Genomic DNA, 48736 nt, shown 5'->3' on the forward strand with positions numbered 1-48736 from the left:
AGGCCGAGGTCGGAATCGAACCGGCGTAGGCGGATTTGCAATCCGCTGCATAACCATTTTGCTACTCGGCCCCAAATGTCCAGCACCTGAAAAACAACACTGAACACGCACAAACTGGAACGGCCTGGAGATCTTTTTAATCTCCCAACTCTTTATTTAACCTGTTGATTTATAAAGAGTTTTTCCGTTTCCTCGCTGAGGAATGGTCGCAATTATGGACGTGTTTTCCAGTCCTGGCAACTCTTATTCGATATTTTTTCTAGCGAGGCATTTCTAAGGCTTTTCGGGCTGGAAGCATCCACTCCCCGCGCCATGGCCAGGGGCGGATGATCCCATACATCCCCGGGCATTGCTCGCCCTGCATCGCACCACCCCGTAAGATCCGCTGCTGGCTACCCTGAAGGAATTCCCATGAAGGCTCCCAACGACTATCGCCTGCCCTCCCTGGATGCGTTGCTGGCCTTCGAGAGTGCCGCCCGCTTGAAGAGCTTCGAGCAGGCGGCCGAGGTCCTGGCGTTGACGGGCAGCGCGCTGCGCAAGCGCATCGCCGGGCTCGAGCAATTGCTGGGGCTGAGCCTGTTCGAGCGCCAGGGCGGTAGCTTGCGGCTTACTGCCGACGGCCAGTTGTACCTGGAACAGGTAGCACCGGTGCTGCAACAGTTGCTGGACATTCCCCAGCACCGGCGCACCGTGCAGCGCAAGCAGCGGTTGATCCTGTGCAGCCCGCCGACCTTCGCCCGCCAAGTACTGATCCCGCGTCTTGACGAACATAGCCGGGGCCATCCGCAGATCGACCTGCAGATCCAGCTCTCGGCGCCCTTGTCCAACATCAGCAATGGCCAGTGCGACCTCGAGGTCCGTGGCGACAGTCTCGACGCGCCAGCAGCCAGGCGCTTGCTCGACGAACAGTTGCTGCCGATGGCCGCTCCCGCCCTGCTCGCCCGCTTCCGCCCTCTGCAACTGCCGGCGGATTTCGCCCGGCTGCCGTTGTTGCGCTCGCCCCTAGAACCCTGGCGCCCCTGGTTGCAGGCCGCCGGCCTGGATTTGCCGGAACCCGACCAGGGGCCGACCCTGCTGGACCTGGGCATGCTGCTGGAGGCCGCGGCCAATGCCCAAGGCGTGGTGCTGGCCCGGCCGTCCCTGGCCCGCAGTTGGCTGGCCCAGGGACGCCTGGTGATCCTCGGGAAAATCAGCAGTCCACCGTCCTACCACTACACCCTGGACATCCCCCTGCCCTCGCCCGCCGCCCGGGAACTGGCCCACTGGCTGCAACGCATCTGCCGTGACGCCGTGGCCCAGGGCAACGCCCACGCCCAGGGCTGAAACAGCCCTTACCGGCTCCGGGAAAAAAACGCCCGCACGCCGGGAATTGTTTTCCGCAACGCTCCTGGCCCGGCGCACTAGTCTGCTGCGATCCATCACACAGGAGTGCGCCATGCCCATCATCACCTGCATCGAAGACCTGCGCCGGCTGGCCCGACGCCGGGTGCCACGGATGTTCTACGACTATGTCGACGGCGGCTCCTGGAGCGAGAGCACCTACCACGCCAACCAGGCCGACTTCGCAGGAATCAAGCTGCGTCAACGGGTAGCGCGCAATATCGACAATCGCTCGTTGCAGGTACACAGGCTGGGCGTCGACATGGCCATGCCCCTGGCCATCGCCCCCACCGGCCTGGCGGGAATGGTCCACGCCGATGGCGAAATCCTCGCGGCCCGAGCCGCAGCAGCTGCGGGCATCCGCTACACCCTGTCCACGGTCAGCATCTGCTCCCTGGAGGACGTGGCCGAGGCCACGGCCGCGCCGTTCTGGTTCCAGCTGTATGTGATGCGCGACCGCGACTTCGTCGGTCGCCTGATCGACCGGGCCAAGGCCGCCGGTTGCGACGCCCTGGTGCTGACCCTCGACCTGCAACTGAGCGGGCAACGGCACAAGGACCTGAAGAACGGCCTCAGCACCCCACCCCGGCCGACCTTGGCCAACCTGCTGAACCTGCTGGGCAAGCCACGCTGGGTCGCCGGCATGCTGGGCACCCGGCGTCGGCATTTTGGCAACATCATGGGCCACGTCACCGGCGTGCACGACATGCGCCAACTGGCGGAGTGGACCTACCAGCAGTTCGATCCCTGCCTGAGCTGGGACGACATCCAGTGGATCAAGCAGCGCTGGGGCGGCACGCTGATCCTCAAGGGCATCCTCGACGTGGAGGACGCCCGCCTGGCAGTGGCCAGCGGCGCCGACGCATTGATCGTCAGCAACCACGGCGGGCGCCAGCTCGATGGCGCACCGTCGAGCATCGCCATGCTGCCGGCCATCGTCGACGCCGTTGACGGCCAGGCCGAGGTCTGGATCGACAGCGGCATCCGCAGCGGCCAGGACGTGATCAAGTCCCTGGCCCTGGGCGCCCAGGGCGCGATGATCGGTCGGGCCCACCTGTATGGCCTCGGTGCGCTGGGCCAGGCCGGGGTCAGCCAGGCCTTGCAGATCATCGCCAGGGAAATGGACCTGACCCTGGCGCTTTGCGGCCACACCCGGATCGAGCAGGTCGACCGACAACTGCTGGTGCCCGGCAGCTATCCCTTGCCCTGAACCTGCCAACCAGGGTGCGCTCGCTCAGCGGGCGGCCCAGGCGTTGAAACGCTGCTCCAGGTCCTCGCCATGGTCGACCCAGAAGCCGGCATCCACCGCCCGTGCGCCCTGCAAGTTGGCTTCATAGGTGGGCAACTGCCGCTGCACCGAAGGCGGTAGCAGCCCCAGGGCCTGGCGGTGCACCGGTCCGTAGGGGATGTGCTGCGAGAACACCTTCTGCGCCTCGGGTTGGCTGGCGAAGCGGATGAACTGCTCGGCCAGGGCCTTGTTCGGCGAACCCTTGACCACCGCCCAGTACTCCGGGTCGTACAGGCTCTGGGGCCAGAGGATGCTCAACTGCATGCCCTCCTTCTGGGCCATGGCGATCCGCCCGTTGTACGCGGCGCTCATCGCCACGTCCCCGGCCACCAGCCATTGCGGCGGCTGGGCGCCGGCTTCCCACCACTGGATGTACGGCTTGATCTGGTCGAGCTTGGCAAAAGCCCGGCTCACGCCCTCCGGGGTAGCCAACACCTGGTACAGCTGCGCGGGTGGTACGCCGTCGGCCAGCAGGGCAATCTCCAGGGTGTACTTGGCACTCTTGCGCAAGCCACGCTTGCCCGGAAAATCCTTGAGATTCCAGAAATCGGCCCAGGACTCCGGCGCCATGGCCAGCTTTTGCGGAGCGAAAGCCATCACCATCGACCAGACATAGGTCGCTACGCCACACTCGGTCAGGGTGCCGGGCACGAACTGCCCGGGGTCACCGAACTGGCCCAAGTCCAGGGGCTCGAACAGCCCTTCGTCGCAACCGCGCAACAGCTCAGGACTCTCCACCTCGACCACGTCCCAGCTGGTCTTGCCGACCTCGACCATGGCCTTGATCTTCGACAGTTCGCCATTGTATTCGCCGGCCACCACCCGGGCCGCGCCACTCTGCTCGAACGGCTGGAAGTACGCCTGTTCCTGGGCCTGCTTGGTCGCACCGCCAAAGGAGATGACCGTGAGGTTCCGCGGTTCGGCCGCCACGCCAGTGCACAGCACCAGCAGCGACCACGCAACGCCGCAACGCAAGATATTGGACATGTACCCATCCTCGAATAAGCCGGTCCGCCCGCACGAACCCGCACCGCATGAGCCTGGCAACGACCGTAGCCACGGGCGGTACCGCGCCAGGCAAGAGCAAGCTCGTTCAGTGCCGTACCGAGGGCGACGAGGCCCTGGCGGTGTTGCCGCGGGCGCCATGGCCCGGTTCGTTGGAAGTGTCCCGGGGCCCGGGCGCAGGGGCCGGCCAGGTCATGTTCGAAGGACAATTCATCGCTTGCTCCCTGTTGTTTTTGTAGGAAGAACAAACCGATCGCTAGTGCATCGCCAGCACGCCCCACATCAGGGGACAGGCGCATGCCGGGCTCATTGTTCGCCGAACCCCAGGCCTCGCGAAACGAGGTTTTTATGAGGCACAGGCAAGGGAAAAGCTGCCTTGTGCGCGTCCCCCAGGGCCATGCCCAATGCAGGACAAGCCAGCTAGAATCTCTGCACCTTTGCCTTGCAAGCCGACGAGACCCGCCCATGAGCTACGACTTCGATACCCTGCACCCACGCCACGGCACCGGCAGTACCAAGTGGAGCCGCTACCCCGAGGACGTATTGCCGATGTGGGTGGCGGACATGGACTTCGCCGCGGCGCCAGAGATCATCGACGCCCTGCGCCAGCGCCTGGAGCATCCGCTGCTGGGCTACAGCGTGGCCCGCGACGAACTGCGCGCGGCGGTCGTCGCCGACCTGTGGCACAAGTACGCCTGGCGCGTGCGACCGGATGAGCTGATCTTCCTGCCCGGGGTCGAGCCGGGCTTCAACATGGCCCTGCGCGCCTTCGTCAAGCCGCACCAGCAGGTGGTGGTGCAGACCCCCAACTACCGCCCGCTGCGCCTGGCTCCCGGCAACTGGCAACTGCGCAAGATCGAGGTGCCGTTCCAGGCCACCGCCGACGGCACCTACACCACACCCATGGCCGAACTGCGCCAGGCCCTGCAGGGCGCCGGCGCGCTGCTCCTGAGCAACCCGCACAATCCCCTGGGCAAGGTCTTCCCCCGGGAAGAACTGCAAGCGGTGGCCGAGGCTTGCCTGGAACAGGGCGCGCTGATCGTGTCCGACGAGATCCACGCCGAGCTGTGCTTCGACGGTCGCCGGCACATTCCCACTGCCACCCTCGGCCCGGAGATCGCCCGGCGCACCATCACCTTGATGTCGGCCAGCAAGGCCTACAACGTCGCGGGCATGAAGACCTGCTTCGCCATCGTCCAGGACCCGGCCATCCGCCTGGCCTTCAACAACGCCCGCGCCGGCATGGTGGACAGCGTCAGCCCCCTGGGCCTGGAAGCCACCCACGCCGCGCTGATCCAGGGCGACGCCTGGCGCCAGGAACTGATCGCCTACCTGCAAAGCAACCGCGACTACCTGCTCGAAGCGGTACGCACCCGCCTGCCGGGCATCCATATGCACGCACCGCAAGGCACCTACCTGGCCTGGCTCGATTGCAGCGCCCTGGGCCTTGACGACCCCCACGCCTTTTTCCTCAAGCAAGCCAAGGTCGGCCTCAGTGCCGGGCTGGAATTCGGCGACGATTGCCAGCAGTTCGTGCGCCTGAACTTCGGATGCCCGCGAGCCTTGCTGGAAGAAGGCATCCGGCGCCTGGAGCGGAGCCTGGACCAGCGCTGAACCGAAGATCCCGGCATAGCGCAAGGCGGCGTTGGCATGCCCACGCGTCAGCGCCTCGGTCCACGTGCCCCGGCCGTTGACCAGGCAGCGTTCGAGAAGCCCGGCCCTCGGCCGACAGCATTATGGTTCTGCGCTTTTCATAGGCGCAGCCGTGCCTCGACAGGCCGGCCATGTCGATCAGTGAAGGAAAGGGTCGGAGCGAGGCTTGCCCGCGATGGGCTAGGGAGCGCTGCGCTGATCCAGACAACAGCCCGTCCACTCACGACGGGCCCGGGTGGACGGGCGTTACTCAGGGCGCCGGATCAGAAGGGATACTGGCGCGGCCGGTGTTGCAGGCTGATCCAGTGGTCCCGGGTGAACTCATCGATCGCCCAGTCGCCGTTGAAGCGTCCCAGCCCGGAGTTCTTCTCGCCACCGAAGGGTGCGTTGGCCTCATCGTTCACCGGCACGTCGTTGATGTGGGTCATGCCGGCGTGCACCTGCCGGGCGAAGTTCACTCCGCGCTCCAGGTTGCCGGTGAACACCGCGCTGGCCAGGCCGAATTCGCTGTCGTTGGCCAGCTCCAGGGCATGGGCTTCGTCCCGGGCACGCAGCAACCCCACCAGCGGGCCGAAGATTTCATTGCGCGCCAGGTCCATGTCGGCACGCACCTCGCCGTACACATGGGGCGCCAGCAGGTTGCCGTTCTGTCCGCCCTCGTACAAAGGTTCGGCGCCCTGCTCCCGGGCCAGGGCGATTTTGGCCTGCAGGCCCTGCAACTGGCGGGCGTTGATCACTGGGCCGATCACCGTGTCCAGTGACTGGGGATCACCCACCTTGAGCTGCTTGACCCGGGCCACGAAGCGCTGGGCGAAGGCGTCATAGAGCTGCTCATCGACGATGATGCGGTTGATCGCCATGCAGATCTGCCCCTGGTGCAGGAACTTGCCGAACACTGCGGCGTTCACCGCCTGTTCCAGGTCGGCATCGTCCAGCACCACGAACGGGCTGTTGCCCCCCAACTCCAGAGCCACATGCTTGAGGTGTTCGCCGCCACTGGCGATACGGCCGATGCCGCGCCCCACCGGGGTCGAGCCGGTAAAGGTGATCAACGCCGGCACCGGGTGCTCGACAAAGGCATCGCCGATCTCGCTACCGGCCCCCACCACCACGCTGAACACCCCGGCGGGCAGGCCCGCTTCCTCGAAGATCCTGGCCAGCAGCAGGCCACCGCACACCGGGGTATCGCTGGCCGGCTTGACCACCACTGCATTGCCCAGGGCCAGGGCCGGGGCTAGGGAACGCTGGGTCAGGTGCAGGGGGAAGTTCCACGGGCTGATCACCCCGACCACCCCCAGGGCACTGCGGTAGACCCGGCTTTCCTTGCCCGGCACATCGGATTCGACAATCCGCCCGTGGACCCGCGCCGGGAAGGACGCCGACTCCAGGGTGATGGCCCGCGCCGCGCCCCACTCGGCCAGGGCCTTGATCCGCGTACTGCCGGATTCGCGAATGATCCAGTCGACGATTTCCTCCTGGCGCCGGTCGAAGATCGCCACCGCCCGATGCAGCACCGCGGCGCGCTGCGATGGCCCCAGGGCCGCCCATTGCGGCTGCACCTGGGCGGCCTTGGCGTAGGCGGCGTCCAGGTCGCTGCGGTTGGCCTGGGCCACTTCCAGCAGCAGAGCGCCGTCGAACGGATTGGTCACCGCCAGGGTCTTGCCGGCGGCACCGGCGCGCCACTGTCCGGCGATGGGTTGCAGATGCAGGTCGCGATACGCCGCGTTGGACTCACTCATGAAGAATCTCCTTAAAGAACAGCATTCATACACCGATGGCTCGCACAATACGGACCACTTCCTACGGTGCGACGATGCGCTTTTCGATCAGGCGCAACAGGCCGAGCAGGGTTTCGGTGTGGGGCACGGCCACACCCGCCTCCCGCGCCCGGGCCAGTACCTGGCCGTTGATCGCACCGATTTCCGTAGGCCTTCCGGCCAGCACGTCCTGCAGCATCGACGGCTTGTGCGTGCGGTGGTTGGCGATAGCCAAGGCCACGCTGTCCAGGCAGCGCCGGGCATCCAGCACTATCCCCTGGGACCGGGCCACCGCCACCACCTCCAGCACAATGGCTCGGGCCAGGGCTACGCCTTCCGGCGCCGCGTCCAACTGGCCGACGGTGCAGCCAGTGGCCGCGCACAGGCTGTTCAGCGCTGCATTGAAGGCCACCTTCTCCCAGATCGACGTCCACACCTCGGGGTCCACCGCGCAGTTCAACCCGGCGCCGTCCAGCACTGCCGCGACCTCCTGACTGGCCTGGCGTTCGCGGCTATCGAGGGCCAGCACCCGGACCATGCCCTGGCCATGAGACTGCACCTGGCCAGGCCCGACCATGTCGGCGGGCCAGAGGGTCATGCCGATCAGCACTTGCTGCGGGGCCACATGCCGCGACAGCGCCTCGGCATTGCCCAGGCCGTTCTGCAGGGTCAGCACCCGGGTGTGCCCGGCGATATGCCCGGCAACGCTACGCAAGGCGCTGTCGGTGTGCAGGGTCTTGGTGAAGACCAGCAACAGGTCGGGGTGCCCCGTGGCCTGTTCCGGGCGACAGGCGTTCAAGCCGGTAATGCGCCGTTCGCCGCTGTCGGTGACCAGCAGCAGGCCGTCGTTGCGGATCGCCGCCAGGTGCGCGTCGTCGATGTCCAGCAGGATCACCTGCTGCCCGCTTTCCGCCAGCAGGCCGCCAAACAGCGAACCCATGGCGCCCGCGCCGAGAATGGTGATGTTCATCGAGCCTCCTGATCGAGCGGCCGGTTCAAGAACCGCGCCGCATTCATGGCTGGCCCGGCAGGCGCCGGGGAATGTGCCGGCGCACCAGCAACAGCGCCAGCAGCGCCAGAACCATCACCGAGCCCAGCAGCATGAGGTAGCCCTGGGCCCCGCCCCGGGTGATCACCAGGGCTCCGGCGAAGACACTGAAGACCGCCCCCAGGCGCCCGAAGGCCAGGGCCGATGCGGTGCCGGTGGCGCGTACGCTGGTGGGGTAGATAAAGGCGCACAGGGCAAACAGGGTGGACTGCACGGCGTTGACGAACAGGCCGTGCACCCCGAAGCCGAAGATCAGCAGCCCGGTGTCCTGGTGGATGTCCACCACCTGCAACAGGAAGGCGCTGGCCGCGCCCCCGGCGCAGCAGGTCAGCAGCGGCCAAAAGGAGCCCCAGCGAGTCATGGCCACCGCGCACGCCAACGCGCCGATCACCCCGCCCAGGTTGTAGGCGGTCAGCCCGGAACCGGCCACCGACAGCTCCAGGCCTTCGGACAGCAGCAGGGTCGGTAGCCAGCTGAAGGCGCTGTAGACCGCGGTCAGGCACATGAAGAAGGCCACCCATGTGGCCAGGGTGTCACGCCCGTACCCCAGGGTGAACAAGGCACGGAAACCGCCCTGCTTCTCACTCCTCTGCTCCAGGGCATCGGTGTAGACCACCCCCGTCGCCATCGGCCGGCCCATGCGCCCGAGCAAGGTGCCCAGCTCGTTCCAGCGCTGGGGCCGGCGCGCCAGGAAGCGCGGTGACTCCGGCAGCGCCGCCAGTAAGGTCAGGCCCAGCACCAGCGGCAGGCTGCCACCGACGAAAAACAAGCTGCGCCAGCCATACAGCGGCAGTACAAGGGAGGCGAACAGCCCCGCCAGCATCCCGCCCAAGGGCACGCAGACAATGGTCGCGGTCACCGCCAGGGTGCGCCGGCGCATCGGGGTGAATTCGGCCGTCATCGTGGTCGCGCTGGGCAGTGCACCGCCGATGCCCAGCCCGGCGATGAAGCGCAGGACCGCCACCACTAGCGCATTCGGCGCCAGGCCGATGGCGCAGGTGGCCGTGCCAAACACGAACACACTGGCGATGATCGCCATGCGCCGACCGAAACGGTCGGCGAACAGCCCGGCACAGGCACTGCCAATACCCATGCCGATCAACCCGGCCGCGACCGCCGGAGCGAAGGCCTCGCGGGTGATGCCCCACTCCTTGATCATCAGTGGAATGGCGAAACCGATCAGTTGGCCGTCGAAGCCGTCCATGACGATGGACAGCGCCGCCAGTAGCACCACCAGCCTCTGCATCCCCGTGAAGGGACCCTGGTCGAGCAAGGTGCCGATATCGACGCGAGTGGAACGGGGAGGCGCCGACTGGGGCGCATCGCCCATCGCTGCAGCGACCGGAGTCATGTTCATAACCACCTCTTTTTTATTCTTCTGGTGAGTCTGCAGGTTGCGCTGGACAAGGCCAGGCACAGAGCCCGGCGACAAGGCGGTCCTCAGGGTTCGATGGTCAGGGTCGGCACTTCGATCAACATGGGGCGCTTGCCTGCCAGAGCCGTGACCAGGGCCTCGGCGAACTCCTCACGGGTGTTGGCCTGCACCGAATGCACGCCATAGCCGCGGCCGATGGCGCAGAAATCCAGGCCGGGCACATCCAGCCCCGGGGCGTCGCTGACCTGCAGCACGTCGGCGAACCAGCGCAAGGCGCCGTAGGTGCCGTTCTTGAGAATGATGAACACCACCGGGACCTGGTACTGGGCGGCGGTCCACAGCGCGGTGATGCCGTAGTTGGCCGAGCCGTCGCCGATGACCGCGATCACCCGCCGCTCCGGCCGGGCCAGTTGCACCCCCACCGCCGCTGGCAGGCCGAAGCCCAGGCCGCCGGCAGCCGGGAAGTAGTAGCTGCCGGGCTCGCGCATCTCCACACGCTGCCAGAAGGCGCCGACGGTGGAAGTGGATTCCTTGACGTAGATCGCATCCTTGGGCGCCCGCTCATCGATCACGTCGAACACGGTTTCCGGGCGCAGCACGCCGCCCAGTTCCTCGATCGGAGCGGCCGGCGGCAAGGCCTGGGGCTGTGGCCGATCGCAGTCCGGCAGCGCCCGGACCAGGGCCTGCAAGGTCTGGGCAATGTCCCCCACCAGCGCATCGCCCATGGGCGCCCGTGCCGCTTCGCCGGGATCGCAAGTGATGTGCAGCAGCTCGGCGCCCTCGGGCAGGTAGTCCCCCGGCGCATACTGGTGGTAACGGAACACCGGGGCCCCCACCACCAGGATCAGGTCATGCTCCGCCAGGCAGTGGCTGATACCGGCAATGGCAGCCGGCAGCACTCCACGAAAGCTCGGGTGACGGGTGGGAAACGGGCAGCGCGAAGCCGACGGCGCGACCCAGGCCGGCATGCGCAGTTTTTCCGCCAATTGCACGGCCAGCTGGTTGCTCTGGCTGGCGTCCACATCCGGCCCCAGCACCAGCACCGGGTTACGCGCCGCCGCCAGGCGCTGCGCCAGGGCACGCAACTGCGCCGCCGAGGGCAGCCCGGCAGAGGCCACCTGGCGTCGGGCCAGATGCTCGATCCCGGCCGGTGCGGGGCGAGCCCAGTCGTCATAGGGAATGGACAGGTAAACCGGACCCTTGGGCGCCTGGCTGGCCATGTGGATCGCCTGGCTCAGGGCCCGGGGCACGTCGTCGGCGCAGGCCGGTTCATGGCTCCACTTGACCAGGGGCTTGGGCAGATGCGGAGCGTCGACGTTGGCCAACATCGCCTCGCCCCCGATCATCGAGCGCACCTGCTGGCCGGCGGTAATCACCAACGGGCTGTGGGAGTACCAGGCGTTGGTCAGGGCGCCCATGCCATTGCCGGTGCCGGCCGCCGCGTGCAGGTTGACGAAAGTCGGCTGGCCGCTGGCCAGGGCGAAGCCATCGGCCATACCCACCACCGCGCCCTCATGCAGGCCGAGGATGTAGCGGAAGTCTTCGGGGAAGCCCTTGAGAAAGGGCAGCTCATTGGAGCCCGGGTTGCCGAACATGGTGGTCAGGCCTTGTTGCCGCAGGATGTCGTAGGAGGCGCTATGGATGGTTTTCATAGGGGCCTTTGCCGCTGTTCTTTAGAATCTGATTTACTCTTGCAGCCACCAGTAAATGGATCAAATCGATACTATTTCTACTAGAAATAGGAGCCATCTATATCAATGAGGCAACATGAGCCACATCGATCTGAACCTGATCCGTACCTTCGTCACCCTCTATGAAGCCCGCAGCGTGACCCTGGCCGCCGAGCGCCTGTTCGTTACCCAGCCCTCGGTCAGCTACGCCCTGGCGCGCCTGCGGGAACTGTTCGACGACAGCCTGTTCAGCCGCACCCGGGACGGTATCCAGCCCAGCCAACTGGCCAACGAGCTGTACCCGGTCTTTCGCGAATCCCTGACGCAGATCGAAAACACCGTGCACAGCACCCGGCACTTCGACCCGGCGACCACCGAGCGGCGCTTTCGCATCGCCCTCTCCGACCTTGGCGAAATGGGCTTCCTGCCGCTGATCCTGGCGCACCTGAACCAGGAGGCGCCCGCAGCCGAAGTCGAGGTCCTGCCGTTGCAAGTGGACCAGGCCGGCGAATGGCTCAGCAGCGCCAAGGTCGATGCACTGATCTGCCGTAAGCCCTTGCCCGGCACCCGCAGCCAGGTGCTGATCCGCGAGCGCTATGTGTGCCTGCTCAGCGACCGCCACCCACGCATCGGCACCCAGCTGAGCCTGGAGCAGTTCCTCGCCGAGCGACATATCACCGTGACCCGCACCACCGGCCACGGCAGCATCGAGGACGTACTCAAGCAGATGGGCGCCAAGCGGCGCATCAGCCTGCACGTGCCGCACTTCTCGGTGCTGCCCAAGGTGCTGCCCGGCACCGACCTGCTGACGGTGCTGCCGGCGCAGATCGCCCGCCTGTTCACCCTCGAAGGCGGTTTGCGGCAATTGGAACTGCCATTCCCGGTGGCGGAGTTCGAAGTCTCCCTGCACTGGCATCCCAACAGCGACAGCTGCGCCGCCCTTCGCTGGTTTCGCCAGGCCGTGGCCACAGCCATCATCGACGGCCAGCTCTAGACCAGAGCCGGCCGCCAGGGCGAGACAATCGCACCGATGCGCCTTTGGCATGCTCAAGTCGGGTCATCGTTATGACCCGAAAGTGGCTCTTGCCTGGTAATGGGTAAGGGGGGGTCTACAGGGATCGGACCCGTAGGGGATCCGATCGATAGGCTGGAGCTGGGCTGCGGTAACGCATCACAGGCTCAGGCAGATTTTCCCCAGGTGGGCGCCGGAGGCTTCATGGGCGAAAGCCTTGGCGATCTCGACCAAGGGGAAAGTGCTGTCGATCACCGGCTTGACGCCGGTGGCTTCCAGGCCACGGACCATCTCGATCTGCTGCTGGCGGCTACCGACGATCAAGCCTTGCAGGCGCTGCTGCTTGGCCATCAGGGCCGCCGTGGGTACCGGCCCGGCCCAGCCGGTGAGTACGCCGATCAGGGCGATGTGCCCGCCGATCCGGCACGCAGTGATGGACTGGGCCAGGGTGCCCGGGCCGCCCACTTCCACCACATGATCGACGCCCCGCCCGCCGGTGAGCTTGAGCACCTCGGCGCCCCACTCCGGCTGGGTGCGGTAGTTGATGGTGTGGTCGGCCCCCAGCTCGCGCACCCGCGCCAGCTTGGCGTCCGAGGACGAAGTGGCGATCACCGTCGCGCCCATGGCCTTGGCCAGCTGCAAGGCGAAGATCGACACCCCGCCCGTGCCCAGCACCAGGACGGTTTCACCGGCCTTGAGGCCGCCGTCCACCACCAGTGCACGCCAGGCGGTGAGCCCGGCGGTGGTCAGGGTCGCCGCCTCGGCATGGCTGTAGCCCTTGGGTGCGTGGGTGAACCAGTGACTGGGCTGGACCACCACCTGCCGGGCGTAACCATCGACGCCGTCGCCAGGGGTGGTGCTGAAGTCGGCGATGGCCGGGCCTCCGTCATGCCAATGGGGAAAGAAGCAGGACACCACCGCGTCGCCGACCTCGAACTCGCTGACGCCCTCGCCCACGGCCTCCACCACACCGGCGCCATCGGCCATGGGAATTCGTCCATCGGCCGTGGGCAGACCACCGGTCACTACCGCATAGTCGTGATAGTTCAGGGAACAGGCATGGATCCGCACGCGGATCTGCCCGGCGCCGGGCTGGCCCGGGTCGGGCAGTTCCACGGCCTTCAGGTTGTCCAGGGATGCCGGCAGGCTGAGCTTGATGGCTTGCATGGGATGCTTCTCCGCAGATCGATAGTCTTCAGGGAGCTAACCCTACCACCGAACGCCTGGCTGTAGCGCTGCCCCGGACTGCGAACACCGCGTCGCCAGGATGCAGGTGTTCAGGGCCGCTATGGGTTCGACACAGGATCGCCAGGCAAGGCCCTGCGGGCTTTACGCCGCTTCACAGGCTCAGCAGCGGCTACCAGGCTCCACTCCTGGCCGCACAAAACATTGCTCGATCACAGCCGCGCCCCATTGCTCGCCCACCTGTTCCTGCACCAGCACAAAACCCTGTTCCTCATACAGGGCGCGTGCCGCATCCAGCCCCTTGAAGGTCCACAGGCGGGTGGCAGCAAAGCCCCATCGGTCGCAGAACGCCAGGGCCTCGACCAGCAGGCGCCGGCCCAGCCCCTGGCCGCGGGCAACCTCATCGAGAATGAAGCAACGCAGGATTGCTTCCCCCCCCTCGCCCTCCCCGTCAATGGCGATGGAACCGACAATCCGTTCCCCCAGCAGCGCCACCCAGACTTCATTGCGCGGGTTGTGCAAGCGCCCCATCAGCTCGGCCATGTCCGCCGCCACCAGGCTTTCGAAGGGCTGGCCGAAGCCGACCAGGGCGGCGTAGTAGCAGGCGTGCATCTCGGCGATACGGCCAATCACTCCCGGTCGATAGCCCCGGGCGATGGACCAGGCCTCGCTCACTGCGGGAACCTCCCCCCGGCGCACCGCACCCAAAGCCTGGGCATAGTCGGCAATACCCGCCGCGGCGCGCTCCTGCCCGGCCGGACTCAAGTGCGCCAGGGCAGCGACGACCTGGGTGCAGGCGAAACGGTCGATGGCGCCTAGAGTCCTGCGACCCTGGCGGGTGAGGCGCAACGTCTTCGAGCGGGCATCCCCTTCGTGGGACTCCTCGACGACCTCTCCGGCGTCCACCAGCTTGCGCACCAGGCGGCTGATGCTGGACTTTTCCAGCCCCAGTACCCGTACCAGGTCACTGGCGGTCAAGGCGTTGCCCTGCCCGATCTCCAGCAACGCATGCACCGCCGAGGGCGGGTAATCGGTGGCAGCCAGTGTGGCCTGCATGAAGCCCAGCTCACGGACCATGTGCCGAGAGGCCTGGCGAAGGGACTGGACAAGGGCGGCGGACGGATTCGGCATGGGAGGCGCCTCTGGACTGGTCAGATAGTTGTACCTTGCAACTTTTTACCTAACAAGTCCCGCGTCCCTTGGCCGATTTCACGGGTACGCAAATTCTCTCCATACCCTGTGAATCACCACCCGCTTGAACTTCCAGTGCGCACTGTGCCCGACGGATGATTACCCGGGCTATGGCAGAAACCAGTACAGCCCGGCCGGCGACTTCTGTTAAAACGCCTCTTGAATTATTCACCGGTAGCCCCTTTATGTCCCCCTCCCTGCCCCAGCGCCTGCGTCGCCGCTGGCTCCCCCTGCTGTGCATGGCCCTGCTGGTCATTGGCCTGCCAACCAGTTGCGCGGTGCTGCAGCACAAGGAACGCCAGCTGGTGTTTCGCATCGAGCCCGGTACCGCCGGCTGGTTCCACGGCCTGCCGCAGGCGGTGCGGGAGCTGGAGCTCAAGTCCAGCCGCTTCAAGACCGGACAGAACATCCATGCCTGGTGGTGGCCGGCGCAACGCGCCGATGCGCCCGCGATCCTCTACCTGCACGGGGTGCGCTGGAACCTCACCGGCCAGCTGTTTCGCATCGAGCAGTTGCATGCCCTGGGCTACTCGGTGCTGGCCATCGACTACCGGGGGTTTGGCCAGAGCCACGGCGAGCTGCCCTCCGAGGCCAGCGTCTATGAAGATGCCCGCGTGGCCTGGGAACGCCTCGAGGTATTGCAGCCCGAGGCGGGCAAGCGCCTGATCTACGGCCACTCCCTGGGCGGCGCGGTGGCCATCGACCTGGCCGCCGAGTTGGGTCGCCAGGCCGCCAGCGAGCAGCGCCCGGTGGCCGCGCGTGGCCTGATCGTCGAATCCACCTTCACTACCCTGGGCGATGCGGCAGCGGCAGTGACCAAGACCCGCCTGCCGGTACGCTGGGTGATGTCGCAGAAGTTCGACTCCATCGACAAGATCGCCGACATCGGCATGCCGTTGCTGGTGGTCCACGGCCTCAAGGACGACTACGTCCCCGCCCGCTTGAGCCAACAACTGTTCGCCGCAGCACTGCCACCGAAAAGACTGCTGCTGGTGCCCGGCGGCACCCATAACAACAGCATGAACCTGGCCGGCAAGGACTACGCCGTGGCGATCGGTGCATTGTTGAACCACCAGCCCGCCACCGGTCTGGCCAGCCAACCTCCTGCCCGCCGGCACGAAACCCTGTAGCCGCTGTCGAGCCCGCGAGGCTGCGACACGGCCCGCAGGGCCTTCAGCGAACGCTCGACCAACACCGCTCTGGTGGCCGCTACGTGCCCGGCGAGCCTGCGGCAGCGATTACACCCAGGGCTTCATTGCGCGGTGGCGCGGGCCAGGCGCCAGCTCGACCAGCCATAGAGCATCAGCGCCAGGGCCGCCAGGGCGCCGCCGGCCACGCCGACATAGGCGAACCCCAGTTGCCCGCCGACCCAGCTGCCGAGCAAGGCGCCACCGCCGATGCCGATGTTGTAAATCCCGGAGAACATCGCCATCGCCACGTCGGTGGCGTCCGGCGCCAGGGTCAGGACCTTGGACTGCAGCGAGAGGCCGAACCCCATGATCGCCATGCCCCAGACCACGCTCAGCGCCACCAGCGACCCGACATGACCGTTGAGCGGCAGCAACAGGCCCAGGCACAGCATCAACAGGGTCACCGCCACCAGCAGGAAACCCTGGGGGCTGTGGCGGTGCAGGCGGCTGAACAGCAGCGAGCCGATGATCCCCGAGCCGCCGAACACCAGCAGCACCAGGGTCACCACGTCGCCGCCCAGGCCCGAGGCCACCTTGATGAAGGGCTCGACGTAGCTGTAGGCGGTGAACTGCGCCGTCACCACCATGGCCGTCAACACGTAGGCCGCCACCAGCGCCGGGCGCTTGAACAGCAGCGGCAGGCTGCGCAGCGAACCGGAGTTCTGGCTGGGCAACAGCGGCAAGGTACGGATCAGCCACAGCACCAGCAGTGCCGCCAGGCCGGCGATCACGCTGAAGGTGGTGCGCCAGCCCAGGGCCTCGCCCAGCAGGCGCCCCAGGGGAATGCCCAGGACCATGGCCAGCGAGGTGCCGGTGGCCAGCAGGCCGAGGGCCTGTACCTGTTTGCCCGCCGGGGCCAGGCGCACCGCCAGGGAGGCGGTGATCGACCAGAACAATGCGTGGGCCAGGGCGATGCCGATGCGACTGAGCATCAACAGGCCGAAGCTGGTGGCCAGGCTGGACAGCACGTGGCTGAGGATGAACAAGCCGAACAGCAGCGTGAGCAAGCGCCGGCGCTCGACGTTGCGGGTCAGCAGCATCACCGGCAGCGAGGTCAGGGACACCACCCAGGCGTAGATGGTCAGCATCAGCCCGACCTGTTCGCTGGCCAGGTCGAAGCTCGCGCCGATGGCGCTCAGGAGCCCGACCGGGACGAATTCGGTGGTGTTGAAGACAAAGGCGGCCAGGGCCAACGCGATGACCGACTGCCAGTTACCTTGGGGTGTCGCCTGGGGATTGCTCATGTCGGGGACGTACTACTCGTTCGAAGGTGGAGCGGATCCTGGATCCGAGAAAAAACCAGGCCCGTCTGGTAGCGCTGTCTGGCGCCCACGACGAGCGCAGCCAGGGTAATGAGTCGCAGGTTAGCCAGGGCTTACATCAAGCGCGGTATCGAGGACGCCCATGGCCAGCGCCACCACCTTGCGCAGTTGCTCGGCGCTGGCGCCATCCCGGGCTTGCACCGACAGGCCATGCAGCACCGTAGAGTAATAATCGCCCAGGGAAGTTGCATCGCCATGACCTGCCAGTTCCCCCGACTGCACCGCCACCTGCAGCCGCTGGACGATGCTGGCGGTGCGCGCCCGCCGGTGCTCGGCCAGCCACTGGCGCACGCCGTCGTTGTCGCTGGAGCAGTTCACCGCCGAGGACACCACCATGCAGCCCAGGGGCTGGCCTGGCCGGGTATAGAGTTGCACGGCCTCATTGAGCAGGCGGGCGATGGCGGCTCGGGCACTGGGCTCTTCGGCCAGGGCCCGATCGGCGAAACCACCCTCTTGGCTCTCGTACAGCTCGATGGCTTCGCGAAACAGCGCCTCCTTGGAACCGAAGGCAGCGTAGATCCGTGCCGAGGCGATGCCCAGCGCAGCCACCAGGTCGGCCATGGAGGTGGTTTCGAAACCACGGGCCCAGAACAGTTCGAGCGCCTGGCGCAACGCCTGGTTGCGGTCGAATTCGCGGGGTCTTCCAGCCATGGGAGTCAGGTATCTCGTCAGGATGAGCGGCGATCGGTGTGGCCCGATCGCCGGCCGGCACGGGGCGCCGGGACGAAATGATATTAGATTTGCGCGCTCCCCGGGCCATTTTCCCTGCCCGGGGACGACGGTCGAGGCTCAGCCCGCCTGCTCTTCCAGGAACGGCAGCAAGTGGCCAAGGAAAGCCTCTGGCGCCTCCTCCATGATGAAGTGCCCGCAGTCCGGCACGATGGCGCCACGCAGATCGCTGGCCCGGCCCTGCAGGGTCAGCAGCGGAGCATCGTTGGTAGCGTGCTCGGCGCCGATGGCCAGCACCGGCATTGCCAGCAACCGTTCGGCGCGCTGCTGGTTCTGGCGCACAGTCTCGGGAATCGCCCGGTAGTAGGCGAAGCCCGCACGCAGGCCACCCGGCACAGCATAGGCCTGGATGTACTCCTCGGTGGCCACTGCATCGCGGCGGTGGGACCACTTGTCGAAGATGTAGTTGAGGTAGACCCGCTCGCGGCCGGCGATCAGCGCTTCCGGCAAATCGCGCAACTGGTTGAACATGAAGTGCCAAAGAAAGATGTTCTGCCCCGGCTCGACGAAGATCGGCGGCGCCTCGGCCAGCCCCGGGATCACCGCCTCGGTCAGCGCCAGGCGCTCCACCGCCTCGGGCCGGTCGCTGGCCAGGGCGTAGGCGACCCACATGCCTACGTCATGGCCGACCACGCTGTAGCGTTCGAACCCCAGCTGCTCCATCACTCGGTGCAGCACATCGGCCACGGCGCCGGTGTCGTAGCCGTGCTCCGGGCGATCGGATTGCCCGGTGCCCGGCGGGTCCACGGCGATGGCCTGGAAGCCCCGGGCGGCCAGGGCCTGGATCACCTCGCGCCAGGCGTACCAGGTCTGCGGCCAGCCGGGAATCAGCAGCACCGGCCGGCCACTGCCGGCACTGACGCAATGGATCCGCTGGCCGTCGATGCGCACGTAGCGATGGGCCAGGCCGTTGGCATCGACCTGGGTGTTGTCGGTAAAGGCATTCATCAATAGTGATCTCCGTGGGCAAGGTTCAGGCGATGCCGAGCATGGCGTCGATCTGTTGGCGGTCGATGCGGGCACCGGCGAAGTCGTCGAAGATCCGTTCGGTGACGCGGATCATGTGGCGGTTGATGAACTCCACGCCTTCCCGGGCGCCGTCCTCCTGGTCCTTGAGGCAGCACTCCCACTCCAGGGTCGCCCAGCCGCCATAGTCGTATTGCGCCAGCTTGGAAAAGATCCCCTTGAAATCCACCTGGCCGTCGCCGAGCGAACGGAACCGCCCGGCCCGCTCGACCCAGGCGCTGTAGCCGCCGTAGATGCCCTGGCGACCGCTGGGATTGAACTCGGCATCCTTGACGTGAAACATGCGGATGCGCTCGTGGTAGATGTCCAGGTACGCCAGGTAGTCCAGTTGCTGCAGCACGAAGTGGCTGGGATCGAAAAGGATGTGGCAACGCGGATGCCGGTCCACCAGGTCGAAGAAGCGCTCGAAGCTGGTGCCGTCGTGCAGGTCCTCGCTGGGGTGGATCTCGTAGCACAGGTTGACCCCTTGCTCGTCGCAGGTGTCGAGGATCGGCCGCCAGCGCCGCGCCAGTTCGGCGAACGCGGTCTCGATCAGGCCGTCGGGGCGCTGGGGAAAGGGAAACAGATAGGGCCAGGCCAGCGAGCCGGAGAAAGTGCCCATGTCAGCAAGCCCCAGGCGCCGGGAAGCCCGCGCCGCCAGTTGCATGCGTTCCATGGCCCAGTCGGTGCGCGCCTTGGGATTGCCGCGCAGGGCCTGGGGGGCGAAGTTGTCGCACATCGCGTCGTAGGCCGGGTGTACCGCCACCAGCTGGCCGAAGATGTGGGTGGTCAGCTCGCTGATCACCAGGCCGTGCTCGGCCAGTTGGCCCTTGACCTCATCGCAGTAGTCCTGGCTGTGCGCCGCCGTGGCGACATCGAACAGCCGCTCGTCCCAGGCCGGGATCTGCAACGCCTTGAAGCCCAGGTCGGCGGCCCAGCGGGCGATGCCCGGCAGATCGTTGAATGGCGCCGTGTCGGCGCTGAACTGCGCCAGGTGCAGGCTGGGGCCCTTGAGGGTTTTCATCGAACGCTCCTATTATTTGTCGATTGACAAAGAATAGGAACAAGCCGCTGCCAACGTCAACCGTTCAAGCGCCGGACAGGCCATGGCGCAGGCCTTCGCCGCCACCGGGAAAAACGCCAGGGCCCAGGTCGATCAATGTCTCCAGCATCATCGACGGAGCCTGATCGCCGGCTGAAAAAAAGCCCGCGAACAGGGTCGCGGGCCGCTTTGGTGCAATGGCCTGAGGTCATTCGCCCGGACGGCGGTAGACCTCGCGACCGGCGAAATAGGTGCTCAGCACCTGGGTGCCGGCCAACTGCTCATCGGGAACCTGGAACACATCGCGATCGAGCACAATCAGGTCGGCCTGCTTGCCCGGGACCAGGCTGCCGATCTGCTGCTCCAGACCGATGGCGCGGGCAGCATTGCGGGTGTAGGCATAGAACATGGCCTGGCGGTCGATACCCTCGTTCTTGTTCAACACCCCCTTGGGACCCTTGCGACTGACCGCCTGGGCGATGGCCTTCCATGGCTCGGGCGTGCTCACCGGCCAATCGCTGGCACCGGCGAGGGTGGCGCCGTTCTTCAACAACGAGCGCGCCGGGTACATGAACTGAAACTGCATGGCCGTGATGTAGGGCTTGAGCAGGTCGATGCTCAGCTCATCGGCGGAAGCCCAATACAGCTGCATCGAGGCGATCACGTCCAGCGGCTTGAAGCGCGCGAATTCCTTGGGATTGACCATTTGCAAGTGGGTGATCGAGTGCACCACGCCGCTATGGCGCTGGCGCCGGGCTTGCTCGATGCCGTTGAGCGCCTCACGCACCGCGCGATCGCCGATGGCGTGCACATGCACCAGCCAGCCACGGGCGTCGGCGGCGCTGACCAGCTCGCCGAAATGCGCCGGGTCGATCAGCAGCTCGCCGCCCTTCTGCGAGTTCTTGTAGGGCGTCAGCAACGACGCGGTCTGGGCCGGAAACTCGGCGACGCCATCGGCGAAGATCTTGATCCCCGGCAAGCTCAGGTTGGGCACATCGAGAAATTGCCGGCGTACCTGGTCCAGTACCGCAAGGTCCGCTGGCCGGCTCTTGGGATTGGCCACCATCAACGCGGCGACCCGCAGCTCCAGTTCGCCTTTCTCGGCCAGCGCCTTGTACACCGGCAAGACGCCCACGGTCTGGGCCGTGGGCTGCATCGCGAACAGCGCGTCACTGGGTACCGCGTTGGCCGCCGGGTCCATCAGCGCGGTGATGCCCAGGCTGTGGTTCAGGTCCCTGGCGGCGCGCCCAGCGTCGAGCATCTGCTCGAAACTCGGCGCCGGTACCTGGGAGGTCAGGGCCGAGAGCCCGGCATCGGCAACGAAGCCATTGGGCGTGCCATCGGGATGATGACCGATGGTCGCCACCGCCTCGCCCGTCAGCGCCTTGACCCGCTGGGCGTCGATGCCGGCACGCTTGAGCATGGCGCGGTTGGCCCAGCCCGTGTGGTAGTCCCAGCCGACGAACAGGATCGGTGTATCCGCCCACTCGCCCTGGTTGAAGCGTTGCTCCAGCGCATCCACCTGGCTCCAGTAGGTGGATGGAAAACCGCTGACGCTCAGGGTATCGCCATGGCGCGCCTTGCCGTCGTCGCGCCAGCCGCGCAGGCGCCGCTCCAGTTCATCCAGCGGCAACTGCTGGCTTTCCAGGTCCGCGGCCTTGAGCTTGAGACCGCCGAAGATCGCGTGGCTGTGGCTGTCGATGAAGCCGGGCATCAGCACCTTGCCCTGCAAGTCGACCACCTGGGTGCCGGCCGCCTTGAGTGCCAGCACCTGGGCGTCGCTGCCGACCTTGACGATCCGCCCCTGCTCCACCGCTATCGCCTGCTGCAGGGGCTGGCCCTGCTCGGCGGTGAACACCTTGCCGTTATGCAGCAGCAGGTCCACCGCCGCCAGGCTCGGCAGCGATGTGCAAGCCAGCGCCGAGGCCAGCGTGATCTTCAGAGCGTTTTTCATTGTCGTTGGCACCCCTTGGTCAGAATGACCACGAGACTAGCCAAGCCCGGGGGGATTTAAGAATACTGCGCCGAGCAACTCATTCTTTCCAAAGAGGCAAGACCCATGGACCAACTGGGCGCCATCAGCATGTTCGTCGCCACCGCCGACCAGGGCAGCTTCACCCGCGCCGCCGCCTGCCTGGGCAAGACCACCTCGGCCCTGACCAAGGCGGTGACGCACCTGGAGACCCAACTGGGCACGCGGCTGTTCGAACGCTCCACGCGCCGCATCGCCCTGACCGAGGCCGGGCATCTCTACCTGGCCAGTGCTCGCCAGGTGCTGTTCCAACTGCAACAGGCCCAGGAACACATCGACCAGCTGCAACAGGAAATGTGCGGCACCTTGCGCCTGGTGGCACCGCCCTCCTTCGCCCCGGCCTTTCTCAACGCGGTGTGCTACCGCTTTCTCGAGCTCTACCCGCAGATGCGCCTGGAAGTGGAGCTGACCGACGAGTTCGTCGACCTGCTCGCTGGCGGCTACGACCTGGCGGTGCGCGACGGCCCGGTGGACCTGCCGGACCTGATCGCCCGGCCGCTGACCGCCAACCGCATCCTGCTCTGTGCCAGCCCGCGCTACCTGCAACGCAAGCCGCTGGCGGTGACAGCGCAGACCTTCCACGAACACGACTGGCTGATCTTCCGCCACCCGGCGCTGAACCCGCACTTCTGGCGCTTCAGCCTCGGGGGCCAGCAGCATCGAGTGGCCCAGCCCGTGCCACGGCTGGCCAGCGACAACTACGATTTCCTGTTCGGCGCGCTGCTGGCCGGCCTGGGCCTGCAACTGTGCCCGCAGTGGAGCGCGGCGCCCTACCTGCAACGCGGCGAACTGGTGCAACTGCTACCGGAAGCGGTGCTCGATCCGGAGCAGTTCGGCCCGCGGATCCACGCGATCTACCCGGTGCACCGGCGGCAAACGCGCAAGCACCAAGCGTTCATCGAATGTCTGAAAGAGCACCTGGACCAGCAGCACTTGCACTGATCCGCACTGCCGTCAGCCGCCTTGCTGCAGCACCGGGATCAACCGCGCCGGCTTGACCGACTTGAACGAGAAACTGGAGTAGATCTCCTTGACCGCCGGCAGGGTCTGCAGCACCTCGCGGGCGAACTCGCCGAAGGACTCCAGGTCCCTGGCCAGCACCTCGAGGAGAAAGTCATAACGCCCGGAAACGTTGTGGCAGGCGATGATCTCGGGGATGTCCAGCAGCCGTTGCTCGAAGGCCCGGGCGGTCTCGCGGGAGTGGGATTCCATCATCACGCTGACGAACGCGGTGACGCCATAACCCAGGGCCTTGGGCGAAAGGATCGCCTGGTAGCCGGTGATCACCCCGCTCTCTTCCAGGAGCTTGACCCGGCGCCAGCAGGGAGAGGTGGTGAGCGCGACACTGTCGGCCAGTTCGGCGGTGGTCAGCCGCGCGTTGTCTTGCAGCGCGACCAGCAGGGCTTTGTCGGTACGATCCAGGCCAGCGGGCATATCTTGCCTCTTAATCTTGTTTTTATGGTTTTTTATTCCAATCGAGCGCTTTTACAGGGGTCAGATTAGAAAATATTGCGCCGGATTTGAGCATAGCATTAGAGCAAATCCGGAGCGTCCACCATGAACAATAAAAACAGCGACCTTGGTTTTTCCACCCGCGCCATCCATCACGGCTACGACCCCCAGCAACACCAGGGTGCGTTGATCCCGCCGATCTACCTGACGTCCACTTTCACCTTCGCCACCGCCGAATACGGCGCCGGCTGCTTTGCCGGCGAAGAGCCCGGCTATTTCTACACCCGTATCGGCAACCCGACCCTGGCCCTGCTGGAAGCCCGCATGGCCGACCTGGAACACGGCGAGGCCGCGGTGGCCTTCGGCTCCGGCATGGGGGCCATCGCCGCCACCCTCTGGACCTTGCTGCGTCCGGGGGACGAGATCCTGGTCAACCGTACTCTCTACGGCTGCACCTTCGCCCTGCTGCACCACGGCCTCGGTGAATTCGGGGTCAAGGTGCGCCATGTGGACATGACCGAGCCAGGCCAGTTGCAGGCCGCCATCAGCCCCGACACGCGGGTGATCTACTTCGAATCGCCAGCCAACCCCAATATGCAATTGGTCGACATCGCCGCCGTGGCCGCGATCGCCCACCAGTACCGCGACCTCACCCTGGTGGTGGACAACACCTACTGCACGCCCTACCTGCAGCGCCCCCTGGAACTGGGCGCCGACCTGGTGCTGCATTCGGCCACCAAGTACCTGAGCGGCCACGGCGACATCACCGCCGGCATCGTCGTCACCCGCCAGGAGCTGGCACAGAAGATCCGCCTGCAAGGCCTGAAGGACCTGACCGGCGCCGTGCTGTCGCCCCAGGATGCCTTCCTGCTGATGCGTGGGCTCAAGACCCTGGCCCTGCGCATGGACCGCCACTGCGCCAACGCCCTGGCCGTGGCCCGCTACCTGGAGGCGCACCCGCTGGTGCAGTGGGTGGCCTACCCCGGCCTGCCGTCCTTCGCCCAGTACGCCCTGGCCCGGCAACAGATGAAATTGCCCGGCGGCATGATCGCCTTCGAACTCAAGGGTGGCCTGGCCACCGGCACCCGTTTCATGAATGCCCTGCAACTGTTCAGCCGGGCGGTGAGCCTGGGAGATGCCGAGTCCCTGGCCCAGCACCCGGCGAGCATGACCCATTCCACCTACAGCCCCGAGGAGCGCGCCGAGCACGGCATCGCCGAAGGCCTGGTACGCCTGTCGGTGGGCCTGGAGGACATCGACGACCTGCTGGCCGACCTCGACCAGGCCCTGGAGGCCTGCGCCGCCACCGCACCGCTGCTGGCCTTCGGCAAGGCGCTGCCCTGAACCGGGCCAGCGGCAATCCACCATCCGGATGGCCGCCGAGCCGGCCATCCCTGCAACACCGGCAACACCCTTAGAACCGTTACCCACAGGAGTGGAACCCACAATGAGTCGTATCAATAACAAAGCCACCCAACTGCTCAGCGCCATGATCCTCGCCGGTCTCGCCTGCCATTCCCTGGCCGCCGACACCATCCGGATCGGCATCGCCGGGGCCAAGACCGGCCCGGTGGCGCAATACGGCGACATGCAGTTCAGCGGCGCGCGCATGGCCATCGAGCAGATCAACGCCAAGGGCGGCGTCGACGGCAAGCAGCTCGAAGCCGTTGAATACGACGACGCCTGCGATCCCAAGCAAGCGGTGGCCGTGGCCAACAAGGTGGTCAACGACGGCGTCAAGTACGTGGTCGGCCACCTGTGCTCCAGTTCCACCCAACCGGCCTCGGACATCTACGAGGACGAAGGCATCGTGATGATCACCCCGGCCGCCACCAGCCCCGAGCTGACCTCCCGTGGCTACAAGATGGTGTTCCGCACCATCGGCCTGGACAACGCCCAGGGCCCGGCGGCGGCACGCTACATCGCCAAGCTCAAGCCCGCCAACGTCGCCGTGCTCCACGACAAGCAGCAGTACGGTGAAGGCATCGCCAGCTCGGTCAAGGACATCCTTGGCAAGGAAGGCATCAAGGTGGCGATGTTCGAGGGCATCAACGTCGGCGAGCGCGACTACTCCTCGCTGCTGACCAAGCTCAAGCAGGCCAATGTCGACTTCGTGTACTTCGGCGGCTACCACCCGGAAATGGGCCTGCTGCTGCGCCAGGCCAAGGAAAAGGGCCTGACCGCGCGCTTCATGGGGCCCGAGGGCGTGGGTAACGACTCCATCTCGCAGATCGCCAAGGATGCCTCCGAAGGCATGCTGGTGACCCTGCCCAAATCCTTCGACCAGGACCCGGCCAACAAGGCGCTGGTAGAAGCCTTCGAAGCCAAGAAGGAGAACCCCAGCGGCCCGTTCGTGCTGCCGTCCTACTCGGCAGTGCAGGTGATTGCCGGCGCCATCGCCGCAGCCAAGAGCGAAGATCCGGAGAAGGTCGCCGAGGCGATCCACGCCGGCACCTTCAAGACCCCGACCGGGGACCTGAGCTTCGATGAAAAAGGCGACCTCAAGGACTTCAAGTTCGTGGTCTACGAATGGCACTACGGCAAGCCCAAGACCATTGCCGGGGAGAACGCCGGCCTCTGACCGGCACTGCGAGGTGCCCCGTGCACCTCGCTGCAACCAATGGTGCCGGCCGCACAGGCCGTCACCGTCCATGCTAGGCCCCGGGCAACTGCCCCGCCGCCAGTTCCTGCGCGGTGCGCTCCAGCGCCCGACGGGTCTTGTCCACCAGCTCATCGATGTCCGCCCGGGTCGCCACCAGGGCCGGCGCCATGATCATCCGGCCCAGGGTCGAGCGAATGATCACCCCCTCCTCGAAACCCAGGGTGCGACAGCGCCAGGCGATGTCGTTCTCGTTGGCGAAACGCTGGCGGCTGGCCTTGTCCCTGGCGAACTGCAAGGCGGCCACCAGGCCGGTGCCCTGGATTTCGCCAATCAGCGGATGATTGCCGAACACTTCCCGCAGGCACTGCTGCAAGTACGGGCCGGTATCGTCGCGGACCCGGTCCACCACGCCCTCGTCGCGCAGGGCCTTGAGGTTGGCGATGGCCACGGCGGCCGCCACCGGGTGCCCGGAATAGGTCAGGCCGTGGGCGAACACGCCACCCTGCTCCACCAGCACCTGGGCGATGCGCTTGCCCAGCACCAACCCACCCATGGGCACGTAGCCGCTGGTCAGGCCCTTGGCGATGGACAGGGTATCGGGCTCGAAACCGAAGTGCTGGTGGGCGAACCACTGGCCGGTACGCCCGAACCCGCCGATCACCTCGTCGGCGCACAGCAGTACGTCGTACTGGCGGCAGATGCGCTGGATCTCTGGCCAGTAGCTTTGCGGCGGGAAGATCATGCCCCCTGCGCCCTGGAAGGGTTCGGCGATGAACCCGGCGACGTTCTCGGCCCCCAGTTCGAGAATCTTCTGCTCCAACTGCCGGGCGCAACGCAGGCCGAACTCGGCCGGGCTCAAGTTGCCCTCATGGGCGAACCAGTAGGGTTCGTCGATATGCGCGACATCCGGAATCAGCCCGCCCATTTCATGCATGAACTTCATGCCGCCCAGGGCCGTGGCTGCGAGTGTCGAGCCGTGATAGCCGTTCCAGCGGCCGATCATCACCTTCTTCTGCGGCTGGCCGAGGATCTGCCAGTAGCGGCGCACAGTGCGGATCAGCACCTCATTGGCCTCGGAACCGGAATTGGTGTAGATGGCGTGGCTGTAGTGCCCCGGCAACAGGCTGAACAGCAGCTCGGACAACTCCACCACCGCCGGGTGGGTGGTGTGGAAGAACATGTTGTAGTACGGCAACTGTTCGAGCTGGGCCGTGGCCGCGGCCGCCAGGTCCTTGCGGCCATAACCGAGGTTGGTGCACCACAGGCCGGACATACCGTCCAGGTAGCGCCTGCCGTCGTTATCCCAGAGCTGCAAGCCTTCACCCCGGACGATCACTCGCGGACCTTCGGCATTCAGGGCCTTTTGGTCGAGGAACGCATGGATATGGTGCGCTGCGTCCAGATCCTGGTAGTCCCGGGTGCTGCGTTGCGGCTGGGGAGTATAAGCACTCATGGTCGTTCTCCTGCACTGTAGGTGGATTGCTCGGAAGGGCTTGTCGGGGCGGCCGGCGCCAAGGGCTCCGGGGTGAACAGCGGCTTGTGCATCACCCGCTTGACCCAGAGCACGGCGATCAACGAGATGATCCCCAGCACCACCCCGGCGCTGCCGAAGATCCGCGCAGTCATCTCCGGCGCCGGCGAAGCGTGGTAGATCGCGAACAGCATGCCGCCGATGCCCACCACCTGGGGCCAGGGATAGAACGGCGAGCGGAACGGCCGGGGCGCGTCCGGATAGCGCCGGCGCAGGGCGATCACGTCGATGTGCACGATGATGTAGGCCAACAGCCAGGCCAGGGCCGCGGCCAGCAACAGCAGGCTGACCGAATCCGGGTCCTGGCCCAGCAACAGGATCGGCAGGCCGGTGATGGCGGCGATGAACAGCACCGCCACCCAGGGCGCGCGGGTACGCCGGCTCAAGCGCTTGAACTGAGGGAAGGCCTGGCCGTTGTGGGCCATGCCGTAGAGCATGCGGGGCAGCGCCGCCAGGGACGAGTTGACCGTGCTGCAGGTGGCGGTGAGCACCGCACCCACCAGGAACGCCTTGCCGGCCTCGCCGAACACCGTGGTGGCGAACAGGAAATGCGGCAGCGGATCGCTCGCCAGCCGGTCCCGGGGGATGCACAGCAAGGCGCCCAGGCAATACAGGGTGATCACCAGGAAGATCAGGCTCAGGCCGATGATCATCGAGCGCGGGATATTGCGCTCCGCCCGCTTGGTCTCCTCCACCAGCGGGCAGACGAACTCGGCGCCGACGAAGCCCCAGATGGCCATCGCCGCCAGGGCCAGCGCCCCGACGCCCATGGGGTTCCAGCCCTGGTCCAGGGGCAGTTGCAGGTCGGCCTGGGGACTGCCGATGGCCCCCAGGCCCAGGGTCAGCAAGATCACCACCATCACCACCGCCAACACCGTCTGCAGCTTGGCGAACACGTCGATGCCCAGCAGGTTGAGCACGGTGAAGGTGCCCAGCACGCCATAGGCCACCAGCATGGGCGGCAGCGCGCCGGGGTAGACCTTGCCGATGATCAGGTCCAGGAGCAGCAGCTCGGCGGACAGGGCGAACATCGCCACCACCATGTAGCCGGAGAAGGTCGCGAGGATCGCCGGGAAGTGCCCGATGGCCACCTCGGTGTAGCTGCTCAGGCTACCGGCCCGGGGCACCAGCAGCGCCAGTTCGGAAAACGACAAGGCATAGGTCAGGGCCAGCAGGTAGCCCAGCAGCAGCGGGATGAAGAACCCCATGCCGGCCATGCCTGCGCCTTGCAGCATCATCACCATCACGCCCTGGGACACCACCAGGCCCACGGCCACCGAGATCAGCGAGCCCAGGCCCAGGACCCGGCGCAAACCACCCTTGGCGGCGGAACCCGTGGCCCCGTCCAAGACATTCGTCGTCATGCCACATACTCCGTTCTTATTGTTGTGAACCTGCCACCGAAGGCAGGCGATAGGGTGCCGCTCGGCACCGCAAGGCACCCGCGCCGCTCAGCGCAACTGGATCCAGGTGGTCTTGAGCTGGGTGTATTTATCGAAGGCATGCAGCGACAGGTCGCGGCCGAAACCCGACTGCCGGGCACCGCCAAAGGGCACGGTGACGTCCAAGGCATCCACGGTGTTCACCGACACGGTGCCGACCCGCAGCTGCCGGGCCACCCGATGGGCCCGGTTGAGGTCGTCGGTCCACAGCGAGGCCGCCAGACCATAGACGCTGTCGTTGGCCAGGGCGATGGCCTGTTCCTCGCTGTCGAATGCGCTCACCGCCAGCACCGGGCCGAACACCTCTTCGCGGGCGATGCTCATCTGCGGCTGGACACCGGTGAAGATGGTCGGCTCGATGTAGTTGTCGCTGCCATCGATAGACAAGCGCCGACCGCCACAGGCCAACTGCGCGCCCTGCTCCCGCGCCCGCTCGATATGGGCCATGACACTGGCCGCCTGGCGTGCATCGACCATGGCCCCGGCGCGGCTGGCCGGGTCCAGGGGATTGCCGGGGCGCCAGTCCCGGGCCTTGGCCAGCAGGCGCTCGACGAATTCATCGTGGATGCTGCGCTGCACCAGCAACCGCGAGTTGGCCGAGCACACCTCGCCCTGGTTGTAGAAGATGCCGAACGCGGCCTTCTCGGCGGCCAGGTCCAGGTCCTGGCAATCGGCGAACACCAGGTTCGGGCTCTTGCCGCCACACTCCAGCCAGACCTGCTTGAGGTTGGACTGCGCCGAATACTGCATGAAGTACTTGCCCACCTCGGTGGACCCGGTAAATACCAGGCAGTCCACATCCGGGTGCAAGCCCAGGGCGCGCCCGGCCTCGGGCCCCAGGCCCGGTACCACGTTGAGCACGCCTTCGGGCAGACCGGCCTCCAGGGCCAGCTCGGCCAGGCGCAGGGCCGAGAACGGCGATTGCTCGGCGGGCTTGAGCACCACCGAGTTGCCCGCGGCCAGGGCCGGTGCCAGCTTCCAGGCGGCCATGTCCAGGGGATAGTTCCAAGGCACCACCGCAGCGACCACCCCCAGTGGCTCGCGGCGGATGCTGACATGGCTGTCGGCCGCGCCGGGGGCTACCTGGTCGTAGAGTTTGTCGATGCTCTCGGCGTACCAGGCAAAGACATTGGCGGCGCCCGGCACGTCGATGTTCCAGGCGTCCATCACCGGCTTGCCCATGTTCAGCGAATCCAGCAAGGCCAGCTCTTCACGATGGGCGAGTATCGACTCGGCCAGGCGCAGCAGGACCTGCTTGCGTTGCCCCGGCGCCATGCGTGCCCAGGGGCCATGCTCGAACGCCCGGCGCGCCGCGGCCACCGCCAGGTCTACCTCGCCGGCACCGCAGGCGCTGACCCGGGCCAGTAACTGGCCGGTGGCAGGGTTGATCGCATCGAAGGTGGCACCGGATGCCGCCGGCAAGCGCCGACCGCCGATCAGCGCCTGGTCTATGAATGTCTGTTGGGCAGCCCGTTGCTGCCAGTAACGAAGATCGAACACGCTGCATGCCCTCGTCGGCCGTTGCGACGGCCTGGTTGTTATAGGAGTTCAAGGCGATGGTGCGTCACTGGGGAGCGGAGGAAAAATACTAAAAATATGCTCCAGTCCCATGAAAAAACTCTGTAGCAAGATAAGCCTCGACACCCCGTCGCAGAGCGCTCGCGGACGACTGCCAGGGCTTGAGGCAGCAGGCTGCGCGGGGCTGTGCTGGGGTCGGTAACCGAGGTCGATTCAGGCCGGTTGCGCCAGCCAGTCCGCCAGGCGCAGCAATAGCGCATCACAGGCCGCGAGCTGCTCCAGGCTGATGAACTCATCCGGCTTGTGCCCCTGGTCCATGCTGCCCGGCCCGCAGACCACCGTGGGGATGCCGGCCTCATGGAACAAGCCGCCCTCGGTGCCGAAAGCCACGGTGCTGAACTCCCGGGAACCACTGAGCAGCGCCAGCAGTTCGGCAGCCTCGCTGTCGGGCGCGGTGGCCAGCCCCGGATAGGCACTCAAGGGCTGCAGGTCGATGGCGGTATCGGCGTGCACGGCGCGCATACCGGGCAGCAACTGCTGCTCGGCATAGTCCTGCAGCTCATCCACCACCTGCCGGGGATCGAAGCCCGGCAGGGTGCGCACCTCGAAATCGAACTGGCAATCCTGCGGCACGATGTTCAGTGCCCGACCGCCACGGATGATGCCGGTCTGCAGTGTGGTGAAGGGCGGATCGAACCGTCGGTCATGGTGTTGCGGCTGCGCCAGGCGGGTGCCGATCTCCCCGAGCTTGCCGATCAACTGCGCCGCGTACTCGATGGCGTTGACCCCCTGGGGCGCATAGGCCGAATGACAAGCGGCGCCCCGGACCTGGCAGCGCATGGCCAGCTTGCCCTTGTGCCCCAGCACCGGCCGCAGCTCGGTGGGCTCGCCGATCAGGCACAGCAACGGCCGGTGCGCTCGGGCCTGCAAGCGGGCGAGCATCGGCCTTACGCCGAGGCAACCCACCTCCTCGTCATAGGAAAACGCCAGGTGCACGGGTAGCCGCAGCGGCCGCCGGAGCAAGGCCGGCACCGCCGCCAGCACGGCGGCGATGAACCCCTTCATGTCCGCCGTGCCACGCCCGTACAGGCGCCCTTCATGCTCGCTCAGCACGAAAGGCTCCACCGTCCAGGCCTGGCCATCCACCGGGACCACGTCGGTGTGGCCGGAGAGCACGATGCCGCCACGGTCGTCGGGACCGATGCTGGCGAACAGGTTGGCCTTGGTGCGCTCGGGGTTGTAGATCAGCTCGCTGTCGACCCCGAGGCCCGCCAGGTAATCGCGGATGAAGGCGATCAGCTCCAGGTTGGAGTCACGACTGACCGTGGCGAAGCCCACCAGCCGTGCCAGCAGTTCGCGGCTCGACGGCTCATTCATTGCCCGGCACTCCATAGCTGGGGGCCGCCGTGGGGTCCAGGGCCCGGGTCAGGTAGTCCTGCATCTGCGGGCGATAGGCTTGCCACAGGTCATTGAGCTGGCCGATGGGGTCTTCCTCGGCCCAGTCCACCCGCAGGTCGACCACGGGCCAGGTCAGGTCGTCCACCACCATCAGCGCCGCCGAATGCACCGGCCCGGCCTCGCCGCCGGCGCGCATCGCGGCGTGCATCGCCGCCAGCAAGCGTTCGGCGAGCATCCCCGGGGTGCCCTCGAAGGCTTGGACCATGGCCTCGATAACCTCGGTCCCGGCCAGCAGATTGCCGGCCGCCACGCACTGCTCGCCCGCCAGGGCGTTGTGGGTGCCCAGGGCCTGCTGGCCGCTGAACAGCGCGGTGCGCCCCTGGTCGTCGATTACCGTGACCTGGCGGTACTGGCTCCAGCCATTGCGCCCCAGGGCCTGTTGCAGCGCCTGCTGCGGTTCCAGCTTGTGGTTTTCCAGCAGGTCGAGGATCTGCGGCCCCAGGGCCGGCAGGGTGACATTCTGGGTGGCTACCGCCCCGACCCCGGCCCGCACCCAGGGACAGCGCGCGCCCACGGCGATGCTCGAGGAACTGATGGCAATCCCTAGCTGGCCGGTTTCGGCGCAGCGCCCAACGATGGAAAAAGTCATGGCAACGATAGCTCCTGGGGCGGGCCGAGCGGCTCCGCCGAACTGCACAGCGCGGCACTCACTCGGGAATCACCGCGATCACGTCGATCTCCATCAGCCACTGGGGCTGGCCCAGGGCCGCGACCACCAGGCCGGTGGAGATCGGGAACACGCCCTTGAGCCACTTGCCCACCTCCTGGTAGACCGGCTCGCGATAGCGCGGATCGGTGAGATAGGTGGTGGTCTTGACGATATGGGCCAGCTCGCTGCCGGCCTCCTCCAGCAACTGCTTGACGTTTTTCATCGCCTGTTCGGCCTGGGCCCGTGGGTCGCCGAGCCCCACCAGGTTGCCGGCGAAATCGGTGCCCACCTGGCCCCGGACATACACGGTGTTGCCGGCGCGCACCGCCTGGCAGAGGTCGTTGTCCAGGGTCTGGTTGGGATAGGTGTCCTTGGTGTTGAACATGCGGATACGGGTATGGACTGGCATCAACGGGCTCCCACGGAACTGAAGGTATGGACGCTGGAACAGGCCGGCTCGCTGCCATAGGCCTGGTACTTGCGCTGGGTGGCGATGTGATCGGCGATGTGCTTGGCGTCGTGCCAGACACCCCAGATGAACGACGAACCGCGCCGCGACAGCCACGGCAGGCCGAGGAAGTAGATCCCCGGCTCGCGGGACACGCCGCGCTGGTGCAAGGGCTTGCCCTGCTCGCTGAAGGTGTCGACCTGCAACCAGGAAAAATCCACGGCATAACCGGTGGCCCAGATGATCGAGGTGATGCCGGCGGCCCGCAGGTCCAGCTCGAGGATCGGCCGCGTCACGCACTCTGGGTCCGGCAGGCGTCGCCGGGCTTCGGGTTCGGCCGGCAGGTCGAGGCCGTTGCGGGCGATGTAGGCGTCGGCGGCATCCAGCAGGGCCAGGTAGTTCTCGTCGCCCCGGGCCAGGTTGTCCACCAGGTCGGCCTGGAAGCTCACCCGGTCGCCGTCGAAGGCCTTGGTCAGCCCCACCAGGGTGATGCCTTGGTGGGCCAGGGCACGGAAGTCGATGGTCTGGCCGCCACGGGCGCCACTGACGGCGATAGTCACGTGCTCGCGACCGGGCTTGGCGATCTCGGCATCCCACTCCCCCAGGACCCCGAGCCACCAGCAGAAATCACGCCCACGGTAGGCGCGCGGCGGCCGGTCGTGGGCGCCCACCGACAGGTACACCGGGCGGCCGGCACGTTGCAGCTCATCGGCGATCTGCACCCCGGACGATCCGGCGCCCACCACCAGCACCGCGCCTGCCGGCAGTTGTTGCGGGTTACGGTAGTCGGCGGAGTGGATCTGCAGGAGCCGGGTATCGACAGGAGCGATGGGCGGGATCACCGGGCGCTGGAACGGCCCGGTGGCTGCTACCACCCGATTGGCCTGGATCGGCCCCATGGACGTCTCGACCGTGAAGCCGGGACGACCGACGTTGCGTTGTACCTGGCGTACTTCGACACCGGTACGGATCGGCGCGTCGACCTGGCGGGCATAGGCTTCGAAGTAGTCCGCCACCTGGTCCTTGGTGGCGAAGGCGTCGGGGCCCAGGTCGAATTCCAGCCCCGGGAAACGGTCGTGCCAGGCCGGGCCGTTGGCCACCAGCGAATCCCAGCGGCCACTGCGCCAGGCCTCGGCGATGCGCTTGCGCTCCAGCACCAGGTGCGGCACGCCCAGCTTGCCCAGGTGCTCGCTCATGGCCACGCCGGCCTGGCCCGCACCCACCACCAGGGTATCCACGTGTATTTGTTCAACGCTCATGTCTGTGTCCTTCTGCGAGACGGTGGACGCCAGCGCAAGGCTGGACGCTCTGTTCAGAACCCGGGTGTAAGTCGGATGCGACAGATGGTGCGGCAGACATCAGCGAAGGAAAATTACTAAATATGTGCTCGCTGGAGAGCAAAAAACGAGGCAGCTTGCGCGGGATCGCCCGCGGCCGCTGCGCGCCCGTGCGCAGCCTGCGCCAGCGGCTACACGAGGCGATCCGCAATCCATCCGCGGTCCTGTAGCCGCTGCTGAGCCTGCGAAGCTGCGCCAAGGCCCGCAGGGCCTTCGGCCACCGCCCTGCCCCATGCAATCGGGGCCGTCCGGCGAAAATCCATTTCCGTGCTTTCGATCTGTGGACACTGAAGGCACAATGCGTACCTTTTTGGCTGGCCCTGCCGGAGATCGCCCAATGATCAAGACGCCTTATTACCTCATCGACAAACAGAAGCTGCTGGTCAACATGCAGAAGATCGCCTATGTGCGCGAGCAATCCGGCGCCAAGGCCCTGCTGGCCCTCAAGTGCTTCGCCACCTGGTCGGTGTTCGACCTGATGCAGCAATACATGGACGGCACCACCTCCTCGTCGCTGTACGAGCTCAAGCTGGGCCGGCAGAAGTTCGCGGGCGAGACCCATGCCTACAGCGTGGCCTGGGCCGACGATGAGATCGAGGAAATGCTCGATAACTGCGACAAGATCATCTTCAACTCCATCGGCCAGCTGCAACGCTTCGCCGAGCAGTCCGAAGGCAAGGTCCGCGGCCTGCGGGTCAACCCCCAAGTGAGCAGCTCCGACTACCTGCTGGCCGACCCGGCTCGTCCGTTCAGCCGCCTGGGCGAATGGGACCCGGCGAAGATCGAGCAGGTGATCGAGCAGATCAGCGGCTTCATGTTCCACAACAACTGCGAGAACGGCGACTTCGGCCTGTTCGACCAGATGCTGAACCACATCGAGGAGCGCTTCGGCCACCTGCTGCACAAGGTCGAATGGGTCAGCCTGGGCGGCGGCATCCATTTCACCGGCGAAGACTATGCCCTGGATGCGTTCTGCGCCCGGCTCAAGGCCTTCTCCGAAAAATACGGCGTGCAGGTGTACCTGGAGCCCGGCGAAGCGGCGATCACCCAGAGCGCCTCGCTGGAGACCACCGTGCTCGACACCCTGTACAACGGCAAGCACCTGGCGGTGGTGGACAGTTCCATCGAAGCGCACATGCTCGACCTGCTGATCTACCGCCTCAATGCCAAGATGGCCCCCAACGACGGCGAGTACACCTACATGGTCTGCGGCAAGTCGTGCCTGGCCGGCGACATCTTCGGCGAGTACCCATTCGAGCGTCCGCTGGCCATCGGCGATCGACTGTCGTTCGTTGACGCGGCGGGTTACACCATGGTCAAGAAAAACTGGTTCAACGGTCTGAAAATGCCGTCCATCGTCGTGAAACAACTCGACGGTAGCGTCGAGGTGGTTCGCGAGTTTGGTTTCGAAGACTACCTGTCCAGCCTTTCCTGAACGGGCAGGTGATTAAGGAGAAGTACGTAAATTGAAGAAGAATGTTCTTATCATTGGTGCAGGAGGTGTCGCCAAGGTGGTGGCCCACAAGTGCGCGCAGCACAACGACGAACTCGGTCGTATTGCTATCGCGTCGCGCAACATCTCCAAATGCCAGGCCATCATCGACAGCGTAAAGGCCAAGGGCAGCCTCAAGGTGCCCGCCGATATCCAGGCCTTCTCGCTTGACGCTCTGGATATCGAAGCGACCAAGGCGCTGATCCGCGAGACCGGATCGCAAATCGTCATCAACGTCGGTTCCGCCTTCCTCAACATGTCGGTGCTGCGTGCCTGCATCGATACCGGCGTGGCCTACCTGGACACCGCGATCCACGAAGAGCCAGGCAAGATCTGCGAGACCCCGCCGTGGTACGGCAACTACGAGTGGAAACACCTCGAGGAATGCCAGCAGAAGAACGTCACCGCCATCCTCGGCGTGGGCTTCGATCCGGGCGTGGTCAACGCCTATGCCGCGCTGGCCAAGCAACAGCATTTCGACCGCATCGACTCGATCGACATTCTCGACGTCAATGCCGGTTCCCATGGCAAGTATTTCGCCACCAATTTCGACCCGGAAATCAATTTCCGCGAATTCACCGGACAGGTGTGGAGCTGGCAGGACAGCCAGTGGACCAGCAACACCATGTTCGAAGTCAAGCGTACCGACGACCTGCCAGTGGTGGGCTCGCAAAACCTGTACCTGACCGGCCACGATGAAGTGCACTCGCTGTCCAAGAACCTGCAAGTGCCCAACGTGCGCTTCTGGATGAGCTTCGGCGAGCACTACATCAACGTGTTCACCGTGCTGAAGAACCTGGGCCTGCTCTCCGAGCAGCCGGTCAAGACCGCCGAAGGCCTGGAAGTGGTGCCGCTCAAAGTGGTCAAGGCGGTACTGCCCGACCCGGCCTCCCTGGCCCCGGGCTACACCGGCAAGACCTGCATCGGCGACCTGGTCAAGGGCACCAAGGACGGCCAGCCGCGCGAGGTGTTCATCTACAACGTGGCCGACCACGAGGAAGCCTACGCCGAGACCGACAGCCAGGGCATTTCCTACACCGCGGGCGTGCCACCAGTCGCCGCCGCGCTGCTGGTGGCCCGTGGCGAGTGGGACGTGCAGCGCATGGTCAACGTCGAGGAACTGGCCGCTGAGCCATTCCTCAAGGCGCTGGACGTGATGGGCCTGCCGACCCGCATCAAGGACGAGCATGGCGACCGTCCGTGGGACGCCGCCCTCTAAGGTAGTCCCGAACGCAGGGGGCGCCCACCGCGGCGCCCCCTGCCCCGCCGGCGACCCATTTTTCGTTTGTGCGCCGCTTTTGCATTTCTGTGCGACAGTTCCCCTTTCCGGGGCTCCCGAAGCCCTCCTGCGCAGTGTTAGCTTGGCAAGGTTTCTGTCTGGCCTATCAGACATTCCCTACCCACCTCCTGCAAAGGAATGCCCTGCGTAATGGACTTTTCCCTCAAGCACCTGGCCACGGCCACCCTGATGCTCGCCAGCCTGTCGGCGTTCGCCAACGTCGCCCAGGCCAACATCACGCCGCAACAGAGCGCGGCCATCCTCAAGAACTTCAACGACGCCTCGGTCAAGGACTTCCGCCAGTTCATCGGCGAGGTCGCCAAGAGCCAGCCGGGCAAGAGCGCCCACCTGGCCCCGGCCATCGATGGCTTCCTGGCCGGCAAGACGCTCTCGGCCGAGCAGCAGAACGAGATCCACCGCCTGCTCGGGCTCTATGCCCGGGTCAAGTACGGCAAGGCCGCCACTGAAACCCTGCGCGAACTGGTGGCCATCCCCACCTTCCGCGTGGACGGCGTGCCCCAGCACGAGAACCCGGAATTCCTCAAGATCGCCGACAAGATCAAGGGCCTGGCCCAGGACTTCGGCCTGGCGTTTCGCAACGTCGACAACCGCGTCTACGAGATCTCCCTGCCCGGCAGCGGCGACGAAGTGGTGGGCATCCACGCCCACGCCGACGTGGTGCCGGTCACCCCGGAGAACTGGGTACTGCAGGACGGTACCCGGCTCGACCCGTTCAAGGTCACGCTGATCGGCGACCGGATGTACGGGCGCGGCACCGAGGATGACAAGAACGGCATCGTGGTGGCGCTGTACGCCATGAAGATCGTCAAGGAAGAAAAACTGCCCCTGGCACGCAACTTCAAGCTGCTGGTGGATACCACCGAGGAAACCAGCGGCGATGCCATCCCCTACTACTTCGAACACAACCCGGTGCCCAACTACAACCTGGCGCTCGATGGCGGCTACCCGGTGGTGATCGCCGAGAAAGGCTCCAGCACCGTGATGGCGACCTTCCCCCAGCGTGCCGCCGAGGGCAAGGGCGCGCAGATCACCCACTTGACCGGCGGCCTGGCCCCCAACCAGATCCCCTCCACCTCGGTGGCGACCCTGGTGACCGAGCAGCCGGCCGAACTGGTGGCCAGCCTGCAGAAGGCCGGGGCCGAGTACGTCAAGCGCCACGGCGGCAACTTCAAGATCGATGCCCGGGTAGAAGGCAAGGACGTACTGCTGACCGTCACCGGCGTGTCCGCCCACTCCTCCGAACCCGAGTCCGGGGTCAACCCGGTGGCGCGGATGCTGGACTTCGTCCACGGCCTGGAGGGCAAGGTGGCACTCAAGCACAACCAGTTCACTGACGCCGCGCATTACCTCGCCGACAACTGGGGCCTGGACTATGAAGGCAAGAAGCTGGGCGTGGGTTTCGCGGATGCCTTCATGGGCCCGCTGACCACCTCGCCGACCCTGGTCAGCGTGGATGACAAGGCACTGAAGGTCGCGGTGAACCTGCGCGTGCCCAAGGGCAAGGCGCCAGAGGCGCTGAAGGCGCAGATCAGCGACAAGCTGGAGGCCTGGAGCAAGCAGAACCAGGTGGCGGTGCAGTTCAACACCTCGGTCGCCGCGCCGATGTACCGCAACCCCGAGGGCGAATGGGTCAAGGCGCTGCTGGACGTGGCCAGCGAGAACCTGGGCATGGCCCACGAGTTCGGCACCTCCGCCGGGGCGACCTCGGTCCATGAACTGCCCAATGGCGTGCAATTCGGCCTGGCGCGTCCGCAGGTGAAATACACCGGCCACACCGACAACGAGTTCAAGACCGTGGAGCAGTTCCTGCTGGACCTGCAGATCGTCACCGAGATGGTCGGCCGGGTCGGACAGCTGCCCAAGCTCTAACCGTCCCCTTGGCACTGGCCCCTGCGGCCAGTGCACCTGTCTCAGTCGCCCGCAGCGTCCTGCGCCGGGCGGCTGACATCCCGCAGCACCGCGATATAGCCCCGGTAAAGGTTCTCCACCGGCAGCAGCCCTCGGGCCGCCAGCTGGCGATGGGCGCTGCGCAGGTGATAGAAGGGTATGCGCACGTAGAGATGGTGTTCGATGTGGTAGTGGATCCCGTGGGGGCCGAAGACGAAGGTCTGCCAGTTGGGCGCCACGATGCTACGGGCGTTCTGGCTCTGGTCGGCGTTGGCGGGCAAGCCCGCATGCTCGAGGATCGCCCGCACGCGCCCCATCAGCGGCAACAAGGTAATGGCCGGCAGCAACCACAACCCCAGGTAGAGCCATGGGTGCCCGGACCAGGCCAGCAGTCCCAGCAGCACGCCATTGCCCAGCAGCATCGACAGGACTTCCCCGAGCACTTGGCGCGCCGACTTGTCGACCCTGGGCAGGCAGTGGCGGTAGTCGCCGCGAACCAACTTGAAGGCGCTGATGAAGTACCCCACCCCACACAGGTCCGCCGCCAGGCGCAAGGCCAGGCGCCGCCGAGGCAACGGATAGTCCCCGATGCCGAACACCGCCGCCACCGGATCGTCGTGCAGCATGGGCTGGCGATGGTGCTTGAGGTGCCCGGCCCGATAAGTACGCAGGGAAAGGAACAACGGACCGGCGGCCAGCCATTGGCCGACCCAGTCATTGGCCGACTGACGACGCAACAGCACGCCATGGGCGCTCTCGTGCATGATCACCGCCAGCGCCAGTTGGCTGCGGGCGATGACCAGCGCCGCCAGCAGGTACGTCAGGGGGTGCGGCCAATAGGCGGCGCAGGCGAATGCCACGCCGATCAGGCCCCAGTCGGCCAGCAACGCCAGCAGGCCGATCCACGGCTTGAGGACGAACCACTCGGCGGCGGGGGTAAAGGCGCGCAATGCCAGGTTGGCCCCGGCACGCGATTCAAGCTGGGACACGGCGAATGCTCCCTTGTCGGTGAGTGGCCAAGGCGCAGGCCAGGGCCAGCAGCAGGCCGCCAGCGACGTCGACCAGGGTGTGCTGCTTGAGGGTCAGGGTCGACAGGCAGATCAACAGGCCGCTGCCGACGACCAGCCATTTGCCACGCCGGCCCCACAGTGCCCGGCAGGCCAGGCACGTCACGGTTACATGCAGGCTGGGAAAACCGTTGCAGGCCAGGTCCAGTTGCCACATCCGGCTCAGTCGCTGCTGCAGGAAGCCGCTGCCGAGCACGCCGAGATCCGGACGGGGCACCTGCTCGGGAAACAGCCAGAAGCACAACAAGCCCACGACGAAGGCCATGCCGGTAGCGTTGCGCAAGGCCCTGAAGCCCTCTTGGCTGGCGTAGGCCGCCGCCAACAGGACAAAGGGAAAGAACAGCACGTAGAGGAACCAGGACGGGGCCACGAAAGGAATCAGCTCATCCAGCGGCGTGACCCAGTGATAGCGCGGCGTGACCAGGCGCTGCAGGCCGATGAACACGCCCAGCCCCAGCAGCAAGCCGAACGCCGCCGCCAGGGCCTGCCGAGGATTGGCGCACCCGGGACGCGGCCAGGAGCCGGTCATGGCTGTCGGCTCGCTGCGGGCATGGGGACATGGCGATTCAAGGCGGCGCCCTCACAAGCCAAGCAGGTGATTGGCCCAGGCATCGATCCGTGCCTGGGCCCGCTGGTTGCCCGACACCACGTCAGGCGCTGGGGCGAGCGCGCTCAATTGCCGCGCCGCCGCGCTCACCTGGCGCCGAAAGTCGGCAATGTCGCCGCGCCAGGTCACTACCCGGTGCAGCAGTTGCAACTGGCTGGCCCGGGCGGCATTGCTGGCCTGCTCCGGCTGGTCGCTCACCACCAGGATGATCGGCCGCTGGTAGACCCGGGCGATGGACAGCGCCGCCATGCCCGGTGCCGATACCAGCAGTTGCGCCCGGGCCGCGCGGCTGGCCCAGCGCGGGTCGACCCCGAGCCAGCCGTTGCGCCCGGCATAGCCCTCGCCCACCAGGTGCCGATCCAGGCCGGCATCGTCCAGGCCGGCCTCCAGGGCATCGGCCAGCCCGGGTTCGCGAAAGTGCGGGTTGAGGTACACCGCCGCGCCCACCGCGAGCTGTTCCGGCAACGCCTCGACCAGGGCCACCGGGGTCGGCAGGCGATACAGCACTGGGGCCACGGTATCGTCGACCTCGTAGGCAAAATCGTGCTCGATGCGCGCCCGCGCGGCGTTGATCTGGCGCTCGACGATCCAGGCGAACAACCGCCCGAACTGCCGTGGCCACATGCCATCGAAGTTGTTCAGCAACGCCACCTTCAGGCTCGCGCCGTACACATGCACCACCTTGCGCCGCCAGCCCGGCAGCATGCCCATGTACAACAACGCCGGATGAAAGGAGTCGTTGATCACCAGCTCCACGTTGCGCAACCGGCGCTGCAGCTGGAGGATGTCGCGCAGCATCCGCCCGGGGCGGAACAGGTACTGGGCGACATTGCGATTGGTGGCCCGGCGCAGCATGTTCTGCTGGCTGTCGAACTGCACCGCATAGTGCCGCGAAAGGACCTCGGCCTGGACCCCGAAACTGCGCAGGAAGCGCTGGCCCTGGTCCGACGTGGTCAGCACCTCGACCTGGGCGCCGGCCGCGCGCAGGGCCTGCACCAGCAACTGCGCGCGCATCAGGTGGCCACGGGCATCGGCGGTGGCGAGATAGAGCATGCGGGGAGTCATCGAATGGCGCCGCGTCCACCGCCCAGCACCCAGCCGGCCAGGCACATCGCCAGGGCGCCGGTCACGCCAAAGCTCGCATCGACCCGGCGGATGTCCTTGAGCAGCCGCGCCAGGTGCACGGTTTCATGGGGGGCGACAATGCGTTGCAAGGTGCCCTGGCACAAGCGCACATGGGCCTTTTCATCGGCCAGGACCTGCGACAGCAACGGATACAGCCCATGCTCGGCGCCGATGACCGCGCAGTGGCGGCTCAGCACCCGTTGCGCCATCTGTTCGGCACACAGGCCGGTGGCATAGGCCGGCACCAGCAGGCCCTGCTCGAAATGCCCCGCATAGCGGCGGGCCAGGCGCTGCCAGCGCTGGATCTTGCGCCGGCTGAGCCAATCCGGCTCCAGGCGTGCCGTACCGTCGCCGCCACGTTCGGCCAGGGCCGCGGCGAACAGCGTCACGTGCCGTTGCTCATCGGCCAGGTGCCGCTCGACCTGGCGCTCGAGCCAGGGTGGCGACTGCGGCAGCAACTCATCCAGCAGCGCACGTTCGGTGGCGTCCTCCCCAGCCAGGTAGATGCGCAGCAGCAGGCGCTCCCCACGCACGCTGCGATGCAGGCGCTGCAGGGCGACGCGCTTGATGCGATCCACCAGGCGCGCCTGTACGGCTCCCAACCCACGGGGCCGGGGCATGTCCAGGCAACTGAAGTCCGCTTGGCTTGCAAGCGCTTCGCCGGCACTCATGGCACGGACTGCGCGGTGTCCACGCCCTGGGTCGCAGTGGTGGCCGCCTGGGCGCTGCGATGCCAGGCCAGGATCAGGCCGATGAAGCTGTCACGCATGAAGGCCGTACCACTGGCAGTGGCCCCGGGGAAACTCTGCTCCTGGCCGTTGTAACGCAGGTAGCCCTGGCCATTGACCGCGCCCAGCTCCAGGCGGTCGTGCTTGTGCAAGCCACGCTGGCGCACGTCCTCGAGCAAGGGGCTGTCCTCCAGGCCGAAGACGAACAACTGGCGCTGGACCACCCACCGCGGAATCTGGCCGCTCAAGGCTTGCAGGTCGAGGTTCCAGGTGCCCTGCTCCAGCACCTGGTCCAGCGGCAGGCTGCCCGGTTGCCTCGAGCTGAAGCGGGCACGCATCAGCGACTTCGAGACCCGCCCTACCCCCAGGCCGATGGTGATGTCATCGGCCGTCGGATTGTTCTCGTCGCTGGGACGCACCACCACCAAATAGCTGGCGACCCGGGCGGCGATCGATGGCTGCGCCAAGACCTTGCGCGCCAGCTCGGGATTGAGCAGCACGTGCTCGTCACGCCCCTGGTGGACGCTTATCTGGTAAGGGTCCAGGGCGATATCCCGGAAGCTGCCACGCACCGGCGCATGTACATAGGTGTCGGCCTTCCAGGTCTTGCCCGAACGCCGCACCAGTACCTGCAAGCTCAAGGGCACGCGCTGGCCGTCGCTGGCAATGCCGCTGCCATGCAGCAGCACGTCGCCGATCACGCCCTTGCCGGCAGGCCGGGCCTCGACGCTGAACACTATGGTGCGCGCCTGCGGGTCAACGCTGGCCCGTGCGTCCGCCACGTCCAGGGCCAGGCGGTTGCAGTTTTGCGCGGCGCCGCCCTGGACCGTCGCACAGCCACTGCCGGAGACGAAGTGCAGCACGCTGCGGCCGTTGATTTCGCTGGGGGCGGCGCTGGCTGGGGCGGCGCACGCCAACCATGCCAGGCACGCCAGGGAGGCGCCGAATGCGGCCAGGGGTTTCATGCTCATGGGAACTTCCTGTAGGGGCGCCTAGGGGGCGGCGCGGATCAATCCAGCTGGCGGTGATAGGAAAGGGCTTGCCCCTGGCGCGCGCTGGCACGGCCGATATTCAACCCCAGCCCGCGGATCAGCGCGCCGGCGCTATCGAGGGACGAGATACCGAGTATCGCCAGGATCGCACCCAGGCGCCGCCGCCCATGCACGGCCGGCAGGTCCTGGTGGTTGAGTGCGCGCAGGCTGTAGCCCAGGCGCCCGAGCATCACGCACAAGGGGCCGATGGGTCCGCTGCGTCCGAGCCATTGCAACCAGCCCGGCATATAGGCACGCACCAGGTAGGGGGTCAGGTCGACACTGTCGCCACCGCGCAACCAGCGCAGCTTGAACACTTCGCCACGGCTGTCGGGCAACCGGTGCTCGGTATGGGCCGCCGGAACGTAGCGTACCGCCACCCCCGCCGCCTGCAGGCGCAGGCCCATGACCTGGCAGTGGGCACGGTAGACGCCGTCCAGCGGCTGGTAGCGATACTGCTCGAAGGTGGCACAACGAAAGGCCACGTTGTTCGCGTAGAAATTGCGGGTCGCCCGGGCTCCGAGCGGGCTGGGGAAGTACATGAAGTCGATGGTGGTCAACGCGCTGCCGACCACGCTCGGGGCATAGCTGGTGCGCCCGGCGACGGCCAGGGGCGCATCCGCCTCGGTGAAGGGCAAGAGCAACTGCTCCAACCAGTGGCTGGCGGGAAGGCAGTCGGCATCGGCGAACACCACGTACTGGCAGCGCGCCTGGTCGACCGCCTCGAAACCGATATTCTTGGCCTCGTAGTAACCGGTGCGGGGGTCGATCTCGACGAACTCCAGCACTCGCCCGGCCAGTGCGCACAGCGCCTCCCGGGCCGCTTGCCCGAGGCCATCGTGGGTGATGATCCATTGGCCGAGCGATTGCGGGCAGAGGCTCTGGCGAGCCAGGCGGGCTACCAGGTGCTTGAGGCTGTCCAGGGCCTGCGCCGGGTCCTTGCCGCCGCGCAGGTTGTTGGTTTCCAGCACCAGCGCGGTCCTGCCGGCGATCGCTGCCAGGGGCCGGGCATCACAGGCGGGCTGTTGCGACATCCGGGTCGTCGGTTGTTGACTATCCATGGCGCGGTATCTCAGGAAAAGGCAGGGCTGCCGGGCTTCAGGGGCGCAATCACAGCATTATTCCGGGGATTATTCAAACGGCGGATTCGCCGGCCCGCCCGTGTTGGCGAAGGACCGCGCCAGGTGCTCCATCACCAGGCGCATGCGCGTGGTATGCCGCAGGTCCTGGTGGGTGACCATCCACACCTCATATGGCTTGCCGGCCGTGCGCCCGGGCCAGATCCGCTCCAGGCCGTCACGCCGGCCCATCTCGATGGGGATCTCGCTGATGCCCAGGCCCTGGGCGATGGAGCGCCGCAGCAACATGTTGGAATTCACCGCCATCACCACCCGGGCCTGGTCGATGGGCTCGTCGAGCAAGGTCGGCTGCGCACGATCCCGCCAGTACGGCTCGTACATCACCAGGTCATGGCCCTTGAAGCCGGTGCCAGGCTCGGGCTGGCCATGGCGCTCCAGGTATTCGCGCGCCGCGAACAGGCCCATCGGCCACTCGGCCAGCTTGCGCAGGATCAGGTCGGGATTGTCCGGACGCAGGTTCCTGATGGCGATGTCGGTTTCGCGTCGTGACAGGTTGACCACCTCGGAGGTGCTGTTGAGCACGATACGGATATCCGGGTGCGCAAGGTGCAGCGCCTTGAGCGCGGGCATCACGAAATCACAGGCCAGGGAGTCGGTGGTGGAAATCCGTACTTCGCCGGCCAGTTCGTTATCCATCCCCCCGGTACGCCGGATCAGCTCCAGGGCCATCTGCTCCATCTTCCCGGCCATCGCGAAGGCCATTTCGCCAACGCTGGTCAGCTGGTAGCCGGCCGGAGTGCGCAGGAACAGGGTCGATCCCAGGTCCGCCTCCATGGCCGCGATACGCCGCCCCACCGTGGCCTGGTCCACATGCAGGACCCGCGCCGCACGGCGCAAGGTCAACTCGCGCCCGAGGGCCAGCAGGATCCGTGCATCATCCCAGTTCATTGAAGATTTCCCCCTGAAGAATCATTGCAACACAGCCTCGCAAAATCGCCGCGCGCCGGCACCGGCCCGCTTGCGTAACCTTTGCCCACCCCAGCCCGAACGGCCGGAATCCACCTTACCAGGACCCATTCATGAGCCATTCCCATAGTGCGCCAGAGGCGCAGATGACCGTTATCGAGATCACCCGGCCGGGTGATCCCCAGGTATTGAAACCTGCCCGCCGGGCGGTGCCTACCCCTGGCCCGCGGGAGATCCTGATCCGGGTCAGCGCCGCTGGCGTCAACGGCCCCGACCTGCTGCAGCGCAAGGGCCTCTACGATCCGCCAGCCGGCGCCTCGGACATCCCGGGCCTGGAGATCGCCGGGGAAGTCGCCGCCCTGGGCAGCGAAGTGACGCGCTTCAGCGTGGGCGACCCGGTGATCGCCCTGGTCACGGGCGGCGGCTACGCCCAGTACACGGTCGCCGACGAACGCACCACCATGCACCTGCCCGGCGGCCTGTCGATGATCGAAGCCGCGGCGCTGCCCGAGACCTTCATGACCGTGTGGGTCAACCTGTTCCAGCGCGGCCAGTTCAAGGCCGGCGAATCGCTGCTGGTGCATGGTGGCGCCTCCGGCATCGGCACCACGGCGACCCTGCTGGCCAAGGCCCTGGGCGCGTCGAAGATCTTCACCACGGTCGCCAATGCACAACAACAGGCGGCCAGCCTGGCCCTGGGTGCCGACGTGGCCATCGACTACAACCGCGAGGACTTCGTCGAGCAAGTGCTGCTCGGGACCGAGCAGCTTGGGGTCGACGTCATCGTCGACATCATTGCCGGGGACTATGTGGCGCGTAACTTCCAGGCCGCGGCGATGAACGCGCGCATCGTGCAGATCGGCGTGGTCAAGGGCCCGGCGACCCAGGTCGACCTGTTCCCGATGCTGGTCAAGCGCCTGACCCACCTGGGCTCGACCCTGCGCTCGCGCAGTCCCGAGGACAAGGCCGGGATCATCGCCGAGCTGGAATCCAAGGTCTGGCCCCACGTCCAGAGCGGCGCGGTCAAGCCATTGATCTTCAAGACCTTCGCCTTGACGGATGCCGACCAGGCCCACGCCCTGATGGAGTCCGGCCAGCACATCGGCAAGGTGGTGCTGACCGTCGCCCACTAACCCCGGAGCCCAGGCCGAGGTTGTCCATGACGACCCGGCTACGGCGCCTGGCGGTCGGGCACGGCGTCCAACTCGCCGTTGCGCACCGCCACCTTGATGGCTTGCGCGGTGGTGCTGGCACCCAGGCGCCGACGCGCCGCCCGCAGGTGGTTTTCCACGGTGCGCCCGGACAACCCCAGCGTCACGGCGATATCGGCCTGGCGCTTGCCGGCGGCGGTCCAGGCCAGGACTTCACGCTCCCGGTCCGACAACTGCCTGGACGGGTCGCCGACGGCCACCTCCAGCAACCGCCGTGCGGCACAGAACGCCGCACTGGCGACGTTGCCCAACATCAACCGGACCCTCGGGCTGCTGTCGATCCGCTCGCCCCCCAGACTCATGGCGCCCTCCAGGCCAAGGGGGCCGAACACCGGCACCTGCAGGCCATGCAGGCCGGCGCCCTGGGGACGGCGAACCACCTGATAGCGGTCACCACGCTTGCTCCAGAAGAACGGCTCGCGTGCCTCCAGGATATGCCGGGTGACCGGGCAGCGGCGCACGTAGGTCGTGGCGTCGACCACCTGGCCGTCGCCGAACCAGTCCCCCTCGACCCAATAGATGCGCTCGAGCACTTCGTCCCTGGCCGATGAGGCGGAAAACAGCACGAAACGGTCATAACCGAAAGGGCCCGCCAGGCCCCGCACCAACGCCTGGATCGCAGGCAGCGCCGTGGCGCGCTCCAGTTCCAGGACGCTGTGCAGAGCCGCTTCAGCGCTGGTCGCAGTCACCCGGCCGCCACTGCTTGCAGCAACGCGGTGGCCGCCAGCTTGCCCAGGGCGTTGCCCGCCAGCGGGCTGTCGCCGGTGAGCAGCTTGCGGTCCTGGTGCACGGCCCCGGAGATGTCCTGGTTGAGGATCTCGATCCCCAGGGCGGACAGCTGCTCGCCGAACTTCCAGGTCAGGTGGCCGGGCATGTAGCCGATGGCCGGGGTCTGGGCGTCCAGGGCGTCGGGGAAGGCGCAGATGCGGTAACCGTTGAACAGGCACGTGTCCCTGGTCTCGCCGAGCCCGGCAGCCAGCAATGCCGCCGGGCCATGGCACAAGGAAATGACGAACTTGTCGTTGGCCATGGCCCATTGCAGGAGTTTTTTCACCTCGGCACTTTCGGGCAGGCCGATCAGCGCGCCATGGCCGCCAGGGATGAACACCCCGATGTAGTCGGAATCGGCGCCCAGGGCGTTGTCCAGGACCTCGGCCAGCTTCAAGGGTTGCTTGAACTGGCTGCGGTACTTGGCATACAGGCCTTTGACCTCGATATCTTCGGACGGCATGGCCCAGAACTCGAACTTGACCGGGTTGCCCGACAAGGTGGCGATATCAAAACCGAATCCGGCCTTGTCCAGGTGGTACATGGGCAGCAGGGTTTCCACCGGATGATTGCCGGTGGAGAACATCGTGCCGTTGTCCGTCAGCAGGTAGCGCTCGTCCGCACCGATCACCAGCACCTTCCAGCGCCCACCGGTATAGGGCCGCTGGTAGTCGGCACCACTGAGGTCGGAATGGGCGGAGGTGAACTGGCTTAGCGAATACGGCGAGGGGAAAAACGCGTTGTCCTCGGCCAGATCCGGAGTCGGGCGTTTGTCGTCGGTGGGGGTATGACTCATGGCTTGCTCCGTTGTGCAGGGCGATTTCCATCATCATTGTAGGAAAGCACACCGGCAGCAATGAGGGTTTTCCCTCAAGCCGAGCGTGGCTTGCATTCATATAGGGCGTTGATGGCCCCATCGGCAAAGCAAGGCGATTAAATGCTCCCCCCCTTCTCATGCACGGAGGAGCTTCGTAACCATGACGGGACAGTGGTTTGGCGACAGTAGTGACGGCTGCACTCAGCCGGCCCGGTTGAGTGGCCCGGGAATAAACATGCCACTGTTGCGCAGGCATTTATTTAGGACAAAAAAAAGCCACTCGATTGAGTGGCTTTTTTGAATCTGGAGCGGGAAACGAGACTCGAACTCGCGACCC

The 48736-nt window shown here is 66.3% G+C and carries 42 protein-coding genes and 1 tRNA gene; 13 read left to right on the forward strand and 30 right to left on the reverse strand.

The genetic code is table 11. The features are described from left to right. Positions 1 to 71: transfer RNA gene (locus tag H7A76_RS29805), tRNA-Cys, on the reverse strand. 340 nt (positions 72 to 411) lie between these two features. On the opposite strand from H7A76_RS29805, the gene H7A76_RS29810 reads away from it, so the two are divergent. Both H7A76_RS29810 and H7A76_RS29815 read left to right on the forward strand, forming a co-directional pair. Further along, positions 412 to 1323, forward strand: coding sequence for a LysR substrate-binding domain-containing protein (locus tag H7A76_RS29810; RefSeq protein ID WP_185701823.1), 912 nt, complete (start codon positions 412 to 414; stop codon positions 1321 to 1323). 112 nt (positions 1324 to 1435) lie between these two features. Next, complete coding sequence (locus H7A76_RS29815; protein ID WP_185701824.1) at positions 1436 to 2590, forward strand: alpha-hydroxy acid oxidase; 1155 nt, start codon at positions 1436 to 1438, stop codon at positions 2588 to 2590. A 24-nt stretch (positions 2591 to 2614) separates the two neighbouring features. Here the strand turns inward: H7A76_RS29815 and H7A76_RS29820 are convergent, their stop codons facing one another. Next, the gene (locus H7A76_RS29820) at positions 2615 to 3655 is read right to left on the reverse strand and encodes an ABC transporter substrate-binding protein (protein ID WP_185701825.1); all 1041 of its coding nucleotides are present in this window, start codon (positions 3653 to 3655) and stop codon (positions 2615 to 2617) included. Between the two features lie 47 nt (positions 3656 to 3702). On the opposite strand from H7A76_RS29820, the gene H7A76_RS29825 reads away from it, so the two are divergent. Together H7A76_RS29825 and H7A76_RS29830 are read left to right on the forward strand one after the other, a co-directional pair. Then, positions 3703 to 3912, forward strand: a complete 210-nt coding sequence (locus tag H7A76_RS29825; RefSeq protein ID WP_185701826.1) for a hypothetical protein — start codon at positions 3703 to 3705, stop codon at positions 3910 to 3912. Between the two features lie 226 nt (positions 3913 to 4138). Next, positions 4139 to 5287: a MalY/PatB family protein gene (locus tag H7A76_RS29830; protein WP_185701827.1), complete on the forward strand. Its 1149-nt coding sequence runs from the start codon at positions 4139 to 4141 to the stop codon at positions 5285 to 5287. A gap of 302 nt (positions 5288 to 5589) precedes the next feature. Here H7A76_RS29830 and H7A76_RS29835 read toward each other — a convergent pair whose 3' ends face one another. The 4 genes from H7A76_RS29835 to mdlC form a co-directional block, all read right to left on the reverse strand. Then, entirely contained in the window at positions 5590 to 7065 is a 1476-nt protein-coding gene (locus H7A76_RS29835) for an aldehyde dehydrogenase family protein (RefSeq protein ID WP_185701828.1), read from the reverse strand. Positions 7066 to 7126: 61 nt separating this feature from the next. Next, positions 7127 to 8053 carry a ketopantoate reductase family protein gene (locus H7A76_RS29840; RefSeq protein WP_185701829.1) on the reverse strand — a complete coding sequence of 309 codons (927 nt, stop codon included), beginning with the start codon at positions 8051 to 8053 and terminating at the stop codon, positions 7127 to 7129. A gap of 43 nt (positions 8054 to 8096) precedes the next feature. Next, positions 8097 to 9488 carry an MFS transporter gene (locus tag H7A76_RS29845; RefSeq protein ID WP_185701830.1) on the reverse strand — a complete coding sequence of 464 codons (1392 nt, stop codon included), beginning with the start codon at positions 9486 to 9488 and terminating at the stop codon, positions 8097 to 8099. Positions 9489 to 9571: 83 nt separating this feature from the next. Beyond that, a complete protein-coding gene (gene mdlC, locus H7A76_RS29850) occupies positions 9572 to 11158 on the reverse strand; it encodes a benzoylformate decarboxylase (protein ID WP_185701831.1) in 1587 nt (528 codons plus the stop codon). 115 nt (positions 11159 to 11273) lie between these two features. Between mdlC and H7A76_RS29855 the strand changes: the two genes are divergently transcribed. Continuing rightward, positions 11274 to 12170 carry a LysR family transcriptional regulator gene (locus H7A76_RS29855; RefSeq protein ID WP_185701832.1) on the forward strand — a complete coding sequence of 299 codons (897 nt, stop codon included), beginning with the start codon at positions 11274 to 11276 and terminating at the stop codon, positions 12168 to 12170. Positions 12171 to 12347: 177 nt separating this feature from the next. On the opposite strand, the gene H7A76_RS29860 is transcribed toward H7A76_RS29855, so the two are convergent. Beyond that, positions 12348 to 13355: an NAD(P)-dependent alcohol dehydrogenase gene (locus tag H7A76_RS29860; RefSeq protein WP_185701833.1), complete on the reverse strand. Its 1008-nt coding sequence runs from the start codon at positions 13353 to 13355 to the stop codon at positions 12348 to 12350. Positions 13356 to 13535: 180 nt separating this feature from the next. Next, positions 13536 to 14504 (reverse strand): bifunctional helix-turn-helix transcriptional regulator/GNAT family N-acetyltransferase, encoded by a 969-nt coding sequence (locus H7A76_RS29865; protein WP_185701834.1) that lies wholly within the window; start codon positions 14502 to 14504, stop codon positions 13536 to 13538. Positions 14505 to 14749: 245 nt separating this feature from the next. Between H7A76_RS29865 and H7A76_RS29870 the strand changes: the two genes are divergently transcribed. Then, entirely contained in the window at positions 14750 to 15694 is a 945-nt protein-coding gene (locus H7A76_RS29870; protein ID WP_185701835.1) for an alpha/beta hydrolase, read from the forward strand. Positions 15695 to 15816: 122 nt separating this feature from the next. On the opposite strand, the gene H7A76_RS29875 is transcribed toward H7A76_RS29870, so the two are convergent. The 5 genes from H7A76_RS29875 to H7A76_RS29895 all read right to left on the reverse strand — a co-directional run bounded on the left by H7A76_RS29875 (position 15817) and on the right by H7A76_RS29895 (position 21806). After that, complete coding sequence (locus tag H7A76_RS29875; protein ID WP_185701836.1) at positions 15817 to 16998, reverse strand: sugar transporter; 1182 nt, start codon at positions 16996 to 16998, stop codon at positions 15817 to 15819. 120 nt (positions 16999 to 17118) lie between these two features. Then, complete coding sequence (locus tag H7A76_RS29880; RefSeq protein WP_185701837.1) at positions 17119 to 17727, reverse strand: TetR/AcrR family transcriptional regulator; 609 nt, start codon at positions 17725 to 17727, stop codon at positions 17119 to 17121. Between the two features lie 138 nt (positions 17728 to 17865). Continuing rightward, on the reverse strand, positions 17866 to 18753 hold the full coding sequence (locus H7A76_RS29885; protein ID WP_185701838.1) for an alpha/beta fold hydrolase: 888 nt from the start codon (positions 18751 to 18753) through the stop codon (positions 17866 to 17868). Between the two features lie 25 nt (positions 18754 to 18778). After that, positions 18779 to 19834 (reverse strand): sugar phosphate isomerase/epimerase family protein, encoded by a 1056-nt coding sequence (locus H7A76_RS29890; protein WP_185701839.1) that lies wholly within the window; start codon positions 19832 to 19834, stop codon positions 18779 to 18781. A gap of 226 nt (positions 19835 to 20060) precedes the next feature. Then, positions 20061 to 21806 (reverse strand): amidohydrolase, encoded by a 1746-nt coding sequence (locus tag H7A76_RS29895; protein ID WP_185701840.1) that lies wholly within the window; start codon positions 21804 to 21806, stop codon positions 20061 to 20063. 105 nt (positions 21807 to 21911) lie between these two features. Between H7A76_RS29895 and H7A76_RS29900 the strand changes: the two genes are divergently transcribed. After that, positions 21912 to 22826, forward strand: coding sequence for a LysR family transcriptional regulator (locus H7A76_RS29900; protein WP_185701841.1), 915 nt, complete (start codon positions 21912 to 21914; stop codon positions 22824 to 22826). Between the two features lie 12 nt (positions 22827 to 22838). Here H7A76_RS29900 and H7A76_RS29905 read toward each other — a convergent pair whose 3' ends face one another. After that, on the reverse strand, positions 22839 to 23318 hold the full coding sequence (locus H7A76_RS29905; RefSeq protein WP_085598000.1) for an Lrp/AsnC family transcriptional regulator: 480 nt from the start codon (positions 23316 to 23318) through the stop codon (positions 22839 to 22841). A gap of 123 nt (positions 23319 to 23441) precedes the next feature. Between H7A76_RS29905 and H7A76_RS29910 the strand changes: the two genes are divergently transcribed. After that, positions 23442 to 24680, forward strand: coding sequence for a methionine gamma-lyase (locus H7A76_RS29910; RefSeq protein ID WP_185701842.1), 1239 nt, complete (start codon positions 23442 to 23444; stop codon positions 24678 to 24680). 103 nt (positions 24681 to 24783) lie between these two features. After that, complete coding sequence (locus H7A76_RS29915; RefSeq protein WP_185701843.1) at positions 24784 to 25917, forward strand: branched-chain amino acid ABC transporter substrate-binding protein; 1134 nt, start codon at positions 24784 to 24786, stop codon at positions 25915 to 25917. A gap of 73 nt (positions 25918 to 25990) precedes the next feature. Here the strand turns inward: H7A76_RS29915 and H7A76_RS29920 are convergent, their stop codons facing one another. The 7 genes from H7A76_RS29920 to H7A76_RS29950 all read right to left on the reverse strand — a co-directional run bounded on the left by H7A76_RS29920 (position 25991) and on the right by H7A76_RS29950 (position 34243). Continuing rightward, entirely contained in the window at positions 25991 to 27391 is a 1401-nt protein-coding gene (locus H7A76_RS29920) for an aspartate aminotransferase family protein (RefSeq protein ID WP_185701844.1), read from the reverse strand. Then, positions 27388 to 28833: an APC family permease gene (locus tag H7A76_RS29925; protein ID WP_185701845.1), complete on the reverse strand. Its 1446-nt coding sequence runs from the start codon at positions 28831 to 28833 to the stop codon at positions 27388 to 27390. Before H7A76_RS29925 ends, H7A76_RS29920 begins: the two co-directional genes overlap by 4 nt. 87 nt (positions 28834 to 28920) lie before the next feature. Then, positions 28921 to 30411, reverse strand: a complete 1491-nt coding sequence (locus H7A76_RS29930) for an aldehyde dehydrogenase (protein ID WP_185701846.1) — start codon at positions 30409 to 30411, stop codon at positions 28921 to 28923. A 231-nt stretch (positions 30412 to 30642) separates the two neighbouring features. Further along, entirely contained in the window at positions 30643 to 31806 is a 1164-nt protein-coding gene (gene argE, locus H7A76_RS29935; protein ID WP_185701847.1) for an acetylornithine deacetylase, read from the reverse strand. Further along, a complete protein-coding gene (locus tag H7A76_RS29940) occupies positions 31799 to 32476 on the reverse strand; it encodes a DUF1028 domain-containing protein (RefSeq protein ID WP_185701848.1) in 678 nt (225 codons plus the stop codon). The genes argE and H7A76_RS29940 overlap by 8 nt, the downstream gene beginning before the upstream one ends. 58 nt (positions 32477 to 32534) lie before the next feature. After that, complete coding sequence (locus H7A76_RS29945) at positions 32535 to 32945, reverse strand: RidA family protein (protein ID WP_022639313.1); 411 nt, start codon at positions 32943 to 32945, stop codon at positions 32535 to 32537. Continuing rightward, positions 32945 to 34243 (reverse strand): NAD(P)/FAD-dependent oxidoreductase, encoded by a 1299-nt coding sequence (locus H7A76_RS29950; RefSeq protein WP_185701849.1) that lies wholly within the window; start codon positions 34241 to 34243, stop codon positions 32945 to 32947. Before H7A76_RS29950 ends, H7A76_RS29945 begins: the two co-directional genes overlap by 1 nt. 415 nt (positions 34244 to 34658) lie before the next feature. Here H7A76_RS29950 and nspC point away from each other — a divergent pair, with 415 nt between their 5' ends. The 3 genes from nspC (at position 34659) to H7A76_RS29965 (ending at position 38982) form a co-directional block, all read left to right on the forward strand. Then, positions 34659 to 35756, forward strand: a complete 1098-nt coding sequence (gene nspC / locus H7A76_RS29955; RefSeq protein ID WP_185701850.1) for a carboxynorspermidine decarboxylase — start codon at positions 34659 to 34661, stop codon at positions 35754 to 35756. Positions 35757 to 35787: 31 nt separating this feature from the next. Further along, on the forward strand, positions 35788 to 37032 hold the full coding sequence (locus tag H7A76_RS29960; protein WP_185701851.1) for a saccharopine dehydrogenase family protein: 1245 nt from the start codon (positions 35788 to 35790) through the stop codon (positions 37030 to 37032). A 210-nt stretch (positions 37033 to 37242) separates the two neighbouring features. Beyond that, positions 37243 to 38982: a dipeptidase gene (locus H7A76_RS29965; protein WP_185701852.1), complete on the forward strand. Its 1740-nt coding sequence runs from the start codon at positions 37243 to 37245 to the stop codon at positions 38980 to 38982. A gap of 41 nt (positions 38983 to 39023) precedes the next feature. Here H7A76_RS29965 and H7A76_RS29970 read toward each other — a convergent pair whose 3' ends face one another. The 7 genes from H7A76_RS29970 to H7A76_RS30000 form a co-directional block, all read right to left on the reverse strand. Then, positions 39024 to 39989, reverse strand: a complete 966-nt coding sequence (locus H7A76_RS29970) for a fatty acid desaturase family protein (protein WP_185701853.1) — start codon at positions 39987 to 39989, stop codon at positions 39024 to 39026. Continuing rightward, the gene (locus tag H7A76_RS29975) at positions 39976 to 40596 is read right to left on the reverse strand and encodes a phosphatase PAP2 family protein (protein WP_185701854.1); all 621 of its coding nucleotides are present in this window, start codon (positions 40594 to 40596) and stop codon (positions 39976 to 39978) included. The genes H7A76_RS29970 and H7A76_RS29975 overlap by 14 nt, the downstream gene beginning before the upstream one ends. Before the next feature lie 51 nt (positions 40597 to 40647). Continuing rightward, on the reverse strand, positions 40648 to 41727 hold the full coding sequence (locus tag H7A76_RS29980) for a hypothetical protein (RefSeq protein WP_260498113.1): 1080 nt from the start codon (positions 41725 to 41727) through the stop codon (positions 40648 to 40650). An 8-nt stretch (positions 41728 to 41735) separates the two neighbouring features. Further along, positions 41736 to 42470 carry a hypothetical protein gene (locus H7A76_RS29985; RefSeq protein ID WP_185701856.1) on the reverse strand — a complete coding sequence of 245 codons (735 nt, stop codon included), beginning with the start codon at positions 42468 to 42470 and terminating at the stop codon, positions 41736 to 41738. Further along, entirely contained in the window at positions 42467 to 43498 is a 1032-nt protein-coding gene (locus tag H7A76_RS29990; RefSeq protein ID WP_260498114.1) for a hypothetical protein, read from the reverse strand. The genes H7A76_RS29985 and H7A76_RS29990 overlap by 4 nt, the downstream gene beginning before the upstream one ends. 38 nt (positions 43499 to 43536) lie before the next feature. Continuing rightward, complete coding sequence (locus H7A76_RS29995) at positions 43537 to 44592, reverse strand: glycosyltransferase family 2 protein (protein ID WP_185701857.1); 1056 nt, start codon at positions 44590 to 44592, stop codon at positions 43537 to 43539. Positions 44593 to 44688: 96 nt separating this feature from the next. Continuing rightward, complete coding sequence (locus H7A76_RS30000; protein WP_185701858.1) at positions 44689 to 45585, reverse strand: LysR family transcriptional regulator; 897 nt, start codon at positions 45583 to 45585, stop codon at positions 44689 to 44691. 164 nt (positions 45586 to 45749) lie between these two features. Between H7A76_RS30000 and H7A76_RS30005 the strand changes: the two genes are divergently transcribed. Continuing rightward, positions 45750 to 46736, forward strand: a complete 987-nt coding sequence (locus H7A76_RS30005; protein ID WP_221775421.1) for an NAD(P)H-quinone oxidoreductase — start codon at positions 45750 to 45752, stop codon at positions 46734 to 46736. Between the two features lie 38 nt (positions 46737 to 46774). Here H7A76_RS30005 and H7A76_RS30010 read toward each other — a convergent pair whose 3' ends face one another. Together H7A76_RS30010 and hchA are read right to left on the reverse strand one after the other, a co-directional pair. Further along, positions 46775 to 47503, reverse strand: a complete 729-nt coding sequence (locus tag H7A76_RS30010; protein WP_185701860.1) for a PA1136 family autoinducer-binding transcriptional regulator — start codon at positions 47501 to 47503, stop codon at positions 46775 to 46777. Then, positions 47500 to 48378 (reverse strand): glyoxalase III HchA, encoded by an 879-nt coding sequence (gene hchA, locus H7A76_RS30015; RefSeq protein WP_185701861.1) that lies wholly within the window; start codon positions 48376 to 48378, stop codon positions 47500 to 47502. Before hchA ends, H7A76_RS30010 begins: the two co-directional genes overlap by 4 nt. Between the last annotated feature and the right edge of the window lie 358 nt (positions 48379 to 48736).

Origin of the sequence: Pseudomonas sp. MSSRFD41, assembly GCF_014230245.1 — a bacterium.
Lineage (GTDB): Bacteria > Pseudomonadota > Gammaproteobacteria > Pseudomonadales > Pseudomonadaceae > Aquipseudomonas > Aquipseudomonas piscis.

What these genes read in the sequence shown, in the direction of transcription:
- H7A76_RS29810 (WP_185701823.1), top strand. Translation starts at nt 412, where the DNA reads ATGAAGGCTCCCAACGACTATCGCCTGCCCTCCCTGGATGCGTTGCTG.
- H7A76_RS29815 (WP_185701824.1), top strand. Translation starts at nt 1,436, where the DNA reads ATGCCCATCATCACCTGCATCGAAGACCTGCGCCGGCTGGCCCGACGC.
- H7A76_RS29820 (WP_185701825.1), bottom strand. Translation starts at nt 3,655, where the DNA reads ATGTCCAATATCTTGCGTTGCGGCGTTGCGTGGTCGCTGCTGGTGCTG.
- H7A76_RS29825 (WP_185701826.1), top strand. Translation starts at nt 3,703, where the DNA reads ATGAGCCTGGCAACGACCGTAGCCACGGGCGGTACCGCGCCAGGCAAG.
- H7A76_RS29830 (WP_185701827.1), top strand. Translation starts at nt 4,139, where the DNA reads ATGAGCTACGACTTCGATACCCTGCACCCACGCCACGGCACCGGCAGT.
- H7A76_RS29835 (WP_185701828.1), bottom strand. Translation starts at nt 7,065, where the DNA reads ATGAGTGAGTCCAACGCGGCGTATCGCGACCTGCATCTGCAACCCATC.
- H7A76_RS29840 (WP_185701829.1), bottom strand. Translation starts at nt 8,053, where the DNA reads ATGAACATCACCATTCTCGGCGCGGGCGCCATGGGTTCGCTGTTTGGC.
- H7A76_RS29845 (WP_185701830.1), bottom strand. Translation starts at nt 9,488, where the DNA reads ATGAACATGACTCCGGTCGCTGCAGCGATGGGCGATGCGCCCCAGTCG.
- mdlC (WP_185701831.1), bottom strand. Translation starts at nt 11,158, where the DNA reads ATGAAAACCATCCATAGCGCCTCCTACGACATCCTGCGGCAACAAGGC.
- H7A76_RS29855 (WP_185701832.1), top strand. Translation starts at nt 11,274, where the DNA reads ATGAGCCACATCGATCTGAACCTGATCCGTACCTTCGTCACCCTCTAT.
- H7A76_RS29860 (WP_185701833.1), bottom strand. Translation starts at nt 13,355, where the DNA reads ATGCAAGCCATCAAGCTCAGCCTGCCGGCATCCCTGGACAACCTGAAG.
- H7A76_RS29865 (WP_185701834.1), bottom strand. Translation starts at nt 14,504, where the DNA reads ATGCCGAATCCGTCCGCCGCCCTTGTCCAGTCCCTTCGCCAGGCCTCT.
- H7A76_RS29870 (WP_185701835.1), top strand. Translation starts at nt 14,750, where the DNA reads ATGTCCCCCTCCCTGCCCCAGCGCCTGCGTCGCCGCTGGCTCCCCCTG.
- H7A76_RS29875 (WP_185701836.1), bottom strand. Translation starts at nt 16,998, where the DNA reads ATGAGCAATCCCCAGGCGACACCCCAAGGTAACTGGCAGTCGGTCATC.
- H7A76_RS29880 (WP_185701837.1), bottom strand. Translation starts at nt 17,727, where the DNA reads ATGGCTGGAAGACCCCGCGAATTCGACCGCAACCAGGCGTTGCGCCAG.
- H7A76_RS29885 (WP_185701838.1), bottom strand. Translation starts at nt 18,753, where the DNA reads ATGAATGCCTTTACCGACAACACCCAGGTCGATGCCAACGGCCTGGCC.
- H7A76_RS29890 (WP_185701839.1), bottom strand. Translation starts at nt 19,834, where the DNA reads ATGAAAACCCTCAAGGGCCCCAGCCTGCACCTGGCGCAGTTCAGCGCC.
- H7A76_RS29895 (WP_185701840.1), bottom strand. Translation starts at nt 21,806, where the DNA reads ATGAAAAACGCTCTGAAGATCACGCTGGCCTCGGCGCTGGCTTGCACA.
- H7A76_RS29900 (WP_185701841.1), top strand. Translation starts at nt 21,912, where the DNA reads ATGGACCAACTGGGCGCCATCAGCATGTTCGTCGCCACCGCCGACCAG.
- H7A76_RS29905 (WP_085598000.1), bottom strand. Translation starts at nt 23,318, where the DNA reads ATGCCCGCTGGCCTGGATCGTACCGACAAAGCCCTGCTGGTCGCGCTG.
- H7A76_RS29910 (WP_185701842.1), top strand. Translation starts at nt 23,442, where the DNA reads ATGAACAATAAAAACAGCGACCTTGGTTTTTCCACCCGCGCCATCCAT.
- H7A76_RS29915 (WP_185701843.1), top strand. Translation starts at nt 24,784, where the DNA reads ATGAGTCGTATCAATAACAAAGCCACCCAACTGCTCAGCGCCATGATC.
- H7A76_RS29920 (WP_185701844.1), bottom strand. Translation starts at nt 27,391, where the DNA reads ATGAGTGCTTATACTCCCCAGCCGCAACGCAGCACCCGGGACTACCAG.
- H7A76_RS29925 (WP_185701845.1), bottom strand. Translation starts at nt 28,833, where the DNA reads ATGACGACGAATGTCTTGGACGGGGCCACGGGTTCCGCCGCCAAGGGT.
- argE (WP_185701847.1), bottom strand. Translation starts at nt 31,806, where the DNA reads ATGAATGAGCCGTCGAGCCGCGAACTGCTGGCACGGCTGGTGGGCTTC.
- H7A76_RS29940 (WP_185701848.1), bottom strand. Translation starts at nt 32,476, where the DNA reads ATGACTTTTTCCATCGTTGGGCGCTGCGCCGAAACCGGCCAGCTAGGG.
- H7A76_RS29945 (WP_022639313.1), bottom strand. Translation starts at nt 32,945, where the DNA reads ATGCCAGTCCATACCCGTATCCGCATGTTCAACACCAAGGACACCTAT.
- H7A76_RS29950 (WP_185701849.1), bottom strand. Translation starts at nt 34,243, where the DNA reads ATGAGCGTTGAACAAATACACGTGGATACCCTGGTGGTGGGTGCGGGC.
- nspC (WP_185701850.1), top strand. Translation starts at nt 34,659, where the DNA reads ATGATCAAGACGCCTTATTACCTCATCGACAAACAGAAGCTGCTGGTC.
- H7A76_RS29965 (WP_185701852.1), top strand. Translation starts at nt 37,243, where the DNA reads ATGGACTTTTCCCTCAAGCACCTGGCCACGGCCACCCTGATGCTCGCC.
- H7A76_RS29975 (WP_185701854.1), bottom strand. Translation starts at nt 40,596, where the DNA reads ATGACCGGCTCCTGGCCGCGTCCCGGGTGCGCCAATCCTCGGCAGGCC.
- H7A76_RS29980 (WP_260498113.1), bottom strand. Translation starts at nt 41,727, where the DNA reads ATGCTCTATCTCGCCACCGCCGATGCCCGTGGCCACCTGATGCGCGCG.
- H7A76_RS29985 (WP_185701856.1), bottom strand. Translation starts at nt 42,470, where the DNA reads ATGAGTGCCGGCGAAGCGCTTGCAAGCCAAGCGGACTTCAGTTGCCTG.
- H7A76_RS29990 (WP_260498114.1), bottom strand. Translation starts at nt 43,498, where the DNA reads ATGAGCATGAAACCCCTGGCCGCATTCGGCGCCTCCCTGGCGTGCCTG.
- H7A76_RS29995 (WP_185701857.1), bottom strand. Translation starts at nt 44,592, where the DNA reads ATGTCGCAACAGCCCGCCTGTGATGCCCGGCCCCTGGCAGCGATCGCC.
- H7A76_RS30000 (WP_185701858.1), bottom strand. Translation starts at nt 45,585, where the DNA reads ATGAACTGGGATGATGCACGGATCCTGCTGGCCCTCGGGCGCGAGTTG.
- H7A76_RS30005 (WP_221775421.1), top strand. Translation starts at nt 45,750, where the DNA reads ATGACCGTTATCGAGATCACCCGGCCGGGTGATCCCCAGGTATTGAAA.
- hchA (WP_185701861.1), bottom strand. Translation starts at nt 48,378, where the DNA reads ATGAGTCATACCCCCACCGACGACAAACGCCCGACTCCGGATCTGGCC.